At 60.4% G+C, this 57,671-nt stretch carries 54 protein-coding genes and 1 tRNA gene (2 of these 55 only partly in view); 27 read left to right on the forward strand and 28 right to left on the reverse strand.

The window, feature by feature from the left end:
- Positions 1-1,258, forward strand: partial view of a bifunctional diguanylate cyclase/phosphodiesterase gene (locus tag ACI512_RS28645; protein ID WP_231807736.1) — the 3' portion only. It extends 794 nt beyond the left edge of the window; only the last 1,258 of its 2,052 coding nucleotides appear in the window; the start codon falls outside the window, past its left edge; its stop codon occupies positions 1,256-1,258.
- Between the two features lie 184 nt (positions 1,259-1,442).
- On the forward strand, positions 1,443-2,786 hold the full coding sequence (locus ACI512_RS28650) for an imelysin family protein (RefSeq protein WP_236379635.1): 1,344 nt from the start codon (positions 1,443-1,445) through the stop codon (positions 2,784-2,786).
- A 62-nt stretch (positions 2,787-2,848) separates the two neighbouring features.
- Here the strand turns inward: ACI512_RS28650 and ACI512_RS28655 are convergent, their stop codons facing one another.
- A complete protein-coding gene (locus ACI512_RS28655) occupies positions 2,849-7,099 on the reverse strand; it encodes a dermonecrotic toxin domain-containing protein (RefSeq protein WP_236379634.1) in 4,251 nt (1,416 codons plus the stop codon).
- Positions 7,100-7,253: 154 nt separating this feature from the next.
- On the opposite strand from ACI512_RS28655, the gene ACI512_RS28660 reads away from it, so the two are divergent.
- On the forward strand, positions 7,254-8,708 hold the full coding sequence (locus tag ACI512_RS28660; protein ID WP_015885566.1) for a TrkH family potassium uptake protein: 1,455 nt from the start codon (positions 7,254-7,256) through the stop codon (positions 8,706-8,708).
- Here ACI512_RS28660 and ACI512_RS28665 read toward each other — a convergent pair.
- Positions 8,665-9,723 (reverse strand): AraC family transcriptional regulator, encoded by a 1,059-nt coding sequence (locus ACI512_RS28665; RefSeq protein WP_064053714.1) that lies wholly within the window; start codon positions 9,721-9,723, stop codon positions 8,665-8,667. The genes ACI512_RS28660 and ACI512_RS28665 overlap by 44 nt on opposite strands.
- 160 nt (positions 9,724-9,883) lie before the next feature.
- On the opposite strand from ACI512_RS28665, the gene ACI512_RS28670 reads away from it, so the two are divergent.
- The 3 genes from ACI512_RS28670 to ACI512_RS28680 all read left to right on the forward strand — a co-directional run bounded on the left by ACI512_RS28670 (position 9,884) and on the right by ACI512_RS28680 (position 12,045).
- The gene (locus ACI512_RS28670; protein ID WP_015885568.1) at positions 9,884-10,195 is read left to right on the forward strand and encodes a DUF962 domain-containing protein; all 312 of its coding nucleotides are present in this window, start codon (positions 9,884-9,886) and stop codon (positions 10,193-10,195) included.
- 366 nt (positions 10,196-10,561) lie between these two features.
- Positions 10,562-10,744 (forward strand): hypothetical protein, encoded by a 183-nt coding sequence (locus tag ACI512_RS28675; protein WP_093543177.1) that lies wholly within the window; start codon positions 10,562-10,564, stop codon positions 10,742-10,744.
- Positions 10,745-10,848: 104 nt separating this feature from the next.
- Complete coding sequence (locus ACI512_RS28680; RefSeq protein WP_015885570.1) at positions 10,849-12,045, forward strand: MFS transporter; 1,197 nt, start codon at positions 10,849-10,851, stop codon at positions 12,043-12,045.
- On the opposite strand, the gene arfB is transcribed toward ACI512_RS28680, so the two are convergent.
- The 4 genes from arfB to ACI512_RS28700 form a co-directional block, all read right to left on the reverse strand.
- Positions 12,042-12,455 (reverse strand): alternative ribosome rescue aminoacyl-tRNA hydrolase ArfB, encoded by a 414-nt coding sequence (arfB, locus tag ACI512_RS28685; RefSeq protein WP_034109044.1) that lies wholly within the window; start codon positions 12,453-12,455, stop codon positions 12,042-12,044. The genes ACI512_RS28680 and arfB overlap by 4 nt on opposite strands.
- A gap of 92 nt (positions 12,456-12,547) precedes the next feature.
- Positions 12,548-13,714, reverse strand: coding sequence for a hypothetical protein (locus tag ACI512_RS28690; protein WP_236381110.1), 1,167 nt, complete (start codon positions 13,712-13,714; stop codon positions 12,548-12,550).
- Between the two features lie 99 nt (positions 13,715-13,813).
- A complete protein-coding gene (locus tag ACI512_RS28695) occupies positions 13,814-14,497 on the reverse strand; it encodes a pentapeptide repeat-containing protein (RefSeq protein ID WP_236381111.1) in 684 nt (227 codons plus the stop codon).
- A 129-nt stretch (positions 14,498-14,626) separates the two neighbouring features.
- Positions 14,627-16,048, reverse strand: coding sequence for an amino acid permease (locus ACI512_RS28700; protein ID WP_236381112.1), 1,422 nt, complete (start codon positions 16,046-16,048; stop codon positions 14,627-14,629).
- Positions 16,049-16,686: 638 nt separating this feature from the next.
- Between ACI512_RS28700 and ACI512_RS28705 the strand changes: the two genes are divergently transcribed.
- Positions 16,687-16,824, forward strand: a complete 138-nt coding sequence (locus tag ACI512_RS28705) for a hypothetical protein (RefSeq protein ID WP_003175756.1) — start codon at positions 16,687-16,689, stop codon at positions 16,822-16,824.
- A 74-nt stretch (positions 16,825-16,898) separates the two neighbouring features.
- Complete coding sequence (locus ACI512_RS28710; RefSeq protein WP_102061314.1) at positions 16,899-17,858, forward strand: leucyl aminopeptidase; 960 nt, start codon at positions 16,899-16,901, stop codon at positions 17,856-17,858.
- Between the two features lie 191 nt (positions 17,859-18,049).
- Here the strand turns inward: ACI512_RS28710 and rluB are convergent, their stop codons facing one another.
- From rluB to ACI512_RS28740, 6 genes are all read right to left on the reverse strand, one after another.
- Positions 18,050-19,261, reverse strand: coding sequence for a 23S rRNA pseudouridine(2605) synthase RluB (gene rluB / locus ACI512_RS28715; RefSeq protein WP_015885577.1), 1,212 nt, complete (start codon positions 19,259-19,261; stop codon positions 18,050-18,052).
- Positions 19,262-19,405: 144 nt separating this feature from the next.
- Positions 19,406-19,597, reverse strand: a complete 192-nt coding sequence (locus ACI512_RS28720; protein WP_015885578.1) for a DUF1289 domain-containing protein — start codon at positions 19,595-19,597, stop codon at positions 19,406-19,408.
- 146 nt (positions 19,598-19,743) lie between these two features.
- Positions 19,744-20,676, reverse strand: a complete 933-nt coding sequence (gene scpB / locus ACI512_RS28725) for an SMC-Scp complex subunit ScpB (protein ID WP_236381115.1) — start codon at positions 20,674-20,676, stop codon at positions 19,744-19,746.
- Positions 20,677-20,688: 12 nt separating this feature from the next.
- Positions 20,689-21,387, reverse strand: a complete 699-nt coding sequence (locus tag ACI512_RS28730; protein ID WP_173390412.1) for a ScpA family protein — start codon at positions 21,385-21,387, stop codon at positions 20,689-20,691.
- A 120-nt stretch (positions 21,388-21,507) separates the two neighbouring features.
- Entirely contained in the window at positions 21,508-22,137 is a 630-nt protein-coding gene (locus ACI512_RS28735) for an L-threonylcarbamoyladenylate synthase (RefSeq protein ID WP_015885581.1), read from the reverse strand.
- Positions 22,138-22,150: 13 nt separating this feature from the next.
- Positions 22,151-23,014 carry a PHP domain-containing protein gene (locus ACI512_RS28740; protein ID WP_236381116.1) on the reverse strand — a complete coding sequence of 288 codons (864 nt, stop codon included), beginning with the start codon at positions 23,012-23,014 and terminating at the stop codon, positions 22,151-22,153.
- Positions 23,015-23,101: 87 nt separating this feature from the next.
- On the opposite strand from ACI512_RS28740, the gene ACI512_RS28745 reads away from it, so the two are divergent.
- The 7 genes from ACI512_RS28745 (at position 23,102) to ACI512_RS28775 (ending at position 28,641) form a co-directional block, all read left to right on the forward strand.
- Positions 23,102-23,698, forward strand: coding sequence for a septation protein A (locus ACI512_RS28745; RefSeq protein ID WP_015885583.1), 597 nt, complete (start codon positions 23,102-23,104; stop codon positions 23,696-23,698).
- A 1-nt stretch (position 23,699) separates the two neighbouring features.
- Positions 23,700-23,999, forward strand: coding sequence for a YciI family protein (locus ACI512_RS28750; protein WP_015885584.1), 300 nt, complete (start codon positions 23,700-23,702; stop codon positions 23,997-23,999).
- A gap of 107 nt (positions 24,000-24,106) precedes the next feature.
- A complete protein-coding gene (locus ACI512_RS28755; RefSeq protein ID WP_046035291.1) occupies positions 24,107-24,514 on the forward strand; it encodes a translation initiation factor 2 in 408 nt (135 codons plus the stop codon).
- Positions 24,515-24,521: 7 nt separating this feature from the next.
- Positions 24,522-25,199 carry a response regulator transcription factor gene (locus tag ACI512_RS28760; RefSeq protein WP_003193803.1) on the forward strand — a complete coding sequence of 226 codons (678 nt, stop codon included), beginning with the start codon at positions 24,522-24,524 and terminating at the stop codon, positions 25,197-25,199.
- 178 nt (positions 25,200-25,377) lie between these two features.
- Complete coding sequence (locus ACI512_RS28765; protein ID WP_015885586.1) at positions 25,378-25,842, forward strand: hypothetical protein; 465 nt, start codon at positions 25,378-25,380, stop codon at positions 25,840-25,842.
- Positions 25,843-25,907: 65 nt separating this feature from the next.
- Positions 25,908-27,251 (forward strand): HAMP domain-containing sensor histidine kinase, encoded by a 1,344-nt coding sequence (locus ACI512_RS28770; RefSeq protein WP_046035290.1) that lies wholly within the window; start codon positions 25,908-25,910, stop codon positions 27,249-27,251.
- A 40-nt stretch (positions 27,252-27,291) separates the two neighbouring features.
- A complete protein-coding gene (locus ACI512_RS28775) occupies positions 27,292-28,641 on the forward strand; it encodes a CoA transferase (protein WP_236381117.1) in 1,350 nt (449 codons plus the stop codon).
- Between the two features lie 115 nt (positions 28,642-28,756).
- On the opposite strand, the gene ACI512_RS28780 is transcribed toward ACI512_RS28775, so the two are convergent.
- Both ACI512_RS28780 and arcD (ACI512_RS28785) read right to left on the reverse strand, forming a co-directional pair.
- Complete coding sequence (locus tag ACI512_RS28780) at positions 28,757-29,620, reverse strand: DNA-3-methyladenine glycosylase (protein WP_236381118.1); 864 nt, start codon at positions 29,618-29,620, stop codon at positions 28,757-28,759.
- Positions 29,617-31,044: an arginine-ornithine antiporter gene (gene arcD, locus ACI512_RS28785; RefSeq protein ID WP_236381119.1), complete on the reverse strand. Its 1,428-nt coding sequence runs from the start codon at positions 31,042-31,044 to the stop codon at positions 29,617-29,619. Before arcD (ACI512_RS28785) ends, ACI512_RS28780 begins: the two co-directional genes overlap by 4 nt.
- A 446-nt stretch (positions 31,045-31,490) precedes the next feature.
- Between arcD (ACI512_RS28785) and arcD (ACI512_RS28790) the strand changes: the two genes are divergently transcribed.
- The 12 genes from arcD (ACI512_RS28790) to ACI512_RS28845 all read left to right on the forward strand — a co-directional run bounded on the left by arcD (ACI512_RS28790) (position 31,491) and on the right by ACI512_RS28845 (position 46,028).
- A complete protein-coding gene (arcD, locus tag ACI512_RS28790; protein WP_043205814.1) occupies positions 31,491-32,918 on the forward strand; it encodes an arginine-ornithine antiporter in 1,428 nt (475 codons plus the stop codon).
- Between the two features lie 24 nt (positions 32,919-32,942).
- Positions 32,943-34,199 (forward strand): arginine deiminase, encoded by a 1,257-nt coding sequence (gene arcA / locus ACI512_RS28795; RefSeq protein WP_093543191.1) that lies wholly within the window; start codon positions 32,943-32,945, stop codon positions 34,197-34,199.
- A gap of 69 nt (positions 34,200-34,268) precedes the next feature.
- Complete coding sequence (locus ACI512_RS28800) at positions 34,269-35,279, forward strand: ornithine carbamoyltransferase (RefSeq protein ID WP_015885593.1); 1,011 nt, start codon at positions 34,269-34,271, stop codon at positions 35,277-35,279.
- Positions 35,280-35,436: 157 nt separating this feature from the next.
- Positions 35,437-36,366 (forward strand): carbamate kinase, encoded by a 930-nt coding sequence (gene arcC / locus ACI512_RS28805; protein WP_064053728.1) that lies wholly within the window; start codon positions 35,437-35,439, stop codon positions 36,364-36,366.
- Between the two features lie 18 nt (positions 36,367-36,384).
- Entirely contained in the window at positions 36,385-36,747 is a 363-nt protein-coding gene (locus tag ACI512_RS28810; protein ID WP_236383737.1) for a DUF5064 family protein, read from the forward strand.
- A 214-nt stretch (positions 36,748-36,961) separates the two neighbouring features.
- Positions 36,962-38,470: a sigma-54-dependent transcriptional regulator gene (locus ACI512_RS28815; protein WP_405121447.1), complete on the forward strand. Its 1,509-nt coding sequence runs from the start codon at positions 36,962-36,964 to the stop codon at positions 38,468-38,470.
- A gap of 431 nt (positions 38,471-38,901) precedes the next feature.
- Positions 38,902-39,285, forward strand: a complete 384-nt coding sequence (gene gcvH / locus ACI512_RS28820; protein ID WP_015885597.1) for a glycine cleavage system protein GcvH — start codon at positions 38,902-38,904, stop codon at positions 39,283-39,285.
- A gap of 10 nt (positions 39,286-39,295) precedes the next feature.
- Positions 39,296-42,136 carry an aminomethyl-transferring glycine dehydrogenase gene (gene gcvP / locus ACI512_RS28825; RefSeq protein WP_046035285.1) on the forward strand — a complete coding sequence of 947 codons (2,841 nt, stop codon included), beginning with the start codon at positions 39,296-39,298 and terminating at the stop codon, positions 42,134-42,136.
- 160 nt (positions 42,137-42,296) lie between these two features.
- Positions 42,297-43,673: an L-serine ammonia-lyase gene (locus ACI512_RS28830; protein WP_236378976.1), complete on the forward strand. Its 1,377-nt coding sequence runs from the start codon at positions 42,297-42,299 to the stop codon at positions 43,671-43,673.
- 39 nt (positions 43,674-43,712) lie between these two features.
- Positions 43,713-44,837 carry a glycine cleavage system aminomethyltransferase GcvT gene (gene gcvT / locus ACI512_RS28835; RefSeq protein WP_046035284.1) on the forward strand — a complete coding sequence of 375 codons (1,125 nt, stop codon included), beginning with the start codon at positions 43,713-43,715 and terminating at the stop codon, positions 44,835-44,837.
- A 393-nt stretch (positions 44,838-45,230) separates the two neighbouring features.
- Positions 45,231-45,443: a cold-shock protein gene (locus ACI512_RS28840; RefSeq protein ID WP_007951194.1), complete on the forward strand. Its 213-nt coding sequence runs from the start codon at positions 45,231-45,233 to the stop codon at positions 45,441-45,443.
- 96 nt (positions 45,444-45,539) lie between these two features.
- Complete coding sequence (locus ACI512_RS28845; protein WP_231807767.1) at positions 45,540-46,028, forward strand: RDD family protein; 489 nt, start codon at positions 45,540-45,542, stop codon at positions 46,026-46,028.
- A gap of 136 nt (positions 46,029-46,164) precedes the next feature.
- Here the strand turns inward: ACI512_RS28845 and nadA are convergent, their stop codons facing one another.
- The 14 genes from nadA to ruvA all read right to left on the reverse strand — a co-directional run.
- Positions 46,165-47,223 (reverse strand): quinolinate synthase NadA, encoded by a 1,059-nt coding sequence (gene nadA, locus ACI512_RS28850; RefSeq protein ID WP_015885602.1) that lies wholly within the window; start codon positions 47,221-47,223, stop codon positions 46,165-46,167.
- 257 nt (positions 47,224-47,480) lie between these two features.
- A complete protein-coding gene (locus ACI512_RS28855) occupies positions 47,481-48,767 on the reverse strand; it encodes an OmpP1/FadL family transporter (protein WP_064054618.1) in 1,287 nt (428 codons plus the stop codon).
- Between the two features lie 317 nt (positions 48,768-49,084).
- Positions 49,085-49,160 (reverse strand) — tRNA-Lys (locus ACI512_RS28860).
- Positions 49,161-49,223: 63 nt separating this feature from the next.
- Positions 49,224-49,898, reverse strand: a complete 675-nt coding sequence (queC, locus tag ACI512_RS28865; RefSeq protein WP_405121920.1) for a 7-cyano-7-deazaguanine synthase QueC — start codon at positions 49,896-49,898, stop codon at positions 49,224-49,226.
- A 16-nt stretch (positions 49,899-49,914) separates the two neighbouring features.
- Entirely contained in the window at positions 49,915-50,562 is a 648-nt protein-coding gene (queE, locus tag ACI512_RS28870; RefSeq protein ID WP_025854757.1) for a 7-carboxy-7-deazaguanine synthase QueE, read from the reverse strand.
- A 164-nt stretch (positions 50,563-50,726) separates the two neighbouring features.
- Complete coding sequence (ybgF, locus tag ACI512_RS28875) at positions 50,727-51,563, reverse strand: tol-pal system protein YbgF (protein ID WP_046035282.1); 837 nt, start codon at positions 51,561-51,563, stop codon at positions 50,727-50,729.
- Between the two features lie 6 nt (positions 51,564-51,569).
- A complete protein-coding gene (gene pal / locus ACI512_RS28880) occupies positions 51,570-52,070 on the reverse strand; it encodes a peptidoglycan-associated lipoprotein Pal (protein ID WP_003193861.1) in 501 nt (166 codons plus the stop codon).
- 57 nt (positions 52,071-52,127) lie between these two features.
- Positions 52,128-53,408 (reverse strand): Tol-Pal system beta propeller repeat protein TolB, encoded by a 1,281-nt coding sequence (gene tolB / locus ACI512_RS28885; RefSeq protein ID WP_043205819.1) that lies wholly within the window; start codon positions 53,406-53,408, stop codon positions 52,128-52,130.
- A gap of 17 nt (positions 53,409-53,425) precedes the next feature.
- Complete coding sequence (gene tolA, locus ACI512_RS28890; RefSeq protein WP_015885608.1) at positions 53,426-54,499, reverse strand: cell envelope integrity protein TolA; 1,074 nt, start codon at positions 54,497-54,499, stop codon at positions 53,426-53,428.
- Positions 54,499-54,951 (reverse strand): protein TolR, encoded by a 453-nt coding sequence (gene tolR, locus ACI512_RS28895; protein ID WP_161793227.1) that lies wholly within the window; start codon positions 54,949-54,951, stop codon positions 54,499-54,501. The genes tolA and tolR overlap by 1 nt, the downstream gene beginning before the upstream one ends.
- Before the next feature lie 23 nt (positions 54,952-54,974).
- Entirely contained in the window at positions 54,975-55,670 is a 696-nt protein-coding gene (tolQ, locus tag ACI512_RS28900) for a protein TolQ (protein WP_015885609.1), read from the reverse strand.
- A 1-nt stretch (position 55,671) separates the two neighbouring features.
- Positions 55,672-56,127 carry a tol-pal system-associated acyl-CoA thioesterase gene (ybgC, locus tag ACI512_RS28905; RefSeq protein ID WP_015885610.1) on the reverse strand — a complete coding sequence of 152 codons (456 nt, stop codon included), beginning with the start codon at positions 56,125-56,127 and terminating at the stop codon, positions 55,672-55,674.
- 151 nt (positions 56,128-56,278) lie between these two features.
- Positions 56,279-57,337, reverse strand: a complete 1,059-nt coding sequence (gene ruvB / locus ACI512_RS28910; protein WP_015885611.1) for a Holliday junction branch migration DNA helicase RuvB — start codon at positions 57,335-57,337, stop codon at positions 56,279-56,281.
- Positions 57,338-57,671: the 3' portion of a Holliday junction branch migration protein RuvA gene (ruvA, locus tag ACI512_RS28915; RefSeq protein ID WP_003175802.1), read on the reverse strand. Its footprint extends 278 nt past the window's final position; 334 of the gene's 612 nt are visible here — the last part of the coding sequence; its start codon lies off the right edge, out of view; it ends in the stop codon at positions 57,338-57,340.

Here is a 57,671-nt window from a genome sequence, read left to right on the forward strand (position 1 = left end):
GGAGCAACTGGACAAGATCCTCACCGACGCCGGACGCCGGCAACGGCGCGTGGCGGTGCTGTGCGTGGGGCTGGATGATTTCAAAAGCGTCAACGAACAGTTTACCTACCAGGCCGGTGACAAACTGCTGCTGGCCCTGGCCGACCGTCTGCGCGCCCACAGCGGCCGCCTCGGCGCCCTGGCCCGGCTGGGTGGCGACCAGTTCGCCCTGGTCCAGGCCGATATCGACCAGCCTTACGAGGCCGCCGAGCTGGCACAGAGCATCCTCGACGACCTGGAAGCGGAGTTCGCCCTCGACCACGAAGGCATTCGCCTGCGCGCCACCATCGGCATCACCTTGTTTCCGGAAGACGGCGACAGCACCGAAAAGCTCCTGCAAAAAGCCGAACAGACCATGACCCTGGCCAAGACCCGTTCGCGCAACCGCTATCAGTTTTATATCGCCAGCGTCGACAGCGAAATGCGTCGGCGCCGCGAACTGGAAAAAGACCTGCGGGAGGCACTGGGCCGCAACCAGTTCCATTTGGTATACCAGCCGCAGATCAGCTACCGCGATAATCGGGTGGTCGGCGTAGAAGCGCTGCTGCGCTGGCAGCACCCGGAGCACGGCCTGGTACCACCGGACTTGTTCATTCCGCTCGCGGAACAAAACGGCACCATTATTCCCATTGGCGAATGGGTGCTGGACCAGGCCTGCCGGCAATTGCGCGAATGGCACGACCAAGGCTTCACCGACCTGCGCATGGCCGTCAACCTGTCCACCGTGCAGTTGCACCACACCGAGCTACCGCGGGTGGTCAACAACCTCATGCAGATCTACCGCCTGCCGCCGCGCAGCCTGGAACTGGAAGTCACTGAAACCGGCCTGATGGAAGACATCAGCACCGCTGCCCAGCACCTGCTGAGCCTTCGCCGCTCGGGCGCACTGATCGCGATTGATGACTTCGGCACCGGCTATTCATCCCTCAGTTACCTGAAAAGCCTGCCGCTGGACAAAATCAAGATCGACAAGAGCTTCGTCCAGGACCTGTTGGACGATGATGACGATGCCACCATCGTGCGCGCGATTATCCAACTGGGCAAAAGCCTGGGCATGCAGGTCATCGCCGAAGGCGTGGAAACCGCTGAGCAGGAGGCCTACATCATCTCCGAGGGTTGCCATGAAGGTCAGGGCTACCACTACAGCAAACCCTTGCAGGCCCGGGAGTTGGCGGCTTTTCTGAAGCAGTCTGAACGCAATAACGCAGCGATTCTCTGACGTGGCAACGCCGCCACAGGGTCAGTCTTCTCGCTTGACTGGACGGCATGGAGACTTGCCGTAAAAACGATACTGAATATTTCCCGCGTATAACCCTTTACACAAAATGCAAATCTTTCGCATTATGTCGCAGTTTTTGCGCACCCCCGCGCGACCCCTCAACAACCGAAGCAGGATGTTCGCCATGATTCGTATGCCCCTGGCCACCGCCAGTCTGCTGGCCATTGCCATTTCTCTCGCCGGTTGCGGCGAAGGTAAAGACAAGCCCGCAGCAAACCAGGCGCCGACCCCGGCCGCCAGCACTACCGCTCCAGCGGCTGCCACGCCTGCCGGCCAGGTCGACGAAGCGGCCGCCAAGGCTGTGGTCGCGCATTACGCTGACATGGTGTTTGCGGTCTACAGCGATGCCGAGTCCACCGCGAAAACCCTGCAAACCGCAATCGACGCCTTCCTCGCCAAGCCGAACGACGAAACCCTGAAAGCCGCACGCACTGCCTGGATCGCCGCCCGCGTGCCGTACCTGCAGAGCGAAGTGTTCCGCTTCGGCAACACCATCATCGACGACTGGGAAGGCCAGGTGAACGCATGGCCGCTGGACGAAGGCCTGATCGACTACGTCGACAAGTCCTACGAACATGCCCTGGGTAACCCAGGCGCGACTGCCAACATCATCGCCAATAACGAGATCCAGGTCGGCGAGGACAAGGTCGACGTGAAGGACATCACCCCGGAAAAACTCGCCAGCCTCAATGAGCTGGGCGGTTCCGAAGCCAACGTCGCCACCGGCTACCACGCCATCGAATTCCTGCTGTGGGGCCAGGACCTGAACGGCACCGGCCCAGGCGCGGGCAACCGTCCTGCGTCGGACTACCTGACCGGCGACGGCGCCACGGGCGGCCACAACGAGCGTCGCCGCACCTACCTGCGCGCGGTCACCCAACTGCTGGTCAGCGACCTCGAAGAAATGGTCGGCAACTGGAAACCTAACGTCGAAGACAACTACCGCGCCACCCTGGAGGCAGAACCTGCCACCGACGGCCTGCGCAAAATGCTGTTCGGCATGGGTAGCCTGTCCCTGGGCGAGCTGGCCGGTGAGCGCATGAAGGTTTCCCTGGAAGCCAACTCGCCGGAAGACGAACAGGATTGCTTCAGCGACAACACCCATAACTCGCACTTCTACGACGCCAAGGGCATCCGTAACGTCTACCTGGGCGAGTACACCCGCGTCGACGGTACCAAGCTGACCGGCGCCAGCCTGTCGTCCCTGGTGGCCAAGGCCGACCCGGCTGCCGATACCGCGCTGAAAGCGGACCTGGCAGCGACCGAAGCGAAGATCCAGGTCATGGTTGATCACGCCAACAAGGGCGAGCACTACGACCAACTGATCGCTGCCGGTAACGATGCGGGCAATCAGATCGTGCGTGATGCGATCGCTGCGCTGGTCAAGCAGACCGGCTCGATCGAAGCGGCCGCGGGTAAACTGGGCATCAGCGACTTGAACCCGGACAACGCTGATCACGAGTTCTGATCCACACAGGTTCACGCTCAACGTCGGTAAAAATGCCCCGAGGTACACCTCGGGGCATTTTTTTATGCACTGAGACCCGGAAGGGCTCGAGCGCGGAAGATGAAGAGACTGACCTCGCCGCCGTCGACAGACGAGCGAACCCCTCCGACCAAAATCACGAAATTGTTGCTCACCCGCGCCCGGGCCACGAGGTTGCGTGTGTCAGGCTGCATCGCTTGTACGCGGGGTTGCACATTGACACCTTCGTCGACCCAGTTCCCCTGCGCTCGTCGCAACGACATCCAATACACCGTGTCACGCCCCGGTCGCGTAAACAGTAACTCGCCAACGACGTTGTAACCGTCGAGTATCTGATAACGACTGCGCGTCAACACCTCAATCATCAGCGCCCGCAACGTGCCCTCGGTGCCCGACGTCAACGTGTTGTGTAACAGCAGCGCCACAGGATCGGTACGAAACCGCAGATGGCCGAAGAACCCCGACGATTCCCCCAGGTGCCAACCACGCCCGGTTCTGCCGATTATAGGGAGCAGCAACAACGGGTCGCCAAACTTTGCCATGGACGACGATGGCCACTGGACCCAGTCATTCAGAGTGACCTGCAAGACGCGATAGCCCCAGGCCGTCAACCCTGACGGGTTAGCCCGCCTGAACAGTGCCCTGGCGACTTGTAGCTGACTGGTCTCATGCAGCATGGGAAATGCGCCGGCTACATAGGCCGATATCGTGCGCCGAAACGGCAATTCAATCTGGTTGATCCACCGATTAATCCCTCTATAAAACCGGGTGAGCCTGGGTTGGTTGAACAGGTCGGTTCTCAACATGTGCTCAAACTGGTCAAAGCTATCAAGTACCAGATTGGGATTACGCATATAGGCGACGCTACGTTGCACATCGCCCCCGATCGGCAGGATCGGGTAACAGCGTTCATCGATCCTGATGTAGTCACCCGTCGCGTGGCTCGCATTGCCCGGTATTCTGCGGACAATGTCCCTCTCGGCGTTCAACACGTTCAGTTCGGCAGCGTCGATGGTCTGCCCCCACTCGACAAACCGTTCATGGGGGAGCCTGTCGGGAGACGGTCGAGGCAAGGGCGCACGGTCAGTGTCGACCGTAAGCGCTTGAGGCATCCGTCCAGGGCTGTCCCCGCCACGCAAGCGCGACGCCAACCGTTCTGGCGTGATCGTGAGGTACGGATGGAAGGGATCGAGGGCGACTCCGCTTCTCAAGTGATAAACCAGGTCCAACCCAAATGCGATTTCCTGTCCCCGCGGAAAGTTGAACGAGTCAAGCACCCGCCAAGCCTGCGCCTCGTCGAAGAACGGATAAACCTCCATGAGCGCCCGGTGCGGCGGCTGACCGCCCTTCAAGCCTTTGCCTGGGTGCGAACCTATGTGCCATGTCCCACTGGCATCCAGTCGAACGGGGTCGTAATAGTATTGCGGCGGTTTGCGTACATCCCTGATCCGCCACGCCTGCTCTGCGCCGTCATCAAGGATCGAGTACCAGTGCTGATGCTGGTTGATGAAATACACCCTCGAGCCGTCTTTGGAGGTCGTGAAGTAAACCCCCTTGCCTTCCCACCCCTTCAAAGGCAGTACGCCGTCAGGCTTTTTCGCCAGCGCCATGTGCGGGTTCAATTGCCCAATCGTCTTGCTGCGATTGACGCCGGCCGACCGGCTGCCGATGGCCCCATCCACCAGCGCCCCCACCAGCTCTCCAAACGCCCGCACAAAGTGGTTCGCTGCCGCCGTACGGTCTCCCAGGTTCGCCGATTCGACCCCGTTGAACACCGAAAACAGACTCCTAGACAAGCCAATAGGCAGCATGATCTTGATGGGCAACACCATGGAGGCAATATCAAACGCCGTGGTGGCAACCGTCAGTGCGGTTTCGACATTGGTTTGATGAGTGCTCGTGGATAAGGCCTGGGCATCGTTGATCACGAAGTTGGCGTCAACCTCATAGGCGTCCTCCATGAAGTTATTGTCGATTCTGCCGAAATGAACCATCGAGGTGTCACCTCGCCCCCTCAACACGGCGCGTACTTGCGGCTGGAACGCGCGCTCAACACGGCTCACCAGGTATTCGCGCCAGGTGCTGCTGTGGACGAAATCCCTTATCAGGGTTTCATCCGGGTACTCATGAAACACCCGCCCAGTCGGTGCCTGCGGTGTATAGACCACTACCGAGCCGCCGCCGGCGCTGGCGGTGCGCAGCATCCATACCCCGCGCACCCGCTGGCCGCGCAGCTTCAAGTACTCCACCAGTATGCGATGACCTTCTACGCGCTCGCGCTGGTCGCTATCAATCGGCTCATCAAGCACGACGCGCACCCAGTTGAAGCCACGTTCCAATCGATCCGGCAAGAAATCGCCGGCAATCCTGGCCTCAATGGCATCCAGCCGCAGTTGATGCGCCATTACTTGGATATAGGTTTTTTTCTGCGCCAACGCTTGCGGGGACGTGATCAGCCGCTCACGCAACAGCGCCCCATAGGTCCCGCCCACATTCACACCGCGCACCAGATCCCTGACCTGTTCCACGGTCAGTCCTTCATAAACCTTAGCTGTCTTGAAGTCCTCCGGTCGCAGCGCTTCGTCGGGCTTGTCGAGGTCTTCGTTTTTTTCGGTCAACCGCGAGAAATTGATGAAATTGAGGTCCAGGCCACCGACGTTTTCCAGGGCCAGTTGGGTCAGTGATCGGCTGCGGCTTTTATACAACGGCGTGCCGGGTTCTCTGATGGAGTGGCCGGGCGCGCCTGGGACTATCACGCTGGGAGGGACATAAGCTTCCTGGGTGTGCACGAGAATATGATCTGGGTTGATATCCAGACCGTATTCGGCCACCAGCACCTGGCGCAGTTGCTGATTGGCGTAAGCCAGCAGTTTGCTCTTGTCGCTGAATTGCGCCCAGGAAGGCAAGCCGTCCGCCGCCAGCAGGTTCGCCAACTGTTCGTAATATTGCGCGCTGGCGGCGCTCCACGCGTCTTTGTCGCTTTGACTGGCGGCGCTGAGAAAGGCCTTGATCTGCGCTTGCCCGCGTTTTTCCAGGCTGGCGAAGCGTGCACCCGCGCCATCGAATGCCCGCGTCAGGTCCATTACCTCGTCCAAACTCTGCGGCAAATACGTGCTGTCCGCCTGCAAACCCAAGGTTTGATAGCGCGCAAGGGTCGCGGCAACGTTCTGTTGAAGGTGCAGGCATTGGGATTCGATAGCGTAATCGAACGGGGAGTCCAGACGTTCAAGGTACTTGAACTGGCCCCGTTCATGACCTTCCCGGCACCGCGCCAGCCCCAACGATTGCTGGTCTTGCGCCACCATCGCCAGGATGCGGGAGAACGCCACGCCATGGCTGAGCCGCCGATGCAGCTCGCGGTCAAGCTCACTCAACGAGGCAAACTCTTCAAGGCCTGCGCCGGGCGTGAACAACACCACCGTGCCGACGTTCGCCGCCGGCTCAATGGGTCGAACCTGAGGCGCCTGAACATCGCTTTGCCAGCCCACGCGGGTATCTTGCGGGTCCCGGGCGGTCAAGATAAAGGCCCCATGCAGCGGGATATCGTCGGTATCCCCAGCCTTCAAAGCGATCCCATAGACACACGGTCGATAGCTGCCCAACGCCTGACGCGCCAGGGCGTCCGGGTATTTCAGCACTTTGGCGAACAGCGCTTGCGCCGTCGCACTGAACAGGTTTTCGGCGCTGAGCAGGGCGAGCTCGGTGCTCAATTGCTCGGTTCGCGTTTTAATCAACTGCTGCTTGATGGTGTGCGCCTCAGTCGGCCCATGCGCCAAGGCCAGGAAGGCTTGCTGGGACTGCTGATAACGCCCTGAAAAACCATCGGCAAATTGGTCAAGGAAACGATCGAAAGCGCTCGGTGTGAGCCCGGTAACAGGCTCCCACTCCCCTTCAGCGGTCAAGCGCGCATGGAAACTGACAGGCCGGCTGGCGTAGCCCGAAGCCTGGTTGGCAACCATGCGCTGCACCACCGCTTCCATGAGGTTCAACCTCGGCACCAGGGCTTCCTCGGGCACCGGTTCGCTGTTTTCAGGGAGGGGTGTGCCGATGGCCCGTGTCTCTTGCTCATCGTACTGGATAACCCCTTGGTCTATGTCCAGCAGCGGTTTGCGGTCAGGGAATGCGTGGTCAAAGGCCTGCTGCACCAGGGCGTGAAACGTCGGTTGCCGCTGGAGCAACTCGAACAGTTCGATATTCAGTGCAACCAGCTTCTGGCGCAGGCTGGCCTGTAAGGGGGTGTCGCGCAGCGTCAGGCGACTGATCAGCGGCGTCGGTGATAACCGGTCATGCGGCATGGCGTATATCTCGAAAATAGGAGGTACGCCATCGTGCCGCTGCAGGCCGGGACGGGGGCATTACATAGCTACTCGCCAAGCCAATGTCCGCTCCGGTTTACTTGCCCCACACCCCAGGTAGAATGGCGCCTCTGCCCTACCTCGAGCGAACTTCATGGCGTTGCCGACCCTACGCATCATCGGTTTCATCATCGGCATCTTCCTGATCACCCTCGCGATCGCCATGGTCGTGCCCATGGCAACCCTGGTGATCTTCGAACGCACCAGTGACCTGCCCTCGTTCCTGTGGGCCAGCATGATCACCTTCATTGCCGGCCTGGCCCTGGTGATTCCCGGTCGCCCGGAACATGTGCACCTGCGCCCGCGGGACATGTACCTGCTGACCGTTACCAGCTGGGTGGTGGTGTGCATCTTTGCCGCGCTGCCGTTTCTGCTGACCCAACACATCAGCTACACCGACTCGTTTTTTGAAAGCATGTCCGGCATCACCGCCACCGGCTCCACCGTGTTGAGCGGGCTGGACACCATGTCGCCGGGCATCCTGATGTGGCGCTCGCTGCTGCACTGGCTGGGCGGCATCGGTTTTATCGGTATGGCGGTGGCGATCCTGCCGCTGCTGCGCATTGGTGGCATGCGCCTGTTCCAGACCGAATCCTCGGACCGCTCGGAAAAAGTCATGCCCCGCTCGCACATGGTGGCGCGCCTGATCGTGGCGGCCTACGTGGGCATCACCATCCTCGGCAGCCTGGCGTTCTGGTGGGCCGGGATGGGCCTGTTCGATGCGATCAACCATGCGATGTCGGCGATTTCCACCGGCGGCTTCTCCACCTCCGATGAATCCCTGGCGCACTGGAAACAACCCGCCGTGCACTGGGTGGCGGTGGTGGTGATGATCCTCGGCAGCTTGCCGTTCACGCTGTACGTGGCGACCTTGCGTGGCAATCGCAAGGCACTGATCAAGGATCAGCAAGTACAGGGCTTGCTCGGTTTGTTGCTGGTGACCTGGCTGGTGCTTGGCACCTGGTATTGGTGGACCACCAACCTGCACTGGCTGGAGGCCCTGCGTCACGTGGCACTGAATGTCACGTCGGTGGTGACCACCACGGGTTTTGCGCTGGGGGACTACAGCCTGTGGGGCAACTTCTCACTGATGCTGTTTTTCTACCTGGGGTTCATCGGGGGTTGCTCGGGCTCTACGGCGGGCGGGATCAAGATCTTCCGTTTCCAGGTCGCGTATATCCTGCTCAAGGCCAACTTGAACCAGCTGATTCACCCGCGCGCGGTGATCAAGCAGAAGTACAACGGCCACCGTCTCGACGAAGAGATCGTGCGTTCGATCCTGACCTTTTCGTTTTTCTTCGCCATCACCATCTGCGCCATTGCCCTGGCCCTGTCGCTGCTGGGCCTGGACTGGATGACCGCCTTGACCGGCGCCGCGAGTACAGTGTCCGGCGTGGGCCCGGGCCTGGGCGAAACCATCGGCCCGGCGGGCAACTTCGCCAGCCTGCCGGATGCGGCCAAATGGATCCTGTCGCTCGGCATGCTGCTGGGCCGGCTGGAGATCATTACAGTCTTTGTTCTGTGCATTCCGGCGTTTTGGCGTCACTGACGGTCGACGCTTCCAGCAACCGCGCCCGGTATTCGCCGGGCGTGGCATCGAACCAGCGACGAAACGCGCGGAAAAAGTTGCTCGGATCAGCGAAGCCTAACAGGTAGGCAATTTCCAGCAGGGTCATGCTCGGCTGCGCCAGGTACTGCTCGGCCAGCTCGCGACGGGTGTCGTCGAGCAACGTCTGGAAACTGGTGCCCTCTTCCTGCAAACGCCGCTGCAAGGTGCGCTGGGACAGGTGCAACGTCTGGGCGACCACCTCTCGCTTAGGCTCGCCCTGGGGCAACAAGCGGCACAACACCTGGCGCGCCTTGTGAGTCACGCGGCTTTCCGAGAAGCGCGCCAGGTATTCACCGGCAAATCGATCGTGCAGCAGCGCCATGGCCTCGTTGGCCGTGGGCAGTGGCGCGTCCATATCCGCCCGTTCGAAAATCAGCGCGTCATAGGGCGCGTTGAATTCCAGGGGGGCATGGAACGCTTGTTTATAGGGGGTGAGGTCCGCCGGTTGATCGCCTTGCAACACCACCTTGCGTGGTTGCAGGGTACGGCCGGTCAACCACCCACACAGCGCCAAGGCACAGGCCAGTGAGGCTTCGGCGCTCTGCCGGGTGGGGGGCAAGTGATCACCGTGCACCGTCAGAATCAGCGCATAACCTTCGGGGATCAGTCGGAAACTCAGGTCGGCACTTTCGGCGATGATCCGCTGGTAGCGCACCAGGCGCATAAAGCCTTCCGCCAGCGTGTTGCTGGACATCAGTGCGTAGCCGGCCACATGAAAGGACGCTGGGCGCACGACCTTGCCCATGTTCAGGCCAATCGCAGGGTTACCCGACAGCTCCACCGCCCGTTGCCACAGACGCGTCATGGAGTCTTGCGGGAACCGCGCATCGGGATCGTCAAGGGCGGCGTAGTCCAAGCCGAGTTGCTTGAACAAGGCACGGCAATCCAGGCCGTCCATTTCCAATGCCTTGACTATCCCCATCGCCCAGCTTGCAGAAGTTGTTCGTTCGCTCATGGCGTCTTCTTAATAAAGCAGGCTCAAACAGCAGCCAGGAAGCCAAGGATACTAAAGTGGCATCTATTGTCACTGGCTGTTACTACTGATCACTCTAGACTCAAATAAGCTCCCCGCCGAACATCTGTTCGGCGGAACAATAATCAAAGGGCCGGTCGCCGTGGAAAATGTTAAACGTTTCAATAGCTTCGCCGAGTTCTACCCCTATTACCTGAGCGAGCACGCCAACAGCACCTGCCGGCGCCTGCATTTTATTGGCACCACGCTGGTGATCGGTATCCTGGCGTATGCCATTGGCAGAGGTTCTTTGGGCTTGCTGATTGCCTTGCCGATTGCCGGCTACAGCTTTGCCTGGATCGGCCACTTCTTCTTCGAAAAAAACCGCCCCGCGACCTTTCAGCACCCGTTCTACAGCCTGCTGGGGGACTTTGTGATGTACCGCGACATGATTCTCGGCAAGGTGCCGTTTTAAAGCGGGTGTGACCCCATGTCACTTGCGCTTGAACGATGAGCTTACGTAAATCCGGCGATATAAAAGTCTATTTGTCATTTACAGTGCTGTATCCTGCCAAGGCTTTTTGAGAGCGCGGAATCACCTGCGATTGAAAAAACAGACTTTGCGAGGAGCGACGACGATGCACGAGATACCTAATCTCCCCTTCCCAAGCCTGCACCCTACAGAGCAGCCAACCCCGCAACAGGCCAGTGACAAACAGCCTGAGGCCAAAGAAGCAAAACCAGTCGAGCGCGAAAGCCAGGACTGACGCCGTACCAGACCGTGTGGAAAGCGCACCTTTGAGCGCTTTCCACACTGCCTGAATAAATCGAGATACCCATCATGACCGACAACCTCCCCAATACCCCGGACACCGCCGTACTCGATGCTGCCCTGCAGATGGTCGAGATCTGGAACCGCCTCAGCGCAGACAAACAGGCCGTGCTGCTCAAGCGCTTCGGCACCCAGGAAAACGCCCTGGCCGCCCTGGTCACCACCCAATTGCTGGCCCCTGCACAAGCCTGAGGTCTTTTTGATCTGAGATTTTTGCGGTTTACCGCCCTGCGCGGGGCAAACCACCGGTATCATTAGCAGCCTATCTTTACCTGCTGCGACAGTGGACCTCTCCCATGCCCGATACCCAGCGCCCCCTGGCGGTCACGCTGCAAGTTGTTTCCATCGTGTTGTTTACCTTCATCGGCTATCTCAATATCGGCATTCCCCTGGCCGTGTTGCCAGGTTATGTGCACAGTGAGCTGGGCTACGGCGCAGTCATTGCTGGCCTGGTGATCAGCGTGCAATACCTGGCCACCCTGCTGAGCCGCCCCTATGCGGGCAAAATCATCGACACGCTGGGCAGCAAGCGCGCGGTACTGATTGGCCTGGCGGGCTGCGGACTGAGCGGTGTGTTCATGCTGCTCGCGGCGTGGTTCTCAAGCCTGCCGGCGTTGAGCCTGGGCAGCCTGCTGATCGGCCGCCTGGTACTGGGCAGTGCTGAAAGCCTGGTGGGCTCGGGCGCCATCGGCTGGGGCATCGGCCGCGTCGGTGCGGCGAATACCGCCAAGGTCATCTCCTGGAACGGCATCGCCAGCTATGGGGCCCTGGCCGTCGGTGCACCGCTGGGCGTAGTGCTGGTGAGACATTTCGGGCTGTGGAGCATGGGCGTCAGCATCATCCTGCTGGCAATCGTCGGCCTGTTGCTGGCCTGGAACAAAGTCGCCGCCCCCCTCGTTGCCGGCGTGCGCCTGCCGTTCATGAATGTGCTGGGTCGAGTATTGCCCCACGGCTGCGCACTGGCGTTGGGCTCCATTGGCTTTGGCACCATCGCCACGTTCATCACCCTGTATTACACCACCCAGCATTGGGATAACGCGGTGTGGGCCCTGAGCCTATTCGGCGCCAGTTTTATCGGTGCGCGGCTGCTGTTCGGCAATTTGATCAACCGGATCGGCGGGTTTCGCGTAGCGATTGCCTGCCTGTCGGTGGAGGTTCTCGGCCTGCTGTTGCTGTGGCTCGCGCCGGACGCCCATCTGGCCCTGGCCGGTGCGGCATTGAGCGGTTTCGGCTTTTCCCTGGTGTTTCCGGCCTTGGGCGTGGAAGCCGTCAACCTGGTGCCGGCGTCCAGTCGTGGCTCGGCAGTGGGGGCTTATTCACTGTTTATCGACCTGTCGTTGGGCATCACCGGGCCACTCGCCGGGGCCGTGGCGGCAGGCTTCGGCTTCGCGTCGATCTTCCTGTTCGCCGCCCTCGCCGCCCTCGGTGGTTTACTGCTGAGCGTGTACCTGTATCGCCAGGCACCCAAGGCCCGCGAAGCGCGCGGCGACTAGAAGTCGACCTTGCCGCGCCCGGCCTTGATGCTGCCGCGCTTGGTCTTGGATTCGAGCCGTCGCTTTTTCGAGCCCAGGGTCGGCTTGGTCGGGCGGCGCTTCTTCTCCACCTTGGTGGCGCTGAGGATCAACTCCACCAAACGCTCCAGCGCATCCGCGCGGTTCTGCTCCTGGGTCCGGTATTGCTGGGCCTTGAGCACCAGCACGCCTTCGCTGGTGATACGGCTGTCGCGCAGCGCCAACAGCCGCTCCTTGTAGAAGTCCGGCAGCGACGACGCCGGAATATCAAACCGCAAATGCACCGCACTCGACACCTTGTTGACGTTCTGCCCACCGGCACCCTGGGCGCGAATGGCGGTCAGCTCGATCTCGGCGTCGGGCAAATGCACGTTATTGGAAATCACCAGCATTGAGACGGGTCCGCGGTTCAGGTTCGCCAGCATACGCGAACGAGTCACGATGCTACACAGGCCCGCTTCCCGCGCAGGTGCTTCGACGCGCCTTATGCCCTGTTGGCAAAGGCCTGTTCCAACAGAGACTTGGCTAGCAACGTTGAATGGATCATCGCCTGGCGATCGGTGGGTTTTTCATCATTCAGCGTCATCTCGACGCCCGACACCACCTCCGGGAAGGAATGAGAAAAGATCAGCGCAGGCTCAACCCGTTTTGCAGACAAACCGTGCAAATCGCTGCGCATCTTGTCGTAGAAGCCTTGGGCATTGTCTGTGACTTGGTTACGCATCAGATGAAACACCAGCCCCATCATCGCTGCCCGGCCGTTCTTTTCGTCCATCCCGCTTGGCCACATGGATTGACCTTGTAATTGGGCTGCATATCGAATGGTCGAGGCGACATCCGATGCGCCACCCGAGGTACCCAACATGACGGGCATGCCAAGCTCATCGCGCACCTGAGTGCCCAAGTCGTTGCGCAAATCCGTGCCATGGCGGCTGGTGAAATGATGTGTCTTCACACCGTCCACAACACGGTTCGACCCCACGCGATGCTGCACGGTGTAGGCATCGACGCCACTGAGCATCGGATCATGCGCCTTGAGCGCCTCGGCAATCGCCTTGATACCAAAGCCCATTTCCGCACCTTGCTGCGCATGCTCACGGGTCAACGGCCCCTGCTCGCCGCGAACCAACAGGGCGTGCAGGTTTTTCATACTCAAGTACAGACCGCCTGTGCCCTCTCCAGCCAGTAGAACGTTGCCGGGGTCATTGCTCGGCGCCAACAACTCCTTGTGCAGCGCCTCGCGAAACGCGGGATCACTTTTTGAATGCGTCCACAAACCGCGAACCAGGTGTGCCATATGTGATGACAGTTGCGATGCTGGCGAGTCGTCGCGGAGCAAATCTTTCTCAACGCCCAGACCAATGGCCATTTCAGACTCGATGTGCGTAAAGAAATGCTTCGCTCGGCGCGCAAGGTTTTCTGGGTTCTCGTAGTTGGAGTTTTGCAGCGTATCGTTGACGAAGGCATTGACCAGGTAGTCTTTTTCAGCGGGAGAGTAATTTTTACCCGCGATGGAGACTCCGGTGTGCGGCGTGAATGCCGGGGTTTCCTCACCGACGTACAGCTTATTAGCGCAGCCGGTATCCAAAGCCGCTGCGTACTCATTTGCTGGATTGAAAGGTTGCCTGCTGACGGAAATCAGATCTCGCATACATCACCTCAAATATTCAGATAAAACCACTATCTATTTATTGCAAGGCAACACCACACAGTTCCGGCGACGGGCTGCTGACAGCAACAAACCGAATAATCAGGCAACGGACAAGCCCAACTCCGACAACAACATCGACGCCTGGGCTTTGGAAATCACGGCGCCTTTGAACAATTTGGCATCATTGAGGCGAAACCCGCTCAGATCCGCACCGCGCAGGTCGGCGCCGGCGAAATTGGCACCGTTGATACGCGCGTGGGCGAGGCTGCAGTCAATCAATTCGGCCTTGCGAAAATCCGCATCCGACAAATCGCTGTCGGAAAAATCCAGGTTATTCAGCACAGTACGCGCGAACGACAACCCCGACAGAAAGGCGCTGTTTAACCGGGTTTCGCTGAAGCTCAGGCCCAGGGAGGCGCAATGGGTGAAGTTGGCGCCGGTCAACTTGCAGTGCTCAAAACTCGCCTGGGACAACTTGCTGCGCTGCCAACGGGTGTTGTTCAGGTCGCAGCTGTGGAACTGCGCCTCCAGCAGGTTCGCCGCTTCAAAGATGGCGTGGCCGGCGCGGCAGCTTTTCCACCGGGAGCCCTCTAAGCGCGATCCGAGGAACGAGGTCTGGACCAGGATGCAGCGTTCGAACACCCAGTGATCCAGCGCCATACGCGACAGATCGGCGCCACTCAAGTCAACGCCCACCAGGCGTAAGGGGCCGCCATGCTGATCGATCAGGTCTTCCAGCTCACAGCGCTGCAAGGTGCCGCCGTCGATGTCGGTGTGGTGCATGGGTGGGCTCCAGCCAATGAACAGATCACAACAAGACGCGAGTCTACCCCGTCGACGCCCACAAAAAACCCGGCACTGCGCCTAATGCCAGTCAGTTAAGGGTGAGCACCGTACCTGTGGCGAGGGCGCTTACTTCAACGCTTCACTCGCTGTAGTCTGCGCCGCATTGGCGCTGCGCTTATTCTTGAGCCCATAACACCCCGCCATGAACACCACCCACACCGGGATCGCGTACACCGACACCTGAATCCCCGGGATCATCAGCATGATCACCAGGATAAACACCACGAACGCCAGGCACACATAATTGCCATACGGGTACCACAGCGCCTTGAACAATGGCACCTGGCCGGCGCGGTTCATGTGCTGGCGGAACTTGAAGTGAGAGAAGCTGATCATCGCCCAGTTGATCACCAGCGTCGCCACGACCAGCGACATCAGCAGTTCCAGCGCGTGTTGCGGGATCAGGTAGTTCATCAACACCGCCACCAGGGTGATCGCCGCCGAAGCGAGGATGGCGCGTACCGGCACGCCGCGCTTGTCGATCTTCGCCAGTGCTTTAGGTGCATCGCCCTGTTCGGCCATGCCCAGCAGCATGCGGCTGTTGCAGTAGGTGCCGCTGTTGTACACCGACAGCGCCGCCGTCAGGACCACGAAGTTGAGGATATGCGCGGCAGTGTTGCTGCCCAGCATCGAGAACACCTGCACGAACGGGCTGCCGCTGTAAGCGTCGCCGGAGGCATTGAGGGTCGCCAGCAGGCTGTCCCACGGCGTCAGCGACAGCAGCACCACCAGGGCACCGATGTAGAAAATCAGGATGCGATAGATCACCTGGTTGATCGCTTTCGGGATCACGGTGCGCGGCTGGTCGGCTTCGGCTGCAGTGAAGCCGAGCATTTCCAGGCCGCCGAAGGAGAACATGATGATCGCCATGGCCATCACCAATCCGCCGACGCCGTGCGGGAAGAAGCCGCCGTGGTCCCACAGGTTGCTCACCGAGGCCTGCGGCCCGCCGGTGCCGCTGACCAGCAGGTAGCTGCCCAGGGCGATCATGCCGACGATGGCCACCACCTTGATGATGGCGAACCAGAACTCGGCTTCACCGAAGACTTTGACGTTGGCCAGGTTGATCAGGTTGATCAGCACGAAGAACGCCGCTGCCGAGACCCACGTCGGGATCTCCGGCCACCAGTAGTGCACGTATTTACCGACGGCCGTCAGCTCCGACATCCCCACCAGGATGTACAAAATCCAGCAGTTCCAGCCCGACAGGAAGCCGGCGAAACCGCCCCAATACTTGTGGGCAAAATGGCTGAAGGAACCGGCAACAGGCTCTTCGACGATCATTTCGCCGAGCTGGCGCATGATCATGAAGGCAATGAAGCCGCAGATGGCATAGCCCAGGATCATCGACGGACCAGCGGATTTGAGCACCCCGGCCGAGCCGAGGAACAGGCCGGTACCGATGGCGCCACCGAGGGCGATCAACTGGATATGCCGGTTTTTCAGGCCGCGTTTCAGCTCACCTGAAGAGGAATGGGGTCCACTCATGAAAAGGGTCTCACGCAAGGTTTGAGGATATTGAATGCAGGTTGCTGCCTTGAATTACCGACTCAAGCAGCGCCGCTCAAACCCCAGCGCAGGCACCAGGAGTACAGCGTCGTTCTAACGGTCATGCGTCACCTGTTTGTTTTTATCTGTGACGAAATCGAACCCGTCCGGCTCGTGGCCAGGCGGAGTGATCAGGGCGGGTAAACCCCGAGGTCTTGGCCTTTTGCGTGGTTACGCAAGGGGGTCACAGTAAAACGCGGCGGATTGTACACCGCTCGACCGCTTGGGGGCGTCCTCGAAGAGCGAGTGCGACGATCTGTCAGGTAATCCTTACAGCGCAGGATCGGCCAACAATGTCGCCATCTACACGTAAATTAATCGTTACAGCATGGAAAATTAGCGTTACAGCTGTAATTTTAATAAAAATTGACGGTAGGAAATTTCCGGCAGATTAGTCGCGCCAGCTACCTGTATTCATTCAAGAAAAAACGAGCGGCTAAAAACAGAACAAAAAATCCAAATGAAACCGTGTCAATAAAAATTTTGCATTTATAAACACTCTCTCCTAGGTTCATCCCACTTGCCCGCGAAGCCCATTGGCAAGCCGTTCTCAAACAACGTCCTCTAGGAGATACACCATGCAAGCACTGGAAAACGACCTGGAAACCGAACTGCAACTCGACGATTGGTTTGAAGCGCCGACCCATGAGGCCGCCGTTGAAATGATGCAAGCCGATGCCGTTGTGCCGTTCGGCACCGCGATGTGGCCATTCTAAAAACCGGCAGGCATTCGGCAGGTGCTGTGCACGGCACCTGCCCCCTTACCCAAGGCACAGAAAGGAAGTACGTCATGGACAAGGCCCGCGCCGTCGAACACTTTCTCTACTACCTCGCGCACCACCCGGCGCTCAACGGCCTGAGCTGCCCCACTGTGTTGCTGGGCCATACCGAGCGCTACGACGCCATCGCCCAGGCGATCACCCACAGCAGTGCCGCCCGCTTCAACTTCCAGGTGCAGCGCCTGGACCTGGCCACCAGCGATACCCTGGCCGAAGCGATTGAAACCTGCGACCTGTACCTGTTCCTCTACGATTCCTCGACCTTGCCCAACCCTCGCGCCGAAGGCCCGGACTTTATCCGTGCCCTGCAAGGCGTGATGGCCGAGCACTGGAAAAAATCCCTGCTATTCAAGGATTACGGCGACTACTTCTACGACACCTTCAGCGTCGAACCCCAGCGCATTGCCGACCTCAACGCCACGCTGATCCGGCGCATGTCCCAAGCCACGGTGCTGAGCTTTACCGATAAGCACGGTTCGCGGCTGGAAGCGCCGATGAGCAGCATCAAGAAGTGGACCAATATCAACGGCGTCGGCAACCACGACCTCGCCCCCGGTGAGATCGCCACCCACAGCGAAGCCATCAATGGCCAGGTACGGTTTGTCGGCACCTTTCTCAGCACCATCCCATTCGCGCGTAAATACGGCGTGCTGCAATCACCGCTGGAGCTGTGGATCGAGAACTCGACCATCTGCAGCGTGGCCAGCGACGTGCCTGGGCTGGCGGATGATTTCAATAAATACCTGAATGCCAACCCGTCCAACCGGCGTGTGGAGGAACTGGGGATAGGCACCAATGAAGGCGTGAAGGACCTGTATGCGCGCAATGCCGGGTTTGAGGAGCGCCATTGCGGGTTGCATCTGGGCCTGGGGGGCGGGCAGAAAGGCAGTCATCACCTGGATCTGATCTTCGCCAGTGGGGTGCTGGCGCTGGATGACAAGCCGGTGTTTGATGGCACCTTTGCGTTCTAAGCGCTGACGTCGATTCCCATAGAGATCCACGGTGGGAAGGGGCTTGCCCCCGATGGCAGTGGGTCAGCTGAAGTATGGGGTGGCTGGCACACCGCTATCGGGGGCAAGCCCCCTCCCACATTTTTGACCGTATTCCAAGGCAAAAAAAAGCGCCAACCCGAAGGTTGGCGTTTTTTTATGCAGCACTTACATCACTGCGGCTTCTTGCGACCAAAACCCGGGCGCTGACCCGAACCGGCCGGGGCGCCACGGCGCTTGCCCGACGGCTCGTCCGCGACCAGTTTCGGGCCAGGGCGCTTGTTGGCCGCCGGCTTGGCTGGACGCTTGGTGCTGGCGTTGTCCGCTGGACGATCGGCTTCACCGCGGTTGCTGCGACCACCCGCCGGGGCAGGACGCGGGGTGCGCGGAGCACGCTCGCCTTCCTGACGCGATGGCGCGGTGGGGCGGCGCTCGCCTTCGATCTGCGGCTCACGCGAGATACGACCGCCGGTCGCCGGTGCATTCAGCGCCGGGCGCAGGGTGCGGGCAACACGTTCGGTGCGAGCCACAGGGCGCGACGATTTACGCTGCATACGCTCGAGCTTGTCTTTGCTCTTGGCGTTCATCTGCGGCATCGCGACCGGCGTCAGGCCGACTTCGGCGCTGAGGATGTCGACTTCGTACTGGCTCATTTCGCGCCAGCGGCCCATCGGCAGGTCGGAGTTGAGGAACACCGGACCGAAACGCACGCGCTTCAGGCGGCTCACCACCAGGCCCTGGGATTCCCACAGGCGACGGACTTCACGGTTGCGGCCTTCCATCACCACGCAGTGGTACCAATGGTTGAAACCTTCACCGCCTGGGGCTTGCTTGATATCGGTGAACTTGGCCGGGCCATCTTCCAGCACCACGCCAGCCTTCAGGCGCTCGATCATTTCGTCATCGACTTCACCGCGTACACGCACGGCGTATTCGCGGTCCATCTCGTAGGACGGGTGCATCAGGCGGTTGGCCAGCTCACCGTCGGTGGTGAACATCAGCAAGCCGGTGGTGTTGATGTCGAGACGGCCAATGTTGATCCAACGACCTTCTTTAGGCTTAGGCATCTTGTCGAACACGGTCGGACGGCCTTCCGGGTCGTCACGGGTGCAGATCTCGCCATCGGGCTTGTTGTACATGATCACGCGGCGCACCGATTCGGCGGCCTCTTCACGCTTGATGACCTTGCCATCAATGGTGATTGCATCGTGCAGGTCGACGCGCTGGCCGAGGGTGGCCTCGACGCCGTTGACCTTGATGCGTTTCTGGGTGATCCAGGCTTCGACGTCGCGGCGCGAGCCCACGCCGATACGCGCCAGCACCTTTTGCAGTTTTTCGCCTGCTGGGCCGATTTCCTGGCTGTCGTTCTGGTCTTTGTCGTTCATCTTAAGCACCTCCCGGTGGGTCGATTCAGGCGTGGCCTGAAGAGTGTTGAAAGCGGGGCTTTGGCCGAATAGCTCGGCAAAGGGTCGCGAATCATACGCGCATGGCGCGCGTTGCGCATCAGAGACTAGTCGATATGCGCCCAGTCATTTGCTTTTCCGCCGACCGGTGGCGCCCAGGGCCAGCAATCGCAGCTCGGCTTCGGCCAAGACGGTACGCTTGTCGGCTTTGTCGAGTTTCTTCCAGGCGCGGATCTCGCGCTTGCTGCGGCCGCAGCCAACGCAGATGTCGTCGTTGAATTTGCAGAGGCTGATGCAGGGGTCTTTGGTGGAGCTCATGTTTTCTCCCTGGTGACGGAGATCAAAATGTGGGAGGGGGCTTGCTCCCGATAGCAGTGTGTCAGTCAGCGGGTTCGCAAGCTGATGCACCGCCATCGGGAGCAAGCCCCCTCCCACATGAGGGCAGTGGCGGTAAATAGATCGCGTCAGTCTTCGAACTGGCGGCGCTCGGCCTCGATCGCTTCGGCCAGGGCCCGGGCTTCGTCTTCCTCATCACTCAGCGGGGGCTGTTCGAGGGCGGCGACGGCGGCGAGAAGTTTCTCGCGGGCTTCGGCCACGCCGAGGATATCTTCTTCGGGCTCAGGCTCAGGTTCGACCTCAGGCTCAACGTCCACGTTCACTTGCGCTTCAGGCTCGGCAGCACCGTCACGCAACAAATCATCAAAGTCGGTCTTGATCCCCTGCTCCATGTCGTCCAGTTCCAGCAACAATGTGTGGAAACTGGTCTCGTCCTTCGGTTCTTCCGGCTCTGCGGTCGCGTCCGCCAGCTCCTGCAGGCTCGCGGGCACCGGCGCGTCGTCGAAATCGAGCACCGGCTCGGCTTCCATCTCGCGCAGCTCGGCCAGCGGCGGTAAATCGTCGAGGTTCTTCAGGTTGAAGTGGTCGAGAAACACCTTGGTGGTGGCAAACATCGCCGGTTTGCCGGGCACGTCGCGGTAACCGACGATACGGATCCACTCGCGCTCCAGCAGGGTCTTGACGATATGGCTGTTGACCGCCACGCCACGCACGTCTTCGATCTCGCCACGGGTGATCGGCTGGCGATAGGCGATCAGCGCCATGGTCTCCAGCATCGCCCGTGAATAACGCTGTGGGCGCTCTTCCCACAAGCGGCCGACCCACGGGGAAAATTTCTCACGTATCTGCAGGCGATAACCTGACGCCACCTCGCGCAATTCAAAGGCACGTCCGTCGCAGGATTTGCGCAGGATCTCCAGCGCCTTCTTGAACACCGGCGGCTCAGGGCGCTCGGCCTCCTCAAAGAGTTCGAACAAGCGCTCCAGGGATTGCGGTTTACCCGAGGCCAGGAGAAAGGCTTCCAGCAATGGGGCCAGTTCGCGGGGTTCAGTCAGATTCATCGATTCAGCTCTTTATTCGGCTCGCGCCCGCACGTGGATAGCCGCAAAAGGCTCATTCTGGACCAGCTCGACCAAGGATTCCTTCACCAACTCGAGGATCGCCATAAAGGTCACCACCACCCCCAGGCGCCCTTCTTCGGCCGTAAACAGCTCGACAAACGGCACGAAGCCGCCGCCCTTGAGGCGCTCCAGCACGTCGCTCATACGCTCACGGGTGGACAGCGCCTCGCGGCTGACCTGGTGGTGCTCAAACATGTCGCCACGGCGCAGGACCTCGGCCATGGACATCAACAATTCTTCCAGGCTCACATCCGGCAGCAACTTGCGCGCACGGGCTTCGGGGGCGTCGAGTTTGGGCACCACCACGTCGCGACCCACACGGCTCAAGCCGTCGATACCTTCGGCGGCGGCCTTGAAACGTTCGTACTCTTGCAGGCGGCGGATCAGTTCGGCGCGCGGGTCGTCCTCTTCAGCTTCGACCGTCTCCGAGCGCGGCAGCAGCATGCGCGACTTGATCTCGGCAAGCATGGCGGCCATCACCAGGTACTCGGCGGCGAGCTCCAGGCGCACCGACTGCATCAGCTCCACATAGCCCATGTACTGGCGAGTGATTTCCGCCACCGGAATATCGAGGATGTTGATGTTCTGCTTGCGGATCAGGTACAGCAACAAGTCCAACGGACCTTCAAAGGCGTCAAGGAAGACTTCCAGCGCGTCCGGCGGAATGTAAAGATCCAGCGGCATTTCCATGACCGCCTGGCCATACACCATGGCAAACGGCAGTTCCTGCTGGGCGCCTGCCTGGGGGTCGACGGTTTCCACGGCCGACATTCAGGCCTCGACCATAAACGGAGCCGGGTCGCCGCAACCCACCCGGATCACTTCCGGTTCGCCATCGGCCAGGTTGATCACGGTGGACGCCTTGCCGCCGCCGAAACCGCCGTCGATGATCAGGTCGACCTGTTTTTCCAGCAATTGGCGCATTTCGTACGGGTCTTCCAGCGGTTCGGTATCGCCGGGCATGATCAACGACACGCTCATCAGCGGCTCACCCAGCTCGGCCAACAGTGCCAGGGCGATGGGGTGCTCCGGCACCCGCAGGCCGATGGTGCGCTTCTTCGGGTGCAACAGCAGGCGCGGCACCTCGCGGGTGGCGTTCAGAATAAAGGTGTAGGGCCCTGGCGTGTGGGCCTTGAGCAGGCGGAAGGTGCCGGTGTCGACCTTGGCGAACAGCCCCAGCTGGGACAGGTCGCTGCAGATCAGCGCAAAGTTGTGCTTGTCGTCCAGTTGACGCAGACGTCTTACACGCTCGACCGCGCCTTTGTCGCCGATCTGGCAACCAATGGCGTAGGAAGAGTCGGTTGGGTAGATCACCACGCCACCGGCGCGAATGATCTCGACGGCCTGTTTAATCAGGCGCGCCTGGGGGTTTTCCGGATGAATCTGGAAGAATTGACTCACGTGGTCTACCTGTTCAGACGGTGGCAATAATGGGGTCATGCTTGAATCGCCCCCACAAGAGCGGCAAGTCTTCCGGGACGGGGCGATACTCGCCGATCTCGGACCAGCCGCCTGGGCCATGAAAATCACTGCCGGCACTGACCAGCAGACCAAATTCGCGGGCAAGAATCGCCAGGCTGCCGACCTGTTCGGCGGGTTGATGCCCGTTGACCACTTCGATTGCGTGGCCGCCCGCTCCAATATAGTCGGCAATCAGCTTGCGACGCTTGCTGCGGGTGAAATCGTAATGCCAGGGATGCGCCAGGCTGACCCAGGCCCCAGAGGCGCGCAGGGTCTGGACGGTGTCTTCCAGGGTCGGCCAATGTTGCTTCACATCCCCCAACTTGCCGGCGCCCAACCACTTGCGAAAGGCTTCGGCACGGTCCTTGACGAAACCTTCCCGCACCATCCAGTCGGCAAAGTGCGGTCGGGCCGGTGCATTGCCGCTGTCACCCAGTTCCTGCTGGATGGCGCGGGCGCCTTCGAGCGCTCCAGGCATGCCTTTAAGGCTGAGCTTGCGGCTTATTTCTTCGGACCGCAGCCAGCGGCCATCGTGCAATTGGGCGATGGCCGCGACCAAAGGCGCGGCGTTTTGATCGAAACCGTAGCCGAGCACATGAATGGTGGCGCCGCCCCAGGTGCAGGACAACTCCACACCGTTGACCAGTTGCATGCCCAGTGAATGGGCGGCTTCGCGGGCTTCGTCGAGGCCTTCGAGGGTGTCGTGGTCGGTCAAGGACAGGACTCGCACGCCTTTTTCAAACGCACGCGCAACCAGTACCGCGGGCGCCAGGGCGCCGTCGGAGGCCGTGCTGTGGCAGTGCAAATCGACATTCACGGGGATGTGTAACCTCAAGTCAGCTGGCGCTTTCGCTACCAAGGATGTTTGTTATTATGCCGCCACATCCAGCTTCTGGCTCTTACTGTGAAACAATTCATCGACTTCATCCCGCTGTTGCTGTTTTTCATCGTCTACAAACTCGACCCCAGGGTCATCGATCTGGCCGGCCATGAGCTGACGTTCGGGGGCATCTACAGCGCCACCGCCGTGCTTATCATCAGCTCCGTCGTGGTCTACGGCGCCATCTTCATCTCCCAGCGCAAACTGGAAAAAAGCCAATGGCTGACCCTGGTCGCCTGCCTGGTCTTCGGCAGCCTGACCCTGGCCTTCCACAGTGAAACCTTCCTTAAATGGAAAGCCCCGGTGGTGAACTGGCTGTTCGCCCTGGCGTTCATCGGCAGCCATTTCATCGGTGACCGCCTGTTGATCAAGCGGATCATGGGCCATGCGTTGACCCTGCCGGAGCCGGTGTGGACGCGTTTGAACGTAGCCTGGATCGTGTTCTTCCTGTTCTGCGGCGCCGCCAACCTGTTCGTGGCATTCACGTTCCAGGACTACTGGGTCGACTTCAAAGTCTTCGGCAGCCTGGGCATGACCGTGCTGTTCCTGGTTGCCCAGGGTATTTACCTGTCACGTCATCTGCATGACGCCGATCCCACCACGCCAAAAACCGAGGACTGACATGCTCTACGCCATCATTGCCACCGACGTTGCCAACTCGCTGGAAAAACGCCTGAGCGTGCGCCCAGCTCACGTCGAACGGCTGAAACAGCTGCAAGCCGAAGGACGTATCGTGTTGGCCGGCCCACACCCTGCGGTGGACAGCAATGACCCGGGCGATGCCGGTTTCACCGGTAGCCTGATCGTTGCCGAGTTCGCGTCCCTGGCCGATGCACAGGCCTGGGCCAAGGCTGACCCTTACGTCGCGGCCGGCGTTTACGCCGACGTCGTGATCAAACCGTTCAAGCAAGTCCTGCCTTGATCAAAAGGCGTGCCGAACCTATTCGGTTCGGCGAACGCCTAATTGCTCATTATTCTGGGTAACCTGCCGACAACGTTCTGAATATTCGTGTGGAATCAGGAGTTCCGATGCGCTTACGTCAGTTGTGTCTGTTGGCAGTGTTAATGATCGGGGCTACGGCCCACGCTGAAGAAACCTCGAACACCGGCAGTTCCACGCCCCTGTCCTTGAGTGCCGGCGCCCAGATCAGCGAGTTGCAGCAACGTTTGAAAGAAAGCGAACGCCAGCGTGAAGAACTGAGCAAGCAACTGCAAAGTGCTGACGCTACCCGCGAGAGCGCCCAATTGAATCGCCTTCGCCAAGAGAACCAACGCCTGGCCCAGCAACTCAAAGAGACACAGGGCGGGGCCTTGACCCGATGGCTGACCGAGCAACAACAGTGGTTCGTCACCGGCGGGGCCGTCGCACTGATCGCCCTGCTGTGCGGGATCTTCGCCAGCGGTGGGCACCGTCGCCGTCGACAATGGCTAAATTGAGTGAGTCATGAGCGAGCTGTTACTGATAGATGATGACCAGGAGCTCTGCGAGCTGCTGACCAGTTGGTTGAGCCAGGAAGGCTTCCAGGTGCGCGCCTGCCATGACGGCTTGAGCGCCCGCAAAGCCTTGGCCGACAGCGCCCCGGCAGCGGTGGTGCTTGACGTAATGCTGCCCGACGGCAGCGGCCTTGAGCTGCTCAAGCAATTGCGCAACGACCACCCCGAGCTGCCGGTGCTGATGCTGTCGGCCCGCGGCGAACCGCTGGACCGTATCCTCGGCCTGGAACTGGGCGCCGATGATTACCTGGCCAAGCCCTGCGACCCCCGCGAGCTCACCGCCCGCCTGCGCGCGGTACTGCGCCGCAGCCACCCGGCGGCCGTGTCTACCCAGCTGGAGCTGGGTGACCTGTGCTTCAGCCCGGTACGCGGCGTGGTCAGCATCGATGAACAGGAATTTGCGCTCACCGTCTCCGAAAGCCGATTGCTGGAAGCTTTGCTGCGCCAGCCCGGCGAACCGTTGGACAAACAGGAACTGGCGCAGATTGCCCTGGGCCGTAAGCTGACCCTTTACGATCGCAGCCTGGACATGCACGTGAGTAACCTGCGCAAAAAGATCGGCCCACACCCGGATGGCCGGCCACGGATCGTGGCGTTGCGCAGTCGCGGTTACTACTACAGCCTCTAACGCTCCCAGCATTCCACTGTAGAGGCTGGCGTGTTTGGAGTATTCAAACCCAAGGGTTTTGTCAGTTCGCAACAAAACCCTCTTTACCCAAGCTTTACGCACACCTGACCGCCGCTGACCTTGATCTCCGTAATCTACTCACATCCGGACTCACCGGAATAGAGACAGGAGAATCACCATGCGCAAGACCCTTATCGCTTTGATGTTCGCCGCTGCCCTGCCGACCGTTGCCATGGCTGCAATGCCCGAAGGCCCCGGCCCAATGGGCGGCCCAGAAGGCCACATGATGGGTGGCCCGGGCCACGGCGGTGAACACGGTCCGCGCGGCAAAGGCGGCCCTTTCAGCCAACTGGACCTGAGCAAAGAGCAGCGCGAGCAGATCGGCAAACTGATGGGCGACCAATGGCATGCTCGCAAGGACCTGACCAAAAAGTACCTGGATAAACTGCCCGCTGCCGACCAGAAAGCCATGCAGGACGAAATAGCCGCCGGCAAGCAGAAAACCCAGGCTGACATCCGTGCCGTGCTGAAGCCCGATCAGCAGAAAAAATTCGACGAGATCGTCAAGAAGCAAGAACAGCGCCGCGCCGAATGGAAGGAATTCCAAGCCTGGAAAGCGCAACAGCCGCAAAAAGCGCAATAATGCCCCCGTAACGCTCCCAGCCCAGTGGCTCCCGCCACTGGGCTTTTCCTGTTTGAGGGTTTCCTGTGCGTTCATTGTTCTGGCGCATCCTGGCCAGCTTCTGGCTGGCCATCGCCTTGGTTGCCGGGTTGTCGATCCTGCTTGGGCACATGCTTAATCAAGATGCCTGGATTCTCAGCCGTCACCCCGGCCTCAATAACCTGGCCGAAGAGTGGACCCAACTCTACGAAGCCCAGGGTGAAGACGCTGCCCAGGATTTGCTGCAACAGCGCAAACGCCAGTATCACATCGATGTGCAGGTACTGAACGAAAGCGGCGAGCCGGTGGTGCGCGGTACGTTCCCGCGCCGCGCCGCCGCTTTCGAGGCCCGGCAGAACGACAGCAATGACGGCCACCTGCCTTGGCGCCGCCTGACCGCTGAATACACCAGTGAGAAGACCGGCGACACTTACCTGTTGATCTACCGCATCCCACACCCGGAGCTGGACGAATGGCACCGCAGCAGCCTGGCATGGCCGTTAATGGCATTGGTCGTCGCCTTGGTGGTGTTGACCCTGTTCAGCCTGTTCGTCACGCTGTCCATCACGCGCCCGTTGAGCCGCCTGCGCGGTGCCGTGCATGACCTTGGCCAAGCCACTTACCAGCAAAACAGCCTGGCGCAGCTGGCCAACCGACGCGATGAGTTCGGCGTGCTGGCCACCGACTTCAACCGCATGGGCGCGCGCCTGCAAAGCCTGATCGGCAGCCAGCGCCAGTTGCTGCGCGACGTGTCCCACGAACTGCGTTCGCCCCTGGCCCGCCTGCGCATCGCCCTGGCCCTGGCCGAACGCGCCAGCCCCGAGGAACGCGAAAAACTCTGGCCTCGCCTGACCCGCGAATGTGATCGCCTGGAGGCACTGATCAGCGAGATCCTGGTATTGGCCCGCGTCGATGCCGACAACGCCAGCGCCGAAGAGATCGACCTCAACCCGTTGCTCAAGACCCTGCAAAAGGACGCCCAACTCAGCGCCCCGGACCAGGTGGTGCAGCTCACCACCGATACCGAACTGCACCTCAAGGGGTGGCCGACCATGATCGAACGGGCAGTGGATAACCTGCTGCGCAACGCCCAGCGCTTCAACCCGCCGGGCCAGCCGATCGAGTTACACGCCCACCTTCACGGCGAGCATATTGTGATCAGCGTGCGCGACCACGGCCCCGGCGTTGATGCCGAGCACCTGAGCCAATTGGGCGAACCGTTCTACCGCGCCCCTGGCCAGACCGCACAAGGCCACGGCCTGGGCCTGGCGATTGCCCGGCGCGCCGCCGAGCGCCATGGCGGCAGCCTGTTCCTGGCCAATCATGCCCAAGGCGGTTTTATCGCCAGTATCGACCTGCCGCTGGAGCCTGGGGTTGTCACACCGGCCTGATGATCTTCTATAGTGGCCCTTCTATTATGGAGGGCCTTTGATGACTGACCTGCTGACTCCCATCCAAGCCGCACTCGACCTGCCACACACCCCGCTGACGTTGACCGAAGCCGGCGCCCTGCCCTCGACCTTTGCCGTGACCGACCTGGCCTGCGCCAGCATCGGTGCCGCCGGCCAGGCCGTGGCCCAGTTGATCCAGCAACAGACCGGGCGATTGCCCGGCGTCAGCGTGGACCGCCGCCTCGCGTCCTTCTGGTTCTCCTCCTCGATTCGCCCGGTAGGCTGGGAAACCCCACCGCTGTGGGACCCGGTGGCTGGCGACTACGCCAGCGCCGATGGCTGGATTCGCCTGCACACCAACGCGCCCCATCACCGCGCCGCCGCCGAGCGGGTGTTGGGAAAAGCCGCCGACCGCAGCGAGATGGCCGCCTATGTTGCCAAGTGGAAGGCTGCTGAGTTGGAGCAGGCGATTGTCGATGAGGGTGGCTGCGCGGCGCAGATGCGTTCGTGGCAGGCATGGCAGTCGCATCCCCAAGGGTTGGCGGTGAATGCCGAGGCGTTGGTGCAGCGCCAGACCTATCAAACCACCCCCGACAAAGCCTGGCTCGGCTCGGTGGCGCGGCCGCTGGCGGGCCTCAAGGTCCTGGACCTGACCCGCGTACTGGCCGGCCCCGTGGCCAGTCGTTTTCTCGCGGGCCTGGGCGCCGATGTGCTGCGCATCGACTCCCCGAGCTGGAACGAACCTGGCGTGGTGCCGGAAATGACCCTGGGCAAACGCTGCGCCCGCCTGGATCTCAAGAGTGCCGAAGGCCGCCGGATTTTCGCCAGCCTCCTCCAAGACACCGACATCCTGTTCCACGGCTACCGCGCCGACGCCCTGGAGCAACTGGGCTACACCGCCAGCGCCCTGCAAACCCTCGCCCCAGGCCTGATCGACGTGAGCCTGAACGCCTACGGCTGGAGCGGCCCGTGGCGCAATCGCCGGGGTTTCGACAGCCTGGTGCAGATGAGCAGCGGGATTGCCGCGGCGGGCATGGCCTGGAAACACGCGGACAAACCGGTGCCGCTGCCGTTGCAGGCGCTGGATCACGCCACCGGGTACTTGATGGCGGCCAGTGCGCTTCAAGCCTTGAGCGAACGCTTGAAATCCGGGCGTGGCGGTTCGGCGCGGTTGTCGTTGGCGCGTACGGCAAAATTGTTGGTGGAGGCAGGACAGGTGCCGGAGCAGCCGGCGTTGCGAGCCGAGGAAGCGAGCGATCAAGGGCTGGTGGTTGAACAGACTGCGTGGGGCCCGGCGCATCGTTTGCTTGCGCCGGTGACCATCAGCGGTACACCGTTGCAGTGGGATCTGGCGGCAGGCGAATTGGGGTCACACCGGGCGCAGTGGTGAACCGACTGCCGCGATCGGGGGCAAGCCCCCTCCCACATTTTGACCACCTTCCAACGGATGTACTTGGTCAAGTGTGGGAGCTGGCTTGCCTGCGATGAGGCCAGTACAGACAGTATCAATCTGATCGCTGCAACGACGTCCACAAATGTTGCGCCGCATACGCCCTCAGCGGCCGCCACGCCTCAGCCCGCGCCAACAACTGCCGGGCAGACACCGGCCCGCCCTCCAGCGCCGCCAGCGCATTGATCAGCCCGATATCCCCCGACGCAAACGCATCCGCTTCGCGCATCTGGCGCATGGCGATGTACTGCGCCGTCCAATCGCCAATCCCCGGCAACGCGACCAGCCTGGTGATGCCCTCCTTGAGGCTGGCCTTGGGTTCGAACACCTCAGGATCATCCAGCAATGCCTGGGCGACACCTGACAACGTGCGCCCACGCGCCTTGGGCATGCCAAGGCTGGCCAGGTCCGCCACGGCCAAGACTTCAGCCGTGGGGAACACATGGGTGATACCGGCGTAAGGCGTTTCCAGCGGTTGGCCGTAGTGCGCCACCAACTTGCCCGCCAGGCGAATGGCCGCCACCACGGTGATCTGCTGGCCCAGCACTGCACGAATCGCCAGCTCCAGCCCGTCCCAGGTGCCCGGTACGCGCAAGCCCGGACGGGCCGCAACCAACCGGGCCATCAATGGGTCGGTCGCCAGCTGCGCATTGATCTGCTGGGGTTGGGCGTCCAGATCAAACATCTTGCGCAAGCGGCGCTCGATCTCGGGCAACGCCGCCCCCTCTGGAAACTCCACGCCCACATCCAACCCATCGCCAGTCCCCGGCGCCACAGTGATCCAGCCATGCCGTCCCTCGACGCTGATGCTGCGCCGATACACGCCCGCCTCCACGGTCTCCATCCCAGCGATCGCCCGCGCCGACAGAAAGCCCAACATTGCCGCCCAGTCATACGGTGGCTGATACGCCAATCTCACAACGACAACACCCCGCTGTACAACCCATACGCCGCCAGCCCCGCGCCAGTGACCACGCAGCTGAAAATGCCTTTTTCCAGGTGGGTAAACAAGGGCTGGCCCTGCTCACGCTTGGCCAGGGCAAACAGGATCACGCCCGGTGCATACAGCAACGCCGACAGCAGCAGGTACTTCAAACCGCCGGCGTAGAGCAGCCACACCGCGTAGCCGAGGGCAACCAGGCCAACCAGCAAGTCCTTCATGCGCTGGCCGTGGGCGCCTTCGTAGGTTTCGCCGCGCCCACTCAATAACACGGCATAGGCCGCCGACCACAGGTACGGCACCAGGATCATCGACGAGGCGAGGTAAATCAGGGTGGTGTAGGTGCTGTGGGAAAACAGCGTGATCACCAGGAAAACCTGGATCATCACATTGGTCAGCCACAACGCGTTGACCGGCACCTGGTTGGCGTTTTCCTTTTTCAGGAAGGCCGGCATGGTCTTGTCCTGGGCCGTGGCATAGAGGATCTCGGCGCAAAGCAAGGCCCAGGACAGCAAGGCGCCGAGCAGGGAAACCGCCAAGCCGATGCTGATCGCCATCGCGCCCCAGGGGCCGACAATATGTTCGAGCACGCCGGCCAGGGACGGGTTCTGCAATTGCGCAAGTTCCGGCTGGCTCATGATCCCCAGAGACAGCACGTTCACCAGCACCAGCAAGGCCAGCACCCCAAGAAAACCGATCACCGTGGCGCGGCCCACGTCCGAGCGTTTCTCGGCCCGCGCCGAATACACGCTGGCGCCTTCGATACCAATAAACACAAATACGGTGACCAGCATCATGTTGCGCACCTGGTCCACCACGTTGCCGATGTTCGGGTTGCCCAGGCCCCAGATATCCCGAGTGAAAATATCGGCCTTGAACGCCACACCCGCGATCACGATAAACATCAGCAACGGTACGATCTTCGCCACGGTGGTGACCTGGTTGATGAACGCCGCCTCCTTGATCCCGCGCAGCACCAGGAAATGCACGGCCCACAGCAGCAACGACGCACACCCAATGGCCACCGGCGTGTTGCCCTGGCCGAACAGCGGAAAAAAGTAACCCAGGGTACTGAACAGCAACACGAAGTAACCGACGTTGCCCATCCATGCACTGATCCAATAGCCCCAGGCCGACGAGAACCCCATGTAGTCACCGAAGCCCGCCTTTGCGTAGGCATACACGCCCGAATCCAGGTTGGGTTTGCGATTGGCCAGGGTCTGGAACACGAACGCGAGGGTCAGCATACCGACCGCGGTGATCGCCCAGCCGATCAACACCGCCCCCACCTCCGCACGCGCGGCCATATTCTGCGGCAACGAAAAAATCCCACCGCCGATCATCGACCCCACCACCAGGGCAATCAGGGCGCTGAGTCGAAGTTTTTGAACGGGTTGAGACATGAACACTCCTGATTAAATAAAAGTTTTGACTGATAACCGCGCACTCAACTGATTAATCCAGCGCGTGTAGCGTTATTAGGGACCGCGATAAAAGTGCCCTGCTCATAACCCAGCGGCATGACAGTTTATATATTTTAAGCTTATTTATAATTTAAATACGGACGATCATTCGTCGCATCCAAGCTACTTACTGTCGCATTCCCGGAAAGTTTGCACATTCCTGAAAAAGGTCTAGTTTAAATCCTCCATACGCAGCACTAAATGATTAATCAACACGCAGAGATCGCTCTGGAAAGCGTCTTTGCGCGGAAAACCATTGCCCTGGACTTTCCACCCTAAGTCATTAATTCACAATGGAATGTGCCAATGAAGTGATCTGAGTCAGCTGTTTGATTAGCGCACGGATTTATTCTGTGGTCTCTCTTCTCCTGCATTGGAGTTATGCGATGTCTGAATCTCCCGGAAAACTTCGATTGGGCGCACTGGTTGCACTTGTCGTCGGCTCAATGATTGGCGGCGGGATCTTTTCACTCCCGCAAAATATGGCCGCCAGTGCCGATGTCGGTGCGGTATTGATTGGTTGGGTGATTACCGCCATCGGCATGTTGACCCTCGCCTTTGTGTTCCAGACCCTCGCCAACCGCAAGCCCGACCTCGACGGCGGGGTGTACGCCTATGCCAAGGCTGGTTTCGGCGACTACATGGGCTTTTCATCAGCCTGGGGCTACTGGATCAGCGCGTGGCTGGGCAACGTTGGCTACTTCGTGTTGCTGTTCAGCACCCTCGGCTATTTCTTCCCGATCTTTGGCGAAGGCAATACGCCGGCGGCGGTGATCGGTGCTTCGGTGCTGCTGTGGGCCGTACATTTCCTGGTGCTGCGCGGCATCAAGGAAGCCGCGTTCATCAACCTGGTGACTACCGTCGCCAAAGTGGTGCCGCTGGTGCTGTTCGTGCTGATCGCCGTGTTCGCGTTCAAGCTGGATATCTTCACCGCTGACATCTGGGGCGTGAAAAACCCGGACCTGGGCAGCGTGATGAACCAGGTGCGCAACATGATGCTGGTCACCGTGTGGGTGTTTATCGGCATCGAAGGCGCGAGCATCTTCTCGTCCCGTGCGGAAAAACGCTCTGACGTCGGCAAGGCTACCGTCATCGGTTTTATCACCGTGCTGCTGTTCCTGATGCTGGTGAACGTGTTGTCCCTGGGCATCATGACCCAACCGGAACTGGCCAAGCTGCAGAACCCGTCGATGGCCGCCGTGCTGGAGCATGTGGTGGGCCACTGGGGCGCGGTGCTGATCAGCGTCGGCTTGATCATCTCGCTGCTGGGGGCGCTGCTGTCGTGGGTGCTGCTGTGTGCGGAGATCATGTTCGCCGCCGCCAAGGACCACACCATGCCGGAGTTCCTGCGCAAGGAAAACGCCAACCACGTACCGGTCAACGCGCTGTGGCTGACCAACGCGATGGTCCAGATTTTCCTGGTGATCACGCTGTTTTCCGCCAGCACTTACCTGTCGCTGATCTACCTCGCCACCTCGATGATCCTGGTGCCTTACCTGTGGTCGGCGGCCTACGCCCTGCTGCTGGCGGTGCGCGGCGAAACCTACGAAACCGCCCTGGCCGAGCGCAAGAAGGACCTGTTCATCGGCGCCGTCGCGCTGATCTACGCGGTCTGGCTGCTCTATGCCGGCGGCACCAAATACCTGCTGCTTTCGGCCCTGCTCTACGCCCCCGGCGCGATCCTGTTCGCCAAGGCCAAGCGTGAACTGGGCAAACCGATTTTCACCAACGTCGAGAAGCTGATTTTCGCTGCAGTGGTCGCAGGCGCCCTGGTGGCTGCTTATGGCCTCTACGACGGCTTCCTGACCTTGTAATTGTGTCTCACTGGAGGATCTGTAATGACCACGGAAAAAGTGAAGTACGGCGTACATTCCGAAGCCGGCAAACTGCGCAAAGTCATGGTGTGCTCCCCAGGTTTGGCCCATCAGCGGCTGACCCCCAATAACTGCGATGAACTGCTGTTCGATGACGTGCTGTGGGTGGCCCAGGCCAAGCGCGACCACTTCGACTTCGTCACCAAGATGCGCGAGCGGGACATTGATGTGCTGGAAATGCACAACCTGCTCACCGACATCGTCGCCATCCCCGAAGCCCTGGACTGGATCCTGGAGCGCAAGATCACCTCCAACACCGTAGGCCTGGGCCTGGTCGAGGAAGTCAGTTCGTGGCTGCGCAGCCTGGAGCCGCGCAAGATCGCCGAGTTCCTGATCGGTGGCGTGTCGGCCGATGACCTGCCAAGCAGCTTCGGTGGCAAGACCATCGAGATGTTCCGCGACTTCCTCGGCCACGCCAGTTTCATTCTGCCGCCGCTGCCCAACACCCAGTTCACCCGCGACACCACCTGCTGGATCTACGGCGGTGTGACGCTCAACCCGATGTACTGGCCGGCGCGACGCCAGGAAACCCTGCTGGCCAGCGCCATCTACAAATTCCACCCGGAGTTCACCCACGCGGACTTCCAGATCTGGTACGGCGATCCCGACCAGGAACACGGTGCCGCCACGCTGGAAGGCGGCGACGTCATGCCAATTGGCAATGGCGTGGTGTTGATCGGCATGGGCGAGCGCTCGTCCCACCAGGCCATCGGCCAACTGGCGCGCAACCTGTTCAAGAACAAAGCCGTGGAGCGCGTGATCGTGGCCGGCCTGCCGAAATCCCGCGCAGCGATGCACCTGGACACGGTGTTCAGCTTCTGCGACCGCGACCTGGTCACCGTCTTCCCTGAAGTGGTCAACCAGATCGTGCCCTTCACCCTGCGCCCAGATGACAGCAAGCCACACGGCATCGACATCCAACGGGAGAAAACCAACTTCCTCGACACCGTCGCCGCAGCCCTCAACCTCAAGGCGCTGCGCGTGGTCGAGACCGGCGGCAACAGCTTCGCCGCCGAACGCGAGCAATGGGACGACGGCAACAACGTGGTGGCCGTGGAGCCTGGCGTGGTGATCGGCTACGACCGCAACACCTACACCAACACCCTGCTGCGCAAGGCGGGCGTGGAAGTGATCACCATCAGCGCCGGTGAACTCGGGCGTGGCCGCGGCGGCGGTCACTGCATGACCTGCCCGATCATCCGCGACCCTATCGACTATTAATTTCCAGGCCTTGGCCGTCGCCCATAAGGCGCCGGCCAAGGGGATAACCTAAACAGAAGGAGATCCATCATGGCTTTCAACATGCGCAACCGCAGCCTGCTCTCGCTGATGCACCACACCACCCGCGAGCTGAACTACCTGCTGGACCTGTCCCGCGACCTCAAGCGCGCCAAATACACCGGCACCGAGCGTCCGCACCTGCAGGGCAAAAACATCGCGCTGATCTTCGAAAAAACCTCGACCCGCACCCGCTGCGCCTTCGAAGTGGCGGCCCATGACCAGGGCGCCCACGTCACCTACATCGACCCGGTGTCGTCGCAGATCGGCCACAAAGAAAGCATGAAAGACACCGCCCGCGTACTGGGCCGGATGTTCGACGCCATCGAATACCGTGGCTTCGAACAGGAAATCGTCGAAGAGCTGGCCAAGTTCGCCGGCGTGCCGGTGTTCAACGGCCTCACCGCCGAATTCCACCCGACCCAAATGATCGCCGACACCCTGACCATGCGCGAGCACAGCGACAAACCGCTGCATGACATCAGCTACGCCTACCTGGGCGATGCGCGCTACAACATGGGCAACTCACTGCTGATGATCGGCGCCAAGCTGGGCATGGACGTGCGCATCGGCGCACCGAAAGCCCTGTGGCCGCACGAGGATTTCATCAAGCAATGCCAGGCGTTCGCCGAGGAAAGCGGCGCGCGTATCACCATCACCGAAGACCCGAAGGAAGCGGTCAAGGGCGTGGACTTCATCCACACCGATATCTGGGTGTCCATGGGTGAGCCGGTGGAAGCGTGGGATGAGCGCATCGAGCAACTGCTGCCGTACCAGGTCAACGCCAAGATGATGAAAGCTTCGGGCAACCCTCGGGTGAAGTTCATGCACTGCCTGCCGGCCTTCCACAACAGCGAAACCAAGGTGGGCAAGGACATCGCCGCGCGTTATCCGAACCTGGCCAATGGCGTGGAAGTGACCGAGGAAGTGTTCGAATCGCCGGCCAATATCGCGTTTGAGCAGGCGGAAAACCGCATGCATACCATCAAGGCGATTCTGGTGTCGGCGTTGGCGGATATCTAAATTTTAATGCCGGAACGCACTCAATGTGGGAGGGGGCTTGCTCCCGATGGCGGTGGTTCAGGTACAAATCTATCGCCTGACACACCGCCATCGGGAGCAAACCCCCTCCCACAATGGGTCCGGTGTTCACAACGATGAATTCTAGAAGGATTGCATTATGCGCATCGTCGTAGCCCTGGGCGGCAACGCCCTGCTCCGCCGTGGTGAACCCATGACGGCGGACAACCAACGCGCCAATATCCGCATCGCCACCGAACAGATCGCCAAGATCCATGCCGGCAACGAGCTGGTGATCGCCCACGGCAATGGCCCGCAAGTCGGCCTGCTGTCGTTGCAGGCGGCGGCCTACACCCAGGTGTCGCCTTACCCGCTGGACGTGCTCGGCGCCGAGACCGAAGGCATGATCGGCTACATCATCGAACAGGAACTGGGCAACCTGCTGGACTTCGAAGTGCCCTTCGCCACCCTGCTCACCCAGGTCGAAGTCGACGCCAAGGACCCGGCCTTCCAGAACCCGACCAAACCCATCGGCCCGGTGTACTCCAAAGCCGAAGCGGAAAAACTCGCCGCCGAAAAAGGCTGGGCGATTGCACCGGATGGTGACAAGTACCGCCGCGTGGTCGCCAGCCCACGGCCCAAACGCATCTTTGAAATTCGCCCGATCAAGTGGCTGCTGGAAAAAAACGCCATTGTGATCTGCGCCGGCGGTGGTGGCATCCCGACGATGTATGGCGACGACGGTAAGCTCAAAGGCATCGAAGCGGTGATCGACAAGGACCTGTGCTCCTCCTTGCTGGCCGCGCAACTGGGCGCCGATCTGCTGGTGATCGCCACCGACGTCAACGCCGCGTTTATCGACTACGGTAAGCCGACCCAGAAAGCCATCGGCCAGGCCCACCCCGACGACCTGGAAAAACTCGGCTTCGCCGCCGGCTCCATGGGCCCCAAGGTCCAAGCCGCCTGTGAGTTCGCCCGCCAGACTGGCAAAACCGCCGTCATCGGTTCACTCTCGGACATCGAAGCCATCGTCCAGGGCAGCGCCGGCACGCGCATCAGCACGGCAACACCTGGCATCACCTATCTGTGAAGTAGAGGAGATACGCCTATGGCCACCTTTGAACCGGGTCACCTGCACGTTGAACGTCACGCTCTGAACAAGGATGACTACAGCTACAACCTGTGTATCGATTACGAAGTCAGCCAGGACCCCAAGGAAGGCAAGGGCATGCTGTTCAAGCTGCATGGCTCGGTGCAGGGCAAGGACCTCAAGGAAGAGTTCTTCTTGCCCAAGGACCAGGCATTCGACTTTGCCCGGTATGCGATGAACATCGCGCAGAAGTATGGGATGCCGAAGATTGCGGTACTCAATGGCTCGATGCACAAGCAGTACGACCAGATGTTCGAAGATGTGCGGCATCAGTTGGATGTGAAATCGGGTGACCCCATCAAACCTGAACACTTGGAATAACTGGCACAACCTGGCTTCAAATGTGGGAGGGGGCTTTTGTGGCGAGGGAGCTTGCTCCCGTTGGGGTGCGCAGCGCCCCAAATAGCCGACTCCAGCTTCGCTGTCGGACGGGAGCAAGCTCCCTCGCCACAGCAAGCCCCCTCCCACATTTTGATCTCCACCCTCTGCAAGGCATACTTGCTGCCTCTCGCGTCCCAGAATTGTCAGCAGCCCCATGCGTATCCACGTCAGCTTCATCGACCGCGTCGGCATTACCCAGGAAGTCCTGGCCTTGCTCGGTGGGCGCAATCTCAACCTGGATGCGGTGGAGATGGTGCCGCCCAACGTCTATATCGACGCGCCGACCCTGAGCGCCGACGTCCTCGAAGAACTGCGTGACGCGCTGTTCAGCGTGCACGGCGTGCAGGCGGTCACGGTGGTGGACATCCTCCCCGGCCAACGCCGCCACCTGCAACTCGACGCCCTGCTGGCCGCCATGACCGACCCGGTGCTGGCGCTGGACAGCGCGGGCAAGATCCTGCTGGCCAACCCGGCGTTGATCGCTCTGTACGGTCGCGAACCGGCCGGGGAAAGCATCAGCGAGCTGTTCAATGATCCGGTCCTGCTGGAGACCTTGTTGGAACAAGGCTTTCGCTTGCCGTTGCGAGAGATCAGCGTCAACGGCCAGACGCTGTTGCTGGACGCCACGCCGATTACCGACGCCGGCGCGCTGCTGACGCTCTATCAACCCAATCGCATTGGCGAACAACTCTCGGCGTTGCACCACGACCATGCCGAAGGCTTTGACGCGCTGCTCGGCGAGTCCCCGGTCATCCGCACCCTCAAGGCGCGCGCGCAGCGAGTGGCAGCGTTGGATGCACCGCTGTTGATCCAAGGCGAAACCGGCACCGGCAAGGAATTGGTCGCGCGTGCCTGCCACGCCATCAGTGCACGCCACAGCGCGCCGTTCCTGGCCTTGAACTGCGCGGCGCTGCCGGAGAACCTCGCCGAGAGCGAGCTGTTCGGTTATGCACCGGGCGCCTTTACCGGCGCGCAACGCGGTGGCAAGCCAGGGCTGATGGAGTTGGCCAACCAAGGCACGGTGTTCCTCGATGAGATCGGCGAGATGTCGCCGTACTTGCAGGCCAAGCTGCTGCGTTTTCTCAATGACGGCAGCTTCCGTCGCGTCGGCGGCGACCGTGAAGTGAAGGTCAATGTGCGCATCCTCAGCGCCACCCACCGTGACCTGGAAAAAATGGTCAGCGAGGGCACCTTCCGCGAAGACCTGTTCTACCGCCTCAATGTGCTCAACGTTGAAGTGCCGCCGTTGCGCGAACGCGGCCAGGACATCCTGCTGCTCGCCCGCTACTTCATGCAGCAGGCCTGCGCACAGATCCAGCGCCCGGTGTGCCGCCTGGCGCCCGGTACTTACCCGGCGCTGCTCGGCAACCGCTGGCCGGGCAACGTTCGGCAACTGCAGAACGTGATCTTCCGCGCCGCCGCCATCTGCGAAAGCAGCCTGGTCGACATCGGCGACCTCGACATCGCCGGCACCTCGGTGGCGCGCCAGGGCGACGGCGAAGTCGACAGCCTGGAACAGGCCATGGAAGATTTCGAACGCAGCCTGCTGGAAAAGCTCTACACCAGCTACCCCTCGACCCGCCAACTGGCCAGCCGGCTGCAGACCTCCCACACGGCGATTGCTCATCGCCTGCGCAAGTACGGCATTCCCAACAAGCCCTGACTGGCTGGGTGGGTGGATTGAGATCAAATGTGGGAGGGGGCTTGCTCCCGATGGCAGTGTCTCAGTCAGCTAATCTGTAGCTGATACACCGCCATCGGGGCAAGCCCCCTCCAGCATGAGCACATTCCAAACATCGACCGCCTGCCAGGTTTTGGTCTGAGAACGACATCGGCTGTACTGAAAGCGCTACAGCGTAACGATATCGCTACAACCCTGTTTTTTGCGCGCCATGCAAGGCTTTGATCCACATAGGCTTTTTTTCACGCGCACGTGTGTAGCGAAATCGCTACAGCCAACCGTCATCTCGTCATAGCCATTTTTTATAACTCACTGATTTATAAAGACTTAATAACCTTGGCCGCGATATTGCTAAGCAACTCCCCATTATTCCAATCCCGTCCACCAGACGAATCTGGCCCCGAGGAGTTTCCATGAGCGAGTTGCGTTTCACTGAAGATCACGAATGGCTGCGCGCCGAAGCTGACGGCAGCGTCACCGTGGGTATCACCGCTTTTGCGCAGAACGCGCTGGGTGATGTGGTTTTCGTGCAACTGCCGGAGTTGCAGGCCTACGACAAGGGCGCTGAAGCGTCCACCGTGGAATCGGTCAAGGCCGCCAGCGGTGTGTACATGCCGTTGGACGGTGAAGTGCTCGAAGTGAACGACAAACTCGATGGCAGCCCGGAGCTGGTCAACGAAGACCCGATGGGCGAAGGTTGGTTCTTCCGCTTTAAACCGGCTGATGCCAGTGCAGTGGCTAAGCTGTTGGATCAGGATGCGTACGACCGCCTGATCAAAGCCAACGCTGAAGCTTGAGGAGCGCGCCATGACCGTTAATCTGACTACCGCCAACGAATTCATCGCCCGCCACATCGGCCCGCGCCAGGAAGACGAGCAACACATGCTCGCCAGCCTGGGCTTTGACTCCCTGGAAGCCCTGAGCGCCAGCGTGATCCCGGAAAGCATCAAGGGCACCAGCGTGCTCGGCCTGGAAGACGGCCTGAGCGAAGCCGAGGCCCTGGCCAAGATCAAGGCCATCGCCGGCCAGAACCAACTGTTCAAGACCTACATCGGCCAGGGCTACTACAACTGCCACACGCCGTCGCCGATCCTGCGCAACCTGCTGGAAAACCCGGCCTGGTACACCGCCTACACCCCGTACCAGCCAGAAATTTCCCAAGGCCGCCTGGAAGCGTTGCTGAACTTCCAGACCCTGATCAGCGACCTCACCGGCCTGCCGATCGCCAACGCCTCGCTGCTTGACGAAGCCACCGCCGCCGCCGAAGCCATGACCTTCTGCAAGCGCCTGAGCAAGAACAAGGGCAGCAATGCCTTCTTCGCCTCGGTCCACAGCCACCCGCAAACCCTCGACGTGCTGCGCACCCGTGCCGAGCCACTGGGTATTGATGTGGTGGTGGGCGATGAGCGTGAACTGACCGACGTCAGCGCCTTCTTCGGCGCCCTGCTGCAATACCCGGCCAGTAACGGTGACGTGTTCGACTACCGCGCGCTGACTGAGCGTTTCCACGCTTCCAACGCCTTGGTCGCCGTGGCCGCCGACCTGCTGGCCCTGACCCTGCTGACCCCGCCGGGTGAGTTCGGTGCCGACGTGGCCATCGGCAGCGCGCAACGCTTCGGCGTGCCGCTGGGCTTTGGTGGCCCGCACGCGGCGTACTTCTCCACCAAGGATGCGTTCAAGCGCGACATGCCGGGCCGTCTGGTCGGTGTCTCCGTGGACCGTTTCGGCAAGCCGGCCCTGCGCCTGGCCATGCAGACCCGCGAGCAACATATCCGTCGCGAGAAAGCCACCAGCAACATCTGCACCGCCCAAGTGCTGCTGGCCAACATCGCCAGCATGTACGCCGTGTACCACGGCCCCAAAGGCCTGACGCAGATCGCCCAGCGCATTCACCAGCTGACCGCGATCCTGGCCAAGGGCTTGACCGCCCTGGGCCAGAAGGTCGAACAGGAACACTTCTTCGACACCCTCACCCTCAACACCGGTGCCAACACCGCCACCCTGCACGACAAGGCCCGCGCCCAGCGCATCAACCTGCGTGTCGTGGACGCTGAGCGTCTGGGTGTGTCGGTGGACGAAACCACCACACAGGCCGACATTGAAACCCTGTGGGCGATCTTTGCCGACGGCAAGGCCTTGCCTGACTTCGCGGCCAACGTGGACAGCACCCTGCCGGCAGCGCTGCTGCGCCAGTCGCCGATCCTCAGCCACCCGGTGTTCAACCGCTATCACTCCGAAACCGAGCTGATGCGTTACCTGCGCAAGCTGGCCGACAAAGACCTGGCGCTGGACCGCACCATGATTCCGCTGGGCTCGTGCACCATGAAGCTCAACGCCGCCAGCGAAATGATCCCGGTGACCTGGGCCGAGTTCGGTGCCCTGCACCCGTTCGCTCCGGCCGAACAAAGCGCCGGCTACCTGCAACTGACCTCGGACCTGGAAGCCATGCTCTGCGCGGCCACCGGTTACGACGCGATCTCGTTGCAACCGAACGCCGGTTCCCAGGGCGAGTACGCAGGCCTCTTGGCCATTCGTGCCTATCACCAGAGCCGTGGCGAAGAACGTCGCGACATCTGCCTGATCCCGTCGTCGGCCCACGGCACCAACCCGGCCACCGCCAACATGGCGGGCATGCGTGTGGTGGTGACCGCTTGCGATGCGCGTGGCAACGTCGATATCGAAGACCTGCGCGCCAAGGCCATCGAGCACCGCGATCACCTCGCCGCGCTGATGATCACCTACCCGTCCACCCACGGCGTGTTCGAAGAAGGTATCCGCGAAATCTGCGGCATCATTCACGACAACGGTGGCCAGGTGTACATCGACGGCGCCAACATGAACGCCATGGTCGGCCTCTGCGCACCGGGCAAGTTCGGCGGCGACGTGTCCCACCTGAACCTGCACAAGACCTTCTGCATTCCTCACGGCGGTGGCGGCCCGGGCGTTGGCCCGATTGGCGTCAAGTCGCACCTCACGCCATTCCTGCCGGGCCACGCCGCCATGGAACGCAAGGAAGGCGCGGTATGCGCAGCGCCGTTCGGCAGCGCGAGCATCCTGCCGATCACCTGGATGTACATCAGCATGATGGGCGGCGCGGGGCTCAAGCGCGCTTCGCAGCTGGCGATCCTGAATGCCAACTACATTTCCCGTCGCCTGGAAGAGCACTACCCCGTGCTGTACACCGGCAGCAACGGCCTGGTGGCGCACGAATGCATCCTCGACCTGCGCCCACTCAAAGACAGCAGCGGCATCAGCGTAGATGACGTGGCCAAGCGCCTGATCGACTTCGGCTTCCACGCGCCGACCATGTCGTTCCCGGTTGCCGGCACGTTGATGATCGAGCCGACCGAAAGTGAATCCAAGGAAGAACTGGACCGCTTCTGCGACGCCATGATCGCCATCCGCGAAGAAATCCGCGCGGTGGAAAACGGCACTCTGGACAAGGACGACAACCCACTGAAGAACGCCCCGCACACCGCCGCTGAATTGGTCGGTGAGTGGTCGCACCCGTACAGCCGTGAACAGGCGGTATACCCGGTAGCTTCATTGATCGAAGGCAAGTACTGGCCGCCGGTGGGCCGGGTCGACAACGTGTTTGGCGATCGCAACCTCGTGTGTGCGTGCCCGTCGATCGAGAGCTACGCATAACTTAAGGATGTACTGGGTACAAATGTGGGAGGGGGCTTGCCCCCGATAGCGGTGAGTCAGAGACAGATGAGCTGACTGGCACACTTTCATCGGGGGCAAGCCCCCTCCCACAATTGGACCGAGTGCACTCGATAAATAATAAGAAACCGGAGAACAACTCATGTCTTTAAGCGTGTTCGACCTGTTCAAGATTGGCATCGGCCCCTCCAGTTCCCACACCGTGGGCCCGATGCGCGCCGCCGCCCGATTCGTCGAGGGCCTCAAGCGTGACAGCCTGCTGAGCACCACCACCGCCATCAAGGTGGAACTCTACGGCTCGCTCGGCGCCACCGGCAAAGGCCACGGCAGCGACAAGGCCGTACTGCTTGGGCTGGAAGGCGAACACCCGGACACCGTGAATACCGAAACCGTGGCAACGCGCCTGGCGCAGATGCGCAAGGACGGCCGCCTGAATTTACTCGGCGAACAGAGCATCGCGTTCAGCGAGAAAGAACACTTGGCGATGATTCGCAAACCCCTCGCCTATCATCCCAACGGCATGATTTTCCGCGCCTTCGACGCCGCCAATATCCAGATCCGCAGCCGCGAGTACTACTCGGTGGGCGGCGGTTTTGTGGTGGATGAAGACGCCGCCGGCGCCGACCGGATTGTCGAAGACGCCACGCCATTGACCTTTCCCTTCAAGCACGCCAAGGACTTGCTGGGCCATTGCACCACTTACGGGCTGTCCATCAGCCAGGTGATGCTGACCAATGAAAGCGCCTGGCGCCCGGAAGCGGAAACCCGCGCCGGCCTGCTGAAGATCTGGCAAGTGATGCAGGACTGCGTGGACGCCGGCTGTCGCAATGAAGGGATTCTGCCTGGCGGCCTGAAGGTCAAGCGTCGCGCTGCGGCGTTGCATCGCCAGCTGTGCAAGCACCCGGAATCGGCGCTGCGCGACCCACTGTCGGTGCTGGATTGGGTCAATCTGTACGCGCTGGCGGTGAACGAAGAAAACGCCAACGGCGGGCGCGTGGTCACGGCGCCCACCAACGGTGCGGCCGGGATTGTGCCGGCGGTGCTGCATTACTACATGCGCTTTATCCCCGGCGCGAACGAAGACGGCGTGGTGCGCTTCCTGCTCACCGCCGCCGCCATCGGCATTCTGTACAAGGAAAACGCGTCGATCTCGGGTGCCGAAGTCGGCTGCCAGGGTGAAGTCGGCGTGGCCTGCTCCATGGCCGCCGGCGCGCTGTGCGAAGTCTTGGGCGGCAGCGTTTCCCAGGTGGAAAACGCCGCCGAAATCGGCATGGAACACAACCTCGGCCTCACCTGCGACCCGATTGGCGGGTTGGTGCAGGTGCCCTGCATCGAGCGCAATGCGATGGGCTCGGTCAAGGCGATCAATGCGGTGCGCATGGCGCTGCGTGGCGACGGGCAACACTTCGTCTCGCTGGACAAGGTCATCCGCACCATGCGCCAGACCGGCGCCGACATGAAAAGCAAATACAAGGAAACCGCCCGTGGCGGTTTGGCGGTCAACATTATCGAGTGCTGACGCCTAACGGCGCGCCAGCACGTTTTTCAGGAGCTGAATATGTCCACCGAAACCCTGTTGAAAACCCCTCTGCACGCCCTGCACATTGAACTGGGCGCGCGCATGGTGCCCTTCGCCGGCTACGACATGCCGGTGCAATACCCACTGGGCGTCATGAAGGAACACCTGCACACCCGTGATCAGGCCGGGCTGTTCGACGTGTCCCACATGGGTCAGATCCGCCTGACCGGCGCGAATGCCGCCAAGGCCCTGGAAACCCTGGTGCCGGTCGACATCATCGACCTGCCGGTAGGCATGCAGCGCTATGCGATGTTCACCAACGCTCAGGGCGGCATTCTCGACGACCTGATGGTGGCGAACCTGGGCAACGACGAACTGTTCCTGGTGGTCAACGCCGCCTGCAAGGACCAGGATCTGGCGCACCTGCGTCAGCATATCGGCGACCAGTGCAGCATCGAGCCGTTGTTTGAAGAGCGCGCCTTGCTGGCGCTGCAAGGCCCGGCGGCGGTCAAGGTGCTGGCCCGCCTGGCACCGGAAGTCACCCAGATGACGTTTATGCAGTTCGCCTCCCTGCGCCTGCTGGGCGTGGACTGCTACGTCAGCCGTTCGGGCTACACCGGTGAAGACGGCTTCGAAATCTCAGTACCGGCCGCCAACGCCGAAAGCCTCGCCCGCAGCCTGCTGGCCGAGACCGAAGTGCAGGCCATCGGCCTGGGCGCCCGCGATTCGTTGCGCCTGGAAGCGGGCCTGTGCCTGTACGGCCACGACATGAACACCGACACCACGCCGATCGAAGCCAGCCTGCTGTGGGCGATCTCCAAGGCCCGTCGCGCCGATGGCGCACGTGCCGGTGGCTTCCCGGGCGCCGACACGATCTTCACCCAGCAGCAAGCCGGTGTGAGCCGGAAACGTGTAGGGCTGTTGCCACAAGAGCGCACGCCCGTGCGCGAAGGCGCGGAGATCGTCGACGCCGACGGCACAGTGATTGGCAGCGTATGCAGCGGTGGTTTCGGTCCGACCCTCGGCGGCCCGTTGGCAATGGGTTATCTGGACAGCGCATTCATCGCACTGGACACCGAAGTATCTGCGTTGGTGCGTGGGAAAAAGGTGCCACTTCGTGTAAGTAAAATGCCATTTGTACCGCAACGTTACTTCCGTGGCTGATTGACTGTTTCCATAAGTAACGCGGTTGCGTTAACGTGCACTAATCTGTAACGCAACCGCCATAAAACAGTGCACTGTCGATAGTCTTTGTTATAGGGTTCAACCTATAACAAGTGACCAACTCTATCGAATAAGTCTGATCCACAACATTCATACAAGTGTCATTAGCCCCAGCAAAAGCTGGGCTTTTGGCAGGACTTGTTTTTTCTCTGTTAGTTGGCGTAGAGTTTGACCACTGTGTTTGCATGGGTCGCTTGGAACCTGGACCTGGGCAGTAGCTGAAGTAGTTGTGCTACAACCCGTTCGACGTCTCTTACTTTCCTGCAACCCAGCCCAGTACTCTTTCATTCGAAAGGGGCTGTCATTAATTTTTAGCGTCAAAGGAAAGAAGAAATGTCGACACGTCAGAGCGGTACCGTCAAGTGGTTTAACGACGAGAAAGGGTTTGGTTTTATCACTCCAGAAAGCGGTCCGGATCTGTTCGTGCATTTCCGCGCTATTCAAGGCAACGGCTTCAAGAGCCTGAAAGAAGGCCAGAAGGTGACCTTCGTTGCCGTGCAGGGTCAAAAAGGCATGCAGGCTGATGAAGTAATCGCAGAAGCCTGATCCTTCCCTGCGACAAAAAGCCCCTGATGCTGACATCAGGGGCTTTTTTATGCGCGTTTGCTCGTAAAATGGCTTTTTTCATAAGAGAGCCCTGCCATGCCGAAACCCCTGCTGAGCCCCCAAGGCGAGTTCCCCGCCGTTGGCCTGGGCCGTCGCCTGGCAGCGATATTCTATGACTTCCTGTTGTGCACCGCCCTGCTGATTGTCACTGCGTTTATCTACAAGCTGGTCTGGATCGCGTTTGTAGGCGAGGCCAAGATGCGCACCCTCACCGAATCCGGCGCGCTGGACGGCGACCCGTTGCTGTCGACGATTCTGTTGTTTGTGCTGTTTGGCTTCTTTGCCAAGTTCTGGACCCATTCCGGCCAGACCCTGGGGATGCAGGTGTGGGGCGTGCGCGTGCAGAACGCGGACGGCTCGCGGATCAGCCTGTGGCAGGCGCTGTTGCGCTTTGTGGTGGCGATCGCGTCGTGGTTGTGCGTGGGGCTGGGGTTTATCTGGTCGCTGTTTGATAAGCGCAAACGCAGCTGGCATGACATCTATTCGGATACGCAGTTGGTGCGGATTCCTAAGCAGAAGAAATAACGCCCTGACGAGTGGAAATCAACATGTGGGAGGGGGCTTGCTCCCGATAGCAGGGTATCAGTTGCAGATGAGCTGACTGACACTCCGTTATCGGGAGCAAACCCCCTCCCACATTTTTTACTGAGCCCGCCTTGAGTCAGGCGTTGCCGGCGAGTTTAAGGCGTGCGGCCTGGGTGAAATCCAGCATGCGCTTGAGCGGGCGCACCGCCTGCGGGATCACGGACGGCTCGACGAAGATCTCGTTAGTGCCCTCACGCAGGCACTGCAGCGTGCGCTCCAGCGTGTTCATCGCCATCCACGGGCAATGCGCGCAACTACGGCACGCAGCCCCGTTGCCGGCGGTAGGCGCTTCGACGAAGACCTTGTCCGGGCACAGCTGCTGCATCTTGTAGAAGATGCCGCGGTCGGTGGCGACGATAAAGGTCTTGTTTGGCAGGCGCTGGGCAGCCGCAATCAGTTGGCTGGTCGAGCCCACGGCATCCGCGAGTTCGATCACCGCAGTCGGCGACTCAGGGTGCACCAGAATGGCTGCGTCCGGGTACAGCGCCTTCATGTCTTCCAACTGCTTGGACTTGAACTCTTCGTGGACGATGCAGGCGCCGTCCCACAACAGCATATCGGCACCGGTCTGGCGCTGGATGTAGGTACCCAGGTGCTTGTCAGGTCCCCAAATGATGGTTTCACCGTTGTCCATCAGGCTTTCGACGATTTCCAGCGCGCAGCTCGACGTCACCACCCAATCCGCCCGGGCTTTGACTGCCGCCGAAGTGTTGGCATACACCACCACGGTGCGTTCGGGGTGCTGGTCGCAGAACGCCGAGAACTCCTCCACCGGGCAACCCAGGTCCAGGGAGCAGGTGGCTTCCAGGGTGGGCATGAGGATGCGTTTTTCGGGTGTGAGGATCTTGGCGGTCTCGCCCATGAAACGCACACCGGCAACCAACACGGTCTTGGCCGGGTGGGCGGCGCCGAAGCGGGCCATTTCCAAGGAGTCGGAGACACAGCCGCCGGTTTCTTCGGCCAGGGCCTGGATAACCGGGTCGCAGTAGAAGTGGGCAACCAGCACCGCGTCTTGCGCTTTGAGCTCAGCGGCGATGGCGGTACGCAGGCCAGCCTCTTCATCGGCGCTGAGCGCCTTGGGCTGCTTGGCGTCGAGGTGAGCTTGAACCAGAAGGCGTTCGGAAATTTGCGTCATGTTCGCAAGACCTGCAGGCGCCGTTGCGCGAAAGTCGAGTGTACCACCGGCTCTGGAGCCCTTCGGGCGCCGCCGGACGAAGTGATTGTGTTCATCAAGCACGGTTAGCGATGAAGCTGCGCAAGGCTACAGAATATCCAATGGTTTCAAAAGCCTAATCTGGCATTCGCGGGTGCATCCGTCGGTTGTAAAAAAACGGGAAACCCCAAGGCTGGGGTTTCCCGTTTTTACAACCGACGCTGTGCGTTGCGCGAACATCAGAAGCGGTAAGTCACCGACCCACCAAAGCCATCGGCGCTATTTTCATACTTGGCATCGTAGGTGAGGCCTACCTGGGAAAGGTTCTGCCGCACCTTGATCGGCTCTTCCTTGAGGTAGGAATACGCCACATCGAAGGTCAGGTTGTCGACTGGCGTCCAGCCCGCGCCCAGGCTGAAAACCGTGCGATCACCCGTCGGAATCCGCACGGATCGGTCAGTGTTGTTGGTCGGCGTCTGGTCCACCGAAAAACCGGTCCGCAGCACCAGTTCTTTGTTGACCCGATAGGCCGCGCCGATGGCGTGGGACCAGGTGTCATGCCAGTGCTGTTGCTCGGTGATCGAACCCAGGCCGCCGAATTGAGCGGTGAGGCCGGACACACCGTCGTTGTTGATGGTGATCTTCTTCAACTGACTCCAACGCGTGTACGTGCTGCCGAGGTAGAGGGTCCAGTCGTCATTCAGTTGCTGGGTGACCGAGAAATCCACCGACGAAGGGGTTGTCAGGTCCAGGCTGGCGTCATACTTCTGCGGCCCACCGTCAAAGGTATCGGAAATCAGGCCGGACGCATGGGTCTTGCCGCTGAGGTGATACACCACCTGCGAGTGGTAGGTCACCCCGATGCGCGTGTTGTCGAGAGGCTGCACGAGGATACCGGCGTTGAACCCCGCGGCGTTGTCGTTACCCTTGACCTTCACGCTTTCGCTGGCGCCACCACCCAGGGGCACGTTGGAATCCAGCTCGCCGTCGATGCGGTTGAAAGTCGGGCCAAAGCCCACCGACACTTTGTCGTTGAAGGCGTAGCTGACCGTTGGCTGCACGGTGATGACCGACACCTTGCTCTTACTGCCAAAAGCATTGCCCTGGAAGCTGTGCTCATAGTCGGTCACCAGGCCGAACGGCGCGTAGATGCCCAGGCCGAACGCCCAGTGCTCATCGATGGGCGTGACCAAGTAGCCCATCGGCACGGCAATGCCGGGCACCATGTCGCCTTTGTTGGTGCCTGGGTTGTTGGCACCGAACTGCGAGGAACTGGCGTCTTTGATATCGGTTTTGGCATCAAGGTAGGTCGCGCCGAGGCTGACTTCGTTCTTCTTCAAGCGGGACATGCCGGCGGGGTTGCCGAACACCGTACTCGCGTCCTCGGCCGAAGAGGAGCGACCAGCGTAGCCCGTACCCATTGAACTGATGCTTTGTTCATTTAATGCGAAACCACCGGCGAACAGCTGGGTTGAGGCCAGGGAAACGGCAAGCGCCAAGGCGCCTTTAAGAGTTTTGTTATTCATTATTAGGACTCGAATGATGGGGCAGCGATGAGGAAGCTACCAACGTTCGAGCGGGTGTTTTATGAAGAGTTTTTCATTCGCGAAATTGTCGGACAATCCTATGGATTTCAAAGACTTTGGCCGTATTTTTGTCTCCAGCAATGACCTTAAGACCCGATTGTGACCCATGGGTTTTGGCGACAACGGCAGCTTCGCGCAGATACAAAAAAACCCCAGGCTTTCGTTGGCCTGGGGCTCGCTGTGTTTTCAAACAGGCAAAAAAAAACCCGGAAATCCTCACTTGCGTGGGCCTTCCGGATTTTCTAAACCGCCAAAAATGGTGGGTCGTGTGGGATTCGAACCTACGACCAATTGGTTAAAAGCCAACTGCTCTACCAACTGAGCTAACGACCCGCTGTGTGGTGGCGCGTATAATACTGATTTCTAAGGATTATTCAACACCTTATTTGAAATAAATCAGAAATAACGCGTTGGGTCAGCAATTCCGGCGGCTTGGAAGCCTTCTGCACGCAGTCGGCAGCTGTCGCATTTCCCACAAGCACGGCCGTCATCGTCTGCCTGGTAGCAGGAAACAGTCAGCGAGTAATCGACGCCAAGTCCTACGCCAGCCTTCACGATATCGGCCTTGCTCAGGTTTTGCAGTGGCGCCAGGATGCGGAAGCCTTGCCCTTCTACACCGGCCTTTGTGGCCAGGTTGGCCATGCGTTCGAACGACTCGACGAATTCAGGGCGGCAGTCCGGGTAGCCGGAGTAATCCACCGCGTTGACGCCGATAAAGATGTCTCGAGCGTTGAGCACTTCCGCCCAGCCAAGGGCCAGGGACAGGAACACGGTGTTGCGTGCCGGCACATAAGTCACCGGTATGCCTTCGCTGGGGGCTTCTGGCACGTCGATGCTGCTGTCGGTCAGCGCGGAGCCGCCGATGCCTTTGAGGTTCAGGCCGATCACCTTGTGCTCCACCACGCCCATGTCACGGGCGACACGGGCGGCGGCGTTCAGCTCGGCACGGTGACGTTGGCCGTAGTCGAAACTCATGGTGTAGCAGCTGTAGCCCTGCGCTTGCGCCATAGCCACCACCGTAGCGGAGTCGAGGCCGCCGGAGAGCAGGATTACCGCGCTTTTTTGTTCCATGGTGTGTTCAGTCATATCAGCGTCCTGGCTCGTCGTTCCAAAGGTATTTATGCAACTGCAATTGCAGGCGCACCGGTAGATTGTCCGCAACCACCCAATCGGCGAGGTCACGGGCGTTCAAGTCATGGTGGCTTGGCGAGAACAGCACTTCGCCGGCGCGTCGGTCCAACCCGTATTGAATCAGCTTGGAGTTCGCCCAGTCGTAGTCATCGCGCGAACAGATGACAAACTTGACCTGATCGTTGGCCGTCAGCAGCTCGATGTTCTCGTAGCGGTTACGGTGCGCTTCCTTGGAGCCTGGGGTCTTGAGGTCGACCACGCGGCTTACACGGGGATCGACTGCCGAGATATCCAGCGCACCACTGGTCTCCAGGGAAACCTCGTAGCCGGCGTCACACAGCTGCTTGAGCAATGGAATGGCGTTGGGCTGGGCCAGCGGTTCACCGCCGGTTACGCAGACGTAGCGCGGCTTGTAGCCGGCCACCTGCTCCAGGATGTCATCGAGGGTGCGCACGGTGCCGCCACTGAAGGCGTAGGCGCTGTCGCAGTACTGGCAACGCAAGGGGCAACCGGTGAGGCGCACAAAGACTGTGGGCAGGCCGGCCGTTCGCGTTTCACCCTGCAACGAGTAAAAAACTTCGGTAATACGTAATGTGTCTTGCATAGTCGCCACGGGCGTAACAGCTAAACAGGCTGTCCGCCTCCGTCAGGCACTTTAAGGGACCCCGCCAACGCGCAGGCCCCAAAAAGCGTGTTTCATAAAAGGGCGTGGATTCTAACGAAAAAACCCGCGCCAGGCGCGGGTTTCTTCTAAACGGGCTGCTTCGCTTACAAGCGCTGCAGGTCCCGTTGGGCCAACTGGGCAGCCGAGGTACCCGGATATTGGGCCACAACCTGCTGCAGAATGCCTTTGACCTTGTCGGTATGACCCAGGCGGCGTTCTACGTCAGCGAGTTTATACAGCGAGTCCGGCACCTTGGCGTGCTTGGGGTACAGCTGGCTGACCTTGGCAAATGCCTGGCCTGCCCCCTGCAGATCACCCTTTGCCAGGTTGACCTCGCCCAACCAGTATTGGGCGTTGCCCGCGTACTGGCTGTTCGGGTATTTACGCAGGAAAGCGGTAAATGCCTGGCTGGCCTTATCGAAATCCTTGGCTTTGATCAGGTCGAAGGCTGCATCGTAATACAGTTTTTCCTTCGCCGGATCACCCGGTTCGCTGCTCGCGGCAGGGGCTTGGCTTGCCGCCGCAGCCCCCGCTGCTGCACCACCGGCAGCGGCACTGGGCGCGCCACCGGCAGAAGAATTATCAGGAGTTGCGGCAGGTGTAACGCCGGCTCCAATGCGTCGATCAAGATCCTGGTATCGCTCCAGGCCTTCTTGCTTCAGCTGGTTCACTTGGTTCTGCAGAACTTCAATCGCGCCTTGTTGCTGCGCCAGTTGATCCTGCATGCGTTGCAGCTGGTTGAACAGTTCGCCCTGTGCGGAGGGGGCGGACGTAGCCGCCCCCCCAGCATAGGCGCCGTTCGTGCCATAACCCGCTGGCGGATAACTGCTCCCGCTATTGTTATAGCCAGAGTTGCTATCTTCCACAGGAACCGCAGCCCACACCGCGAGCGGTGCGAGACTGAGAGCCAATACAGTTAGAGCACGACGGCACGTTCGCATGACGAATTACTTACGCAGTTCGACGCGACGGTTTTGAGCCCACGACTGTTCGTCGTTGCCAGTTGCAACTGGACGCTCTTTACCGTAGGAAACCAGTTCCAGTTGGCCTGGAGCAACACCTTGCAGTACCAGGTAGCGCTGAACGGCTTTCGCACGACGCTCGCCCAGTGCCATGTTGTACTCACGAGTACCACGGGCGTCAGTGTTACCTTCCAGAACAACGCGAGCGCCGTTAGCTTTCAGGTCCTTCGCGTGAACGTCCAGAGCGCGCATGGCTTCTGGTTTCAGGTCCGAACTGTCGTATTCGAAGTAGAAAGTGGTGATAGCGCGCAGAGCAGCTTCTTCGCTCAGGGAGCCGTCAACTGCACCAGTGTTAGCGCCGTAACCAGCGTTTGGATCAACAGCTGCGCCTTCACCGGCATTGTCGCCGCCTTTAGACGAGCAACCAACGGCTACGGACAGAGCCAGAGCCAGAGCAGCAAACTTACCAAACTTCAGCATTTCCATCGTGAAACTCCTAATGAACCCCAGTGTGTTAAGCAAATCTTTTTTTGTAGCGCCGCGTCAGTTCAGGTAAGGGGACCAGGATGGTTCTCTGACTTCGCCTTGTGCGGTAGGAAGCGGGAGCCTTACGCGTCCATTAATGGACACGAGCATCAAGACTCCCCGGCCCTGCTGGCGGGTGGCGTAGATTACCATGGTGCCGTTGGGCGCAACAGTGGCTGACTCATCAAGGTTGGTATCTGTGAGGATTTTTACGGTTCCGCGCTGCAAATCCTGGGCCGCAACCCGGAAATTAGTGAAACCATCCTGACGGTGAATCATCACCAACGTCTTTTCATCAGCCGAAAGCTTAGGGTTGGCGTTGTAGTTACCGATAAAAGTAACACGCTCCGCACCACCGCCATTCACGTTCGCCTTATAGACCTGCGGCTTGCCGCCTCGGTCAGAGGTGAAGTAGATGGTCGAACCATCCTTGCCCCAGAACGGTTCGGTATTGATACCCGGGCCGCTGGTTACGCGGGAGATCTGGCGCGAAGCCATGTTCATCACGTAGATGTCCGGGTTGCCGTCCTTGGACAGCACGAATGCCAGGCGCGAACCATCCGGCGACCAGGCTGGCGCACCGTTGAGGCCTTCGAAGTTGGTGATCTGCTCACGACGGCCAGTATCAATGTGCTGGACGAAGATACGCGGACGACGCTGCTCGAAAGACACATAGGCAATACGCTTGCCGTCCGGCGCAAAGCGCGGCGACAGGATTGGCTCACGCGATTGCAGCAAGGTCACAGCCCGTGCACCGTCGTAATCCGAGCGCTGCAATGTGTAACGAGTGTTGTCTACGGAAAAACGTTCAGCGGTCACGTACAGCAGACGCGTCGAGAAAGCACCCTTGATACCGGTGAGCTTCTCAAACGACTGGTCCGAGATGTAGTGAGCCATGTCCCGCAGTTGTTCGGCGGTGCCCGACACGCTGCCGGTCAAGACCTGCTGCTCGGTGGCCACGTTGAACAAGGTGTATTGGATTTGCAGGCGACCGCCGGCCGGCGTGATGTTGCCGACCATCAGGTACTGCGCACCCACCGCTTTCCAGTCACGGAACACGACTTCGCTGGCCTGGTTCGGCTGACTGATCATGTTGCCTTTCGGAATCGGCGCGTAGTAGCCGGAGTTGCGCAGGTCGTCGCTGACGATCTGGGCCATGTCGTCCGGCAGCACGCTGCCGCCCTGCCAGCCAAACGGTACAACGGCGATCGGAGTGGCCCGATCGCTACCGCTGGTGACCAGGATGTTCTTTTCATCCGCCGCCGCTATCCCTGCCATACAGCAAATAACGACAAGCATTCCTCGAAGAAGGTTTCTCACAAGGCTAGATCCTCAGGTGTGAATGTCATCTTGAATGAACGATAGGGAGCGAAGTCGCTTGGTTTCATTCCCTGCATCTCGGTCAACCGGCCAATGTTCTTGACCGCGGCAACCGCCGAACTGTCGAACGAACCGTCACCACTGGACTTGGCCACGCTGACCGAAGTCACCGTACCGTCCGGCAACATGCCGATCTGCAGCACTACTGTCATGCCTTTACGCGCCGAAGGTGGACGTGTCCAACCCTCTGCTGCCCGCGCCCGAATCAGGTCGTCGAAACTGCCCGCGACATCATCGCCCTGCTCATCGGCCAAGGCTTGCTGACGCTGAGGCGTGTCGGAAAGCAAATCTGCCAAGGCCTGGGCCTTTTTCTCTTCGGCGGATTTACGCGCTGCTTCCTGGGCCTTTTTCTTGGTGGCGTCGGCGGCAGCTTTCTTCTTCGCGTCGTCGGCGATTTTCTTCTTCGCCTCGTCTGCTTCAGCTTTTTTCTTGGCGTCTTCGGCGGCTTTCTTCTTCGCGTCTTCGACTATTTTCTTCTTGGCGTCTTCAGCGGCCTTTTTCTTGGCCTCTTCTTCAGCAGCTTTCTTGGCTTCTTCTTCAGATTTCTTCTTGGCTATATCAGCCAATTGTTTCTCTTCGGCTTTTTTAGCTTCGGCAGCCTTCTCGGACTTTTTGGCTTCATCAGCCTTTTTCGCCTCGTCGGCCTTCTTGGCTTCGTCTGCCTTTTTCGATTCCTCGGCCTTTTGAGCCGCCTCTTCTTTCTTTTGTTCCGCAGCAGCTTTCACCGCTTCCTGCTCGACCTTCTTCTGTTCCATCTGTTCGACTTCAGTCTGGCGCGCAGCCGACTTCTGGGCCTCACCCGCAATCTTCTGATTGGTCTGGGTGGTGGCCTGGCTTTTCGATTTCAGCTGATACAGGGTCGCCTGCACGATCGGCTTGGCTGGCGGCAGGTCCGGGGTCATGGCAAAGCTGACGAACAGCATGCCAAACACCAGGACGTGCAGGGCAATCGCCCAGACGCTAGGCCAGAAGAAGCTTTCCGAGGCGGACGGCTCTCGCTGTTGCTGCATCAGGGCGCCTCGGTAATCAAGCCAACGTTACCCACGCCGGCCTTCTGCAGCCCGCCCATGGCGCCCATGACAGAGCCGTAGTCGACCGATTTGTCGCCACGGATGAACACCTGGGTGTGCTTGCCGCCTTCGTTGCCGGAGCGAATGATCTTGGTCACGGCATCGGTCATCGCGGGCAAGGTCAGGGCCTTGTCTTGCTGCTTCTGCGTGTCGACTTCGCTGCCAAGGTTCCAGTAATAGGTCTTGTCAGCCTTGATCGAAATGGTCAGGACTTGAGTGTTGTTGTCTTGCGGCAAGGCTTCACTGGAAACCTTGGGCAGATCAACCTTCACGCCCTGGTTGAGCATCGGCGCGGTCACCATGAAGATAACCAGCAGCACCAGCATCACGTCGATGTAAGGCACTACGTTCATCTCGGCGACCGGCTTGCGCTTTTTGCGAGCTCGAGCGATTAAAGCCATTGGGAATTACCTGCTTATTCTTCGCTGGTGTGCACTTTACGGTGCAGGATCGCCTGGAACTCATCGGCGAAGGTGTAGTAACGGCCGATCAACGTTTCGCTGGTGGCAGCGAAGCGGTTGTAGGCGATTACTGCGGGGATAGCGGCAAACAAGCCGATCGCCGTAGCGATCAGGGCTTCGGCGATACCCGGGGCCACGGTGGCCAGGGTCGCTTGCTGGGCCTGAGCCAGGCCGCGGAAAGAGTTCATGATCCCCCAGACGGTACCGAACAGACCAATGTACGGGCTGACGGAACCTACGGTGGCGAGGAACGGCAGGCTTTGCTCAAGCTTTTCTTCTTCGCGGGAAATGGCGACGCGCATGGCGCGGGCCACGCCTTCCATGACCGCTTCAGGGTCAACGCCTGGCTGCTGGCGCAGACGGGAGAATTCCTTGAAGCCGGCACGGAAGATCTGCTCTACGCCCGAATCAGGGTCCGGGTTGCTGCCGGCCTGGCGGTACAGCTTGGACAGGTCGATACCCGACCAGAAGCGCTCTTCAAAGCTCTCCAGGGCACGTCGACCGGCACGCAGCAGGTTGCTGCGCTGAAAAATCATGACCCAAGAGGTAACCGATGCGGCTACCAGGGTCAGCATGACCAGTTGAACCACAACACTGGCATTGCTGACCAGGCTCCACATGGAGGAATGGTCGACGACGGTAGGTTCCACGCTAAATCTCCTGCTTTGATTGTTTACCCGCGCCGCTTACGTCGGCAAAGGCCGCACGTAGAGCTTCGGGAATGGCCCGGGGTTTCAAACTATTGGTGCGCACACAGGCCACCAGGAACTGCCCCTCACAGAGCAGCGTTGCATCCGTTGCCCGCCTGACCTGCTGCTTGAAACGCAGGCTGACACGGTTCAATTCGATTACTTCAGCGCTGACCAACAGCTCGTCGTCCAGCCGCGCCGGCGCGTGATACCGCGCCTCGCTGGAGTGCACGACGAACAACAGGTCCTCCCCTGCCAGCTGGGATTGGGCAAAGCCCAGCTCCCGTAGCCGCTCGGTTCGAGCCCGCTCCATGAACTTGAGGTAATTGACGTAATACACGATGCCGCCGGCATCGGTGTCCTCGTAATAAACGCGACAGCGATGTGCGAACGACTGATCCCCGTTTTGCGCGCGCATACTCTAGTGCTTACTCCTCAGGTTGCCAATCCGGCCCGCAACTGTTTTTTCATTATCACTCTTCATCCTGAAGAATATTTCTACTGACTGAAAGACGACACCAGCCACTAGGACAGCACAAACCTCGGATAAATCGTCTGGCGTGAAGGTTTTAATCGTCCACTGCATCGAGGAATTCGTCTACTACAGGCATCTCGCCCAATCGTGACGGAATGTTTAACCCAAAGTGCAGATAGGCGTGCCGCGTCACCACCCGCCCCCTTGGCGTGCGCATGATGTAGCCCTGCTGGATCAGGTACGGCTCCAGCACGTCTTCAATGGTGTGGCGCTCTTCGCTGATGGCCGCCGCCAGGCTGTCGACACCCACCGGGCCACCGTCGAACTTCTCGATCATGGTCAAGAGTAGACGTCGATCCTGGTGATCGAAGCCATGCTCATCCACGTCCAGCAGGTTCAAGGCCAGGTCGGCCACGGCCTTGGTGATATGCCCCTTGGCACGCACTTCGGCAAAGTCCCGCACGCGACGCAGCAAACGGTTGGCGATCCGCGGCGTGCCACGGGCCCGACGGGCGATTTCAAACGCGCCTTCCGGGTCCAGCGGTAAACCCAGGATGCCCGCCGAACGGCTGACGATCGTCGCCAGGTCCGCGGTGCTATAGAACTCTAGACGTTGAACAATGCCGAAACGGTCTCGCAGCGGGTTGGTCAGCATGCCGGCACGGGTGGTCGCGCCTACCAAGGTGAATGGCGGCAGGTCGAGCTTGATCGAACGGGCCGCCGGGCCTTCGCCGATCATGATGTCGAGCTGGAAGTCTTCCATGGCCGGGTACAGCACTTCTTCGACGATCGGCGAAAGCCGGTGGATCTCGTCGATAAACAGCACGTCATGCGGCTCAAGGTTGGTCAGCAGCGCTGCCAGGTCACCCGGACGCTCCAACACCGGACCCGAGGTGGACTTGATCGACACGCCCATTTCCTGGGCAATGATATTGGCCAGCGTGGTTTTACCCAAACCCGGCGGGCCGAAGATCAGCGTGTGGTCCAGGGACTCACTGCGCCCCCGGGCAGCCTGGATAAACAGTTCCATCTGCTCGCGCACGGTGGGCTGGCCGATGTAGTCGGCCAGGCTCAGGGGGCGAATGGCCCGGTCCTGGACCTCTTCACGGTCTCGCGGGCCGGTGGCCGCAATCAGACGATCTGCTTCAATCACTTAAATCATTCCCTTCAGGGCGCGGCGGATCATGTCTTCACTGCTCAGGTTCTTGTCCTTGATGGCCGACACGGCCTTGCTGGCTTCCTGCGGCTTGTAGCCCAGGGAGATCAGCGCGCTGACCGCATCGCTTTCGGCACTGGCCACTTGGCCCGCCGGCATATCTGGCTGATTCGGCACCAGGGCAAACATGCTGGGTACAACTTCCCATGCCTTGAAACGGTCCTTGAGCTCCACCAGCAGGCGCTCGGCGGTCTTCTTGCCGACGCCCGGCACCTTGGTCAGCGCCGAGGTGTCCTGGGCCGAAACGGCACGCACCAGCTCATCAACTTCC

The organism is Pseudomonas petroselini (genome assembly GCF_045037875.1).
In the GTDB taxonomy this organism is placed as follows: Bacteria; Pseudomonadota; Gammaproteobacteria; order Pseudomonadales; family Pseudomonadaceae; genus Aquipseudomonas; species Aquipseudomonas petroselini.

What these genes read in the sequence shown, in the direction of transcription:
- ACI512_RS28705 (WP_003175756.1), top strand. Translation starts at nt 16,687, where the DNA reads ATGCAAGCACTGGAAAACGACCTGGAAACCGAACTGCAACTCGACGAT.
- ACI512_RS28695 (WP_236381111.1), bottom strand. Translation starts at nt 14,497, where the DNA reads ATGCACCACACCGACATCGACGGCGGCACCTTGCAGCGCTGTGAGCTG.
- ACI512_RS28815 (WP_405121447.1), top strand. Translation starts at nt 36,962, where the DNA reads ATGCGTATCCACGTCAGCTTCATCGACCGCGTCGGCATTACCCAGGAA.
- arcD (WP_043205814.1), top strand. Translation starts at nt 31,491, where the DNA reads ATGTCTGAATCTCCCGGAAAACTTCGATTGGGCGCACTGGTTGCACTT.
- ACI512_RS28855 (WP_064054618.1), bottom strand. Translation starts at nt 48,767, where the DNA reads ATGAATAACAAAACTCTTAAAGGCGCCTTGGCGCTTGCCGTTTCCCTG.
- ACI512_RS28680 (WP_015885570.1), top strand. Translation starts at nt 10,849, where the DNA reads ATGCCCGATACCCAGCGCCCCCTGGCGGTCACGCTGCAAGTTGTTTCC.
- ACI512_RS28775 (WP_236381117.1), top strand. Translation starts at nt 27,292, where the DNA reads ATGACTGACCTGCTGACTCCCATCCAAGCCGCACTCGACCTGCCACAC.
- ACI512_RS28660 (WP_015885566.1), top strand. Translation starts at nt 7,254, where the DNA reads ATGGCGTTGCCGACCCTACGCATCATCGGTTTCATCATCGGCATCTTC.
- ACI512_RS28760 (WP_003193803.1), top strand. Translation starts at nt 24,522, where the DNA reads ATGAGCGAGCTGTTACTGATAGATGATGACCAGGAGCTCTGCGAGCTG.
- nadA (WP_015885602.1), bottom strand. Translation starts at nt 47,223, where the DNA reads ATGACGCAAATTTCCGAACGCCTTCTGGTTCAAGCTCACCTCGACGCC.
- ACI512_RS28830 (WP_236378976.1), top strand. Translation starts at nt 42,297, where the DNA reads ATGTCTTTAAGCGTGTTCGACCTGTTCAAGATTGGCATCGGCCCCTCC.
- ybgF (WP_046035282.1), bottom strand. Translation starts at nt 51,563, where the DNA reads ATGCGAACGTGCCGTCGTGCTCTAACTGTATTGGCTCTCAGTCTCGCA.
- gcvP (WP_046035285.1), top strand. Translation starts at nt 39,296, where the DNA reads ATGACCGTTAATCTGACTACCGCCAACGAATTCATCGCCCGCCACATC.
- scpB (WP_236381115.1), bottom strand. Translation starts at nt 20,676, where the DNA reads ATGAATCTGACTGAACCCCGCGAACTGGCCCCATTGCTGGAAGCCTTT.
- rluB (WP_015885577.1), bottom strand. Translation starts at nt 19,261, where the DNA reads ATGAACGACAAAGACCAGAACGACAGCCAGGAAATCGGCCCAGCAGGC.
- ACI512_RS28750 (WP_015885584.1), top strand. Translation starts at nt 23,700, where the DNA reads ATGCTCTACGCCATCATTGCCACCGACGTTGCCAACTCGCTGGAAAAA.
- gcvT (WP_046035284.1), top strand. Translation starts at nt 43,713, where the DNA reads ATGTCCACCGAAACCCTGTTGAAAACCCCTCTGCACGCCCTGCACATT.
- ACI512_RS28650 (WP_236379635.1), top strand. Translation starts at nt 1,443, where the DNA reads ATGATTCGTATGCCCCTGGCCACCGCCAGTCTGCTGGCCATTGCCATT.
- ACI512_RS28655 (WP_236379634.1), bottom strand. Translation starts at nt 7,099, where the DNA reads ATGCCGCATGACCGGTTATCACCGACGCCGCTGATCAGTCGCCTGACG.
- arcD (WP_236381119.1), bottom strand. Translation starts at nt 31,044, where the DNA reads ATGTCTCAACCCGTTCAAAAACTTCGACTCAGCGCCCTGATTGCCCTG.
- ACI512_RS28700 (WP_236381112.1), bottom strand. Translation starts at nt 16,048, where the DNA reads ATGAGTGGACCCCATTCCTCTTCAGGTGAGCTGAAACGCGGCCTGAAA.
- arfB (WP_034109044.1), bottom strand. Translation starts at nt 12,455, where the DNA reads ATGCTGGTGATTTCCAATAACGTGCATTTGCCCGACGCCGAGATCGAG.
- tolB (WP_043205819.1), bottom strand. Translation starts at nt 53,408, where the DNA reads ATGCTTGTCGTTATTTGCTGTATGGCAGGGATAGCGGCGGCGGATGAA.
- ACI512_RS28675 (WP_093543177.1), top strand. Translation starts at nt 10,562, where the DNA reads ATGACCGACAACCTCCCCAATACCCCGGACACCGCCGTACTCGATGCT.
- queC (WP_405121920.1), bottom strand. Translation starts at nt 49,898, where the DNA reads ATGGAACAAAAAAGCGCGGTAATCCTGCTCTCCGGCGGCCTCGACTCC.
- ACI512_RS28845 (WP_231807767.1), top strand. Translation starts at nt 45,540, where the DNA reads ATGCCGAAACCCCTGCTGAGCCCCCAAGGCGAGTTCCCCGCCGTTGGC.
- pal (WP_003193861.1), bottom strand. Translation starts at nt 52,070, where the DNA reads ATGGAAATGCTGAAGTTTGGTAAGTTTGCTGCTCTGGCTCTGGCTCTG.
- ACI512_RS28755 (WP_046035291.1), top strand. Translation starts at nt 24,107, where the DNA reads ATGCGCTTACGTCAGTTGTGTCTGTTGGCAGTGTTAATGATCGGGGCT.
- ACI512_RS28800 (WP_015885593.1), top strand. Translation starts at nt 34,269, where the DNA reads ATGGCTTTCAACATGCGCAACCGCAGCCTGCTCTCGCTGATGCACCAC.
- arcC (WP_064053728.1), top strand. Translation starts at nt 35,437, where the DNA reads ATGCGCATCGTCGTAGCCCTGGGCGGCAACGCCCTGCTCCGCCGTGGT.
- arcA (WP_093543191.1), top strand. Translation starts at nt 32,943, where the DNA reads ATGACCACGGAAAAAGTGAAGTACGGCGTACATTCCGAAGCCGGCAAA.
- ACI512_RS28840 (WP_007951194.1), top strand. Translation starts at nt 45,231, where the DNA reads ATGTCGACACGTCAGAGCGGTACCGTCAAGTGGTTTAACGACGAGAAA.
- ybgC (WP_015885610.1), bottom strand. Translation starts at nt 56,127, where the DNA reads ATGCGCGCGCAAAACGGGGATCAGTCGTTCGCACATCGCTGTCGCGTT.
- ACI512_RS28765 (WP_015885586.1), top strand. Translation starts at nt 25,378, where the DNA reads ATGCGCAAGACCCTTATCGCTTTGATGTTCGCCGCTGCCCTGCCGACC.
- ACI512_RS28710 (WP_102061314.1), top strand. Translation starts at nt 16,899, where the DNA reads ATGGACAAGGCCCGCGCCGTCGAACACTTTCTCTACTACCTCGCGCAC.
- gcvH (WP_015885597.1), top strand. Translation starts at nt 38,902, where the DNA reads ATGAGCGAGTTGCGTTTCACTGAAGATCACGAATGGCTGCGCGCCGAA.
- ACI512_RS28690 (WP_236381110.1), bottom strand. Translation starts at nt 13,714, where the DNA reads ATGCGAGATCTGATTTCCGTCAGCAGGCAACCTTTCAATCCAGCAAAT.
- tolA (WP_015885608.1), bottom strand. Translation starts at nt 54,499, where the DNA reads ATGCAGCAACAGCGAGAGCCGTCCGCCTCGGAAAGCTTCTTCTGGCCT.
- ACI512_RS28665 (WP_064053714.1), bottom strand. Translation starts at nt 9,723, where the DNA reads ATGAGCGAACGAACAACTTCTGCAAGCTGGGCGATGGGGATAGTCAAG.
- queE (WP_025854757.1), bottom strand. Translation starts at nt 50,562, where the DNA reads ATGCAAGACACATTACGTATTACCGAAGTTTTTTACTCGTTGCAGGGT.
- ACI512_RS28720 (WP_015885578.1), bottom strand. Translation starts at nt 19,597, where the DNA reads ATGAGCTCCACCAAAGACCCCTGCATCAGCCTCTGCAAATTCAACGAC.
- ACI512_RS28810 (WP_236383737.1), top strand. Translation starts at nt 36,385, where the DNA reads ATGGCCACCTTTGAACCGGGTCACCTGCACGTTGAACGTCACGCTCTG.